Genomic DNA, 55,517 nt, shown 5'->3' on the forward strand with positions numbered 1-55,517 from the left:
CACGACGTCCGGCGTCGCGTCCGGCCCGTAGTGGTTCACCCGGATCATCTCCTTGGCCAGGGCGCCGCCGCCGGCGGCCAGCGGCAGCCCCGCGTCGCTCCCCAGCGCGTGCGCCACCAGCTCGGACGCCACCGTCCCGGAGGGCGCCCGCAGGGTGGTGGCCACCGGCGCCGCGTCCTTCGCCTCGTACACATACGGCTCCAGACCGCCGCCGAGCGCCGCGGCCCCCGCCCGGGTGGCCCGCGCGGCCGCGGCGTGCCGCGCCATCACCGCGTCCAGGCCTGCCGACTCGATCCGCTCCAGGCACGCCTCCAGCGCCAGCATCTCCAGCTGCGCGGGAGCGTGCGGCAGCGCCTTGCGGCCGTCGTCGATCCAGCGGTCCTTCCAGTCCAGCAGGGAGAGGTACGAGCGGCGCGGGGCGTCCGGATTGGCCGCCATGCGCGCCCACGCCCGCTCGCTCACCGAGATCGCCGACACCCCCGCCGGTCCGCCCATCGCCTTCTGGGCCCCGATCACACACAGGTCCACACCCCACGCGTCCGGCAGCACCGGCTCCGCGCCGACCGAGGCGACCGCGTCCAGATAGAACAGCGCGCCGTGCTCCCGAACCACCTCGCCGATCTCCGCGACCGGGTTGGTGTTGCCCGTCGCCGCCTCCGCGTGGACCAGCGACACGAAGTCGATCTCCGGATGCCGGGCGAACGCCTCCCGGATCCGCTCGGCCGTCACCGCCGTGTGGAAGGGAACCTCGACGTCGTGCACCGTGGCCCCGCAGTCCCGCAGCCAGTTCCCGAAGGTCTGCCCGTAGGGGCCCGTGATCACGTTCAGCGCCGTCGTGCCGGGTCCGGCCGCCGCGCGGATCGCGCCCTCCAGCGGCAGCAGTGCCTCGCCCTGGGTGATCAGCACGTCCTGCCGGGTGTCCAGCAGCCGGGCCACCCGGTCCTCGATGGCGGCGAACCGTTCGGCGCTCAGCGGGGGCAGATCGAGGAGGGGGTGGGTCACGGCGCTGCTCTCTTCGCTCACAAGGGTCCAGAAGGCCGGCCGGAGGCCGACGGGAACGAGGGTAACGCCCGCCCTCCACCGCCCCGGCGACCGGCGAGTTCTCAGGCTGGACAGCTCCTCGGCCATCGGTTTGATTTGAGAGACCCAAACATCTTCTTATAATCGGAACCCACGATTCCCCCCACTGGAGATCCCCCATGAATACGCTCCTCCGGCGCCGGACCCGCCTTCTGGCCGCCACCACCGCCACGGCCGGGCTCGTGCTCGTGGCCGGCTGCTCCTCGGGCGACGGGGGGAACGGCGCCACGGTCAAGGGGGTCCACCTCGTCAAGGCGGGGCAGCTCACCACCTGCACCCACCTGCCGTACCCGCCGTTCCAGTCGGAGGTGAACGGCGAGGTGCAGGGCTTCGACGTCTCCCTCGTCGACCTCGTCGCCAAGAACCTCGGCGTCAAGCAGCAGATCCTGGACACGCCGTTCGAGAACTTCAAGACCGGTGCGTTCCTCAACTCCGGTCAGTGCGACCTGGCCGCGGCCGGCATGACCATCACCGCCGAGCGCAAGAAGAACGTCGACTTCTCCGACCCGTACTTCGAGGCCACCCAGGCGGTCCTCGTCGACAAGAACAGCGGGATCAACTCCCTCGAGGACGTCAAGGCCAAGGGCAAGAAGCTCGGCGCCCAGGCGCAGACGACCGGCGAGGACTACGTCAAGGGCAAGGGCTACGACCCGATCTCCTTCGAGTCCTCCGACGCGGTCCTCAACGGCCTGCGCACCGGCCAGGTCCAGGCCGTCGTCATCGACTACCCGGTCGTCCAGGGCTGGCTGAAGGACAAGGCCAACGCCGACAGGTTCAAGGTCGTGGGCAACCTCAAGACCGGTGAGCAGTACGGCTTCACGGTCAAGAAGGGCAACACCAAGCTGCGCGAGGCCCTCAACAAGGCGATCGCCGACGCGAAGGCCGACGGCACGTACAAGAAGCTGTACGAGAAGTGGATCGGCCCGTACGACGAGTCCGCCGCCTCCCCCTCGGCCTCATGACCGACACCGGCACAGCACTCCAGCCGAAGAAGAAGGGCCTGACCCGGCGGCAGCGCCGCAGCCTGTCCCGGGCCGTGCAGTACGTTGTGTTCGCCGCCGCCGTGATCGCGTTCGCGGTCGCGGCGGACTGGGGCCGGCTGAAGAACCAGTTCGCCCAGGGCAGCATCGCCAAGCAGATGTTCCCCGAGGTCATCACGCTGGCGCTGAAGAACACCGTGCTCTACACGCTGTCCGGCTTCGTCGTCGGACTCGTCCTCGGCATGGTCATCGCGTTGATGCGGCTGTCCTCGGTCGGCCCGTACCGCTGGGTGGCCGGCGTCTACATCGAGATCTTCCGCGGCCTGCCGGCCCTGCTGATCTTCATCTTCGTGGGCGTGGCCGTGCCGCTGGCCTTCCCGGGCACGGAGATCCCGGGCGGCACCTACGGCAAGGTCGCCATCGCGCTCGGCCTGGTCTCGGCCGCGTACATGGCGGAGACGATCCGGGCCGGCATCCAGGCCGTGCCCAAGGGGCAGATGGAGGCGGCCCGTTCGCTCGGCTTCTCGCCCACCCGGGCCATGGTCTCGATCATCGTCCCGCAGGCATTCAGGATCATCCTGCCGCCGCTGACCAACGAACTCGTCCTGCTCTTCAAGGACTCCTCGCTGGTGCTGTTCCTCGGCGTCACCCTGGAGGAGCGCGAACTGTCCAAGTACGGCCGCGATCTGGCCAGTACCACCGCCAACTCCACGCCGATCCTGGTCGCGGGCCTGTGCTACCTGCTGGTGACCATCCCGCTCGGCTACGTCGTCCGCCGCATGGAGTCCAGGTCCCAGGAGGCGATCCGATGAGCGACGCGGAGATCAAGGTCCAGGACCTGCACAAGTCCTTCGGCGACAACCACGTGCTGCGCGGCATCGACCTGGAGATCGGCCAGGGCGAGGTCGTCTGCGTCATCGGCCCCTCCGGTTCCGGCAAGTCCACGCTGCTGCGCTGCGTGAACCTGCTCGAGGAGCCCACCAAGGGCCAGGTCCTCGTCGGCGGCACCGAGCTGACCGACCCCGACGTCGACATCGACGCCGTCCGCCGCCGCATCGGCATGGTCTTCCAGCAGTTCAACCTCTTCCCGCACCTGGACGTCACCGAGAACCTCACGCTGCCGCAGCGCCGGGTCCTCGGCCGGGACAAGGCGACGGCCGCGCGGATCGCCGCCGAGAACCTGGACCGCGTCGGCCTGGCCGAGAAGGCGCGGGCCTACCCGTCCTCCCTCTCCGGCGGCCAGCAGCAGCGAGTGGCCATCGCCCGCGCGCTCGCCATGGGCCCCGAGGTGATGCTCTTCGACGAGCCGACCTCCGCGCTCGACCCCGAGCTGGTCGGGGACGTCCTCGCGGTGATGCGCCGGCTCGCCGAGGAGGGCATGACCATGATGGTCGTCACCCACGAGATGACCTTCGCGCGCGAGGTCGCCGACCGGGTCGTCTTCATGGACGGCGGCGTGATCGTCGAGGAGGGCAGCCCCGGCCAGGTGATCGGCGCCCCGCGGCACGAGCGCACCCGCCACTTCCTCTCCCGCCTCCTGGACCCGGCGATGGCCGAGGTCGAGGAGGAGAGCTCGGACCAGGTGGGCAAGCCCCAGAGGTAGCTGACTAGGGTGCCGGGTATGAGCGATGACGCGGTGCTGCATGTGAGGGGGCGGGTCCTGGCCGGGCCCGAGGACGTCCGCGACGAGCTGTGGGTGGTCGGGGGCCGCGTCTCCTACGACCGCCCCGCCGGGGCGCGCGACATCACCACCGTCGAGGGCTGGGCGCTGCCCGGCCTCGTCGACGCGCACTGCCACGTCGGCCTCGGCGCCGACGGCCCGGTGGACGCGGACACCGCCGAGAAGCAGGCGCTGACCGACCGGGAGCGGGGCACCCTGCTCATCCGGGACGCCGGCTCGCCCTCCGACACCCGCTGGATCGACGACCGCGAGGACCTGCCGAAGATCATCCGGGCGGGCCGGCACATCGCCCGCACCCGCCGCTACATCCGCAACTACGCGTGGGAGGTCGAGCCGGAGGACCTGGTCGCCCACGTCGCGCGGGAGGCGGAGCGCGGGGACGGCTGGGTGAAGCTGGTCGGCGACTGGATCGACCGCGATCTCGGCGACCTGTCCGCCTGCTGGCCGCGGGAGGCGGCCGAGGCCGCCATCGCCGAGGCCCACCGGCTGGGCGCCCGCGTCACCGCGCACTGCTTCGCCGAGAGCTCGCTGCGCGACCTGGTCGAGGCCGGCATCGACTGCGTCGAGCACGCCACGGGCCTGACGGACGACCTGATCCCCCTCTTCGCCGAGCGGGGCGTGGCGATCGTCCCGACCCTCGTCAACATCGCCACCTTCCCGCGGCTCGCGGCGGGCGGCGAACGCAGGTATCCGCGCTGGTCGGCCCATATGCGCCGGCTCCACGAGCGCCGCTACGACACCGTGCGCGGCGCCTACGACGCCGGCATTCCGGTCTACGTCGGCACGGACGCCGGCGGCTCACTGGCCCACGGCCTGGTCGCGGCCGAGGTCGCGGAGCTGGTCACCGCGGGCATCCCGCCCGTCCGGGCGGTGGCGGCGGCGAGCTGGAGCGCCCGTGCCTGGCTGGGCCGCCCCGGCCTGGAGGAGGGCGCGCCGGCCGACCTCGTGGTGTACGAGTCCGACCCGCGGGCGGACGTCCGGGTACTGGCGGCCCCGCGCCGGGTGGTGCTGAACGGGCGCGTCGTGGAGTAGGCGCAGCAGGGGGGCAGGGCCGGCGAGCGGGCGGTGGGGCTCGAGCGGGGCAGGGGAACGCGCGTGCCTGGTGATTCGAAGAGGTGTGCTGAAACTCCACGAAGGAGTGAAGTAACGCAGGATCGCTGACCGTTCACCCACAGTGCGTACAAGGTTGACGGGTCCCAAGCAAGTTTCCTCTGGGGGTCCCACGCCTTGAACAGCAACAACTTCCGCATGCCCGCACGCAGGCTCGCCACGGTCGCGACGGTCACCGCGCTCGCCGCGGCCCCCGCGCTGCTGGGCGCGAACGCCGCGCACGCCACCACCGGCCACGGTCGCGCCTCCGCCGTCGTGCTCCGCACCGGGCTAGACGTGTCCCTGCTCAACAAGACCGTGAACGTCCCGCTCGCGGTCAGCCTCAACGAGGTCCAGGCGCCGCGCAGCGCGGACAGGACGACGCTGACGGCTCGGCTCGACGGCGTGAACGGCGGCCGGCCGTTCACGGTCCTCGGCGCGGAGGCCGCCTCGGCCAGGGCCACGGCGAACGGCCGGCTCGCCGAGGGGTCGGTCCGCCTCGCCCACGCCAGGCTGCACGTGCCGGGCCTGCCGCTGCTCTCCGTGGTGGAGGTCGGCACGGTCACCGCCAAGGCGACCTGCGCCGCCGGGAAGGCACCGGTCGCCTCCGCGAACGTCCTCGGCGCCGTCACGGTCCTCGGCAAGCGGGTCACGCTGACCGCCGGCGGCCCGGCCGAGGTGAAGGTGCCCGGCGTCGGCGAGGTCCGTCTCGACCTCTCCCAGCGCCGCACCACGTCCCGTACAGCGGCCGCCACGGCACTCGAACTCAAGGTCTCCGTCAACCCGCTGAAGCTGAACGTGGCCGAGGTGAACGGCACGGTCACCCTCGCCAAGGCCACCTGCGAGACCCCGGTACCCGCCCGCCACACGCCCCCGAGCCACACCGGCACCGCCCCCGAGGTCAAGCCCCAGGGCGCCCCGGGTGCACAGGCCGACCTCGCGGAGACGGGCGGCAGCTCCTCGACCCCGTACATCGCGGGCGGCGCCCTGGCACTGCTGCTGGTCGGCGGAGGCGCGGTGACAGTGGCCCGCCGCCGCAGGAGCTGACGACGGCGGGGGGTGGGTACGGCGCCCTCTCGGCCCACCGAGTCGGCCGGACGGGTGGGGAACGGGGTCCGGGGCCGGCGCCCCCGGCAGGGTCCGGGGCGGCGCCCCGGCTACGGCAGCGCGTCCGACAGCGCGGCCAGGAACCCGCTCACCGTCCCCCGGTCCCGCACCGCCACCCGCACCCACGCGTCCCCGTCCAGCCCGGGAAACGTGTCCCCGCGCCGCACCGCGTACCCCAGCTCACGCAACCGCCCCCGCACGGAACCCGCGCCCGGCACACGCACCAGGACGAACGGCCCCTCCGCGGGCGACACCACCCGCACTCCGCGGGACGCGAACGCGGCGAGCCCCGACGTCAGATGGCCGCGGTCCGCCGCGATCCGGTGCGCCGCGTGCGCCGCCTCCGCCAGCGCCCGGGGCGCCACACACGCCTCGGCCGCGGCGAGCGCCGGCGTCGACACCGGCCACAGCGGCTGAGCCCGCTCCAGCTCGGCGATCGTCTCCGGCGCGGCCAGCACGTACCCGATGCGCAGCCCGGCCAGCCCCCAGGTCTTGGTCAGGCTGCGCAGTACGACGAGACCGGGCACGTCCGTCCGCCCGGCCAGCGCCTCCCGCTCACCCGGCACCGCGTCCATGAAAGCCTCGTCCACCACCAGCACCCGGCCGGGCCGGGCGAGGCCGGCGACCGAGTCGGCCGGATGCAGGACCGACGTCGGATTCGTCGGGTTCCCGATCACCACCAGGTCCGCGTCCTCGGGCACCGCCGCCGGATCCAGCCGGAACCCGTCCGCCTCCCGCAGCAGCACCCGGTCCACGGTGTGCCCCGCGTCCCGCAGCGCCGCCTCCGGCTCGGTGAACTGCGGATGCACCACGACCGGCCGGCGCACCTTCAGCGCCCGCGCCAGCAGCACGAACGCCTCCGCGGCTCCCGCCGTCAGCAGCACCCGCTCCACCGGCAGCCCGTGCCGTGCCGCGACCGCCGCCCGCGCGGCCCGCCCGTCCGGGTAGGCCGCGAGGGACGGCAGCGAGGCGGCGATCTCCTCCCGCAGCCACGGCGGCGGCGTGTCCGCACGGACGTTGACGGCGAGATCGACCAGCCCGGCGCCGTCGTCCCGCGTCTCCGCGTCGCCGTGATGGCGCAGATCGTGCCTGGCGTCCGGGACGCCTCCGGTCTCCTCAGTGCGCATGGCTGTGCGAGTGCCCCCCGTGATGGTGGTGCCCGTGCCCGTGGTGATGACCGTCGTCGTCCGGGTGGAAGTGAGGCTGCTGCGGCAGCCCCACCTTGTCCTCGAAGCCCGGCAGCGCGATCCGGTACACACAGGAGTCGCAGTTCATCCGCAGATCGCCCTTGACGGCCTCCGCGTACCGCTCCATCACCAGGTCCAGCAGCTCCGGCTCCGGCCCGATGACGTCCGCGGAGCGCACCTCCAGCTCCGGACGGCCGGCCGCCCACTCCTCGGTCTGCCGGCGCACCCGGTCCGGCAGGATGCCGGTGAACAGGAAGTAGGGCAGCACGACGATGCGCCGCGCCCCCAGCTTCGCGCACCGGTCGAGCCCGCTCGGCACGTCCGGCGCCGCCAGCGACACGAACGCCGTCTCGACGCCCGCGTAGCCGCGTCCCTCCCACAGCAGCCGGGCCGCCTTGTGCACCTCGGCGTTGGCGTCCGGGTCGGTCGAGCCGCGCCCCACCAGCAGCACGGTCACGTCGGACCGCTCGGCGGACGTACCGGCCAGCGCCTCGTCCAGCCGCCGCTCCAGCACGTTCAGCAGCGCCGGGTGCGGGCCGAGCGGACGCCCGTAGGTGTACGAGATGCCCGGGTGCCGTTCCTTCTCCCGGGACAGCGCCGCCGGGATGTCGCCCTTGGCGTGCCCGGCGGACACCAGCATCAGCGGTACCGCCGCGAACCGGCGTGCGCCCCGCTCCACCAGCTCGGCGACCGCCTCGCCCAGCGGCGGCGGGGACAGCTCGATGAAGCCGCCGGCGACGGGCAGTTCGGGGTGGCGGCGGCCCAGCTCCCGTACGAAGTCGCGGAACGCCTCGGCTCCGGCCTCGTCCCGGGTGCCGTGGCCGGCGATGAGCAGGGCGGGCGGCGGGGTGGTCACGGGGTCTCCTTCGGGGAAATCGGTTGGTACAGCAGGGCGTTGAGCGCGGCGGCGGCGACCGCCGACCCGCCCTTCTCGGACACGTTGCTCACGGCGGGCAGGCCGCTTTCACGCAACGCCTCCTTGGACTCGGTCGCGCCGACGAAGCCGACGGGCAGGCCGATGACGAGCGCCGGGGAGGCGTCCAGGGTCAGCAGCTCCTCCAGGGCCGTCGGCGCGTTGCCGATCACCCAGAGGGCGCCGGGCCCGACCTGTTCGTAGGCGAGCCGGATCCCGTGCGCCGAACGGGTCAGTCCGGGGCCGGCCGAGGCGTCCTTCAGCCGGCAGACGGTCTCCCGGCGCGTGATGCCGGCCCCGACCATCTCGACGTCCACGACGACCGGCGCCCCGGCGTGCAGCGCGGCGTGCGCCGTCACCAGGTCGCCCTCGTCCATGACGAGATCGCTCGCGTACTCCAGGTCGGCGGCGGAGTGGATGACCCGCTCCACCACCGCCCTGGTCAGCGGCGGGAAGTGCGAGGTGTCCAGGCGGGCGCGCAGCCGCCGGTAGGACTCCTCCTCGATGGGGTGGACGACACGGTTCACCGGGCGCCCTCCCGCGTGCCGTCCTGCCAGCGGTAGCCGCGCGGGGTCACCATACGGCCGGCGATGTTCCGGGTCGCGGTGTTGCCCACGGTGACGACCGTCATCATGTCGACCGTCGCCGGGTCCAGTTCGCCGAGGGCGGTCAGCCGGCTCGACTCGTCCGGCCGGGAGGCGTTGCGCACCACACCGACCGGAGTCGCCGGATCCCGGTGCCCGGCGAGGATGGCGAGCGCCTTCGGCAACTGCCAGTCGCGGCCCCGGGACCTCGGGTTGTAGAAGGTGACCACGATGTCCGCCTCGGCCGCCGCCCGCACCCGCCGCTCGATGACCTCCCACGGCGTGTGCAGGTCGGACAGGCTGATCGAGACGTGGTCGTGGCCCAGCGGCGCGCCCAGGATCGCCCCCGCGGCCAGCGCGGCCGTCACACCCGGCACGCCGACCACGTCGATGTCGTCGGACGCCTCGGCGAGCGCGGGGGAGGCCATGGCGTACACGCCCGCGTCCCCGCTGCCGATCAGCGCCACCGCGTGCCCGCGCCGGGCCTCCGCCACGGCCGTACGGGCCCGTTCCTCCTCCGCGCCGAGCCCCGACTCCAGCACCCGGGTGCCGGGCCGCAGCAGATCGCGGATCTGGTCGACGTACTGGTCGAGGCCGACCAGCACCGAGGCCCGCCGCAGCTCGGCCGTCGCGCGCGGGGTGAGCAGGTCCCGGGCGCCCGGCCCGAGCCCGACCACGGCGAGCCTCCCGCGTCCCGGACGCCGTACGACGGCACAGGTCGCCATCGCCGGCCGGCCGTCGGCACGCGCCGACTTCCGCTTGGGCACGAGGAGTTCACCGCCGCGCGCCAGCGCCGCCGCCTCCGCGACCGACGGTGTGCCGACGGCCGCCAGCGGCGCGCCGGACGGATTGGGCACCGCCACGTCCGCCAGTTCCTGCGCCGGGTACGTCACCAGGGGCACCCCCAGCGCCGCGGCGGCGGCCACGATGCCCGACTCCTCCGACTTGGCGTCCACGGTGGCGAGTTCGGCGACCGACCGCGGCGAGAGGCCCGCCTCCCGCAGCGCCTCCTCGACCAGCCCGAGCACCTCGTCCGCCGGCGCGCCCCGGGAGGCGCCCACGCCGACCACCAGGGACGGCGGCCTGAGCAGCACCTCCCGCTCGCCGGGCGCGACGGCCCGGTCGGTGAGCCGGACGGTGTACGCGCCCCGAGGCGAGGTGGGCAGCGCGGGCAGCGGCCACGGCACCTCGGCCTCCAGGGCGACCGGTTCGCCGTCCAGCAGCGCCCGCGACACCGCGGCCACCGCCCCCTCGAACGGGAACCCGAGGGTGTCCAGCCCCGGCAGCCCCACCGCGTCCGTCGCGGTCGTCACCACCGGCTCGGCGCCCAGCAGCCCGCCGACCTCGCGGGCGAGTTCGTTGGCGCCGCCGCCGTGCCCGCCGAGCAGCGACACCGCGAACCGGCCGCCCTCGTCCACGCACACCACGCCCGGGTCGGTCGCCTTGCCGCCGAGCAGCGGCGCGAGCAGCCGTACCACCGCGCCCGTCGCCAGGAAGCAGACCAGCTGCTCGCACTCGGCGAACGCGGCCCGTACGGCCTCCCCGGCGCCCCCGTCGTACACCCGCGTACGGTCCGGCCAGGCCGCGGCCAGCAGGTCCCGCGCCGCCGTGCCCGCCGCGGTGGCGGAAATGAGGCCGATCACTTCGCTTCTCCTTCACTGGATGCCGGGGGGCGGACGCCCCACAGCAGGAAAACGGGATTGGCCGCCGCCAGCCGGGTCACGTCCCCGGGCAGCGGCGCCAGCCGGGACGACTGCAACAGCACGCCGTCGCAGCGGAGCCCCGCGCCCGTCAGCGCGGCGCGCGCGGCCGGCACCCGGTCCAGGGCGGCCATGGCGACGACGACGGTCCGCCGGGCCCGCCGCGCGCACGCGCCGACGATGGCCGGCAGCTCGCGCCCCCCGCCGCCGACGAACACGGCGTCGGGGTCGTCCAGTCCGTCCAGCGCGTCCGGCGCGGCACCGTGCACCACGTCCACGTCGACTCCGTGGGCGACGGCGTTGGCCCGGATCCGCTCGACCCCGTCCGCGGTCCGCTCCACGGCGACGGCGGCCGCGCCGAGCCGCGCGCACTCCACGGCCACCGAACCCGAGCCGGCCCCGACGTCCCACACCAGGTCGCCCAGGCGCGGCCCCAGCCGGGCGAGTGCCAGCGCCCGCACCTCGAACTTGGTGATCATCGAGTCACGGTGCGCGAACTCACCCTCGTCCAGGGCCCATCCGGCGGCCCGCGCCCCCGCCCCGGCGACCGTCCGCACGGCGCCCAGCGTCCGCGCCTCGTCCAGGCACAGCACCACGCTCACCGCCGTGCCCCAGTCCCGGGCGGCGGCCTCGGCGGGCGTCACCCGCTCCACGCGCTCGTGCTCCGGATCGCCCAGCGCGCTCGCCACGACCAGCAGCCGGCCGCCGCCGAGCGCGGCTCCCAGCTCGGCCGGCCCGGCCCCGGGCCCGGTCAGCACGGCCACCTTCGGATGCGCCCTGCACGCGTTGACGGCCGTCCGCAGATCACGCCCGTGCGCGCTGACCACGACCGCGTCGTCCCACGGCAGCCCCAGCCGTGCGAACGCGGTGGCCACCGAGGACACCCCCGGCCGCACGTCCAGCCGCCCCGCCCCGAACCGCTCGGCCAGCGCCCGCACGATCCCGAAGAACCCCGGGTCCCCGGAGGCCAGTACGACCACCGGCAGCCCCAGGTCCGCGTACTCCCCGATCGCGTCCAGGGCGGGCGCCAGCGGCCCGAGCACGATCCGCCCGGCCCCCTCGGGCAGATGCACGGCGTCCAGGTGCCGCCGCCCGCCCACGACGAGGGCGGCACCGGCGAGCACCTCGCCCGCGACCGGCGCCCCCGTCCCCGTACCGACGACCGTGATCAACTCTTCGCCCTCTGCTCGCGCAGCGCCCGCCGCGCCTCCGGGTCGGCCTTGCGGTACCCGTGGAAGTGGCCGGGGTGGTACAGGTGCGAGCGGGTCCCGTGGGCGTCCAGGGCAGCACCGACCAGGAAGAGGGTGTGCTTCCAGAGCCTGTGCTCCTTGACCGTCTCCTCCAGCGTGCCGATCGTGCACCGGACGATCAGTTCCTCCGGCCAGGTCGCCTGGTACGCGACGACCACGGGGGTGTCCGTGGGGTAGCCACCCTCCAGCAGCTCCCGCACGAGCTGGCCGCTGCGCGCCGCCGACAGGAACACCGCCATCGTGGTGCCGTGCCGGGCGAACTCGCGCACCTCCTCACCGGGCGGCATCGGCGTCTTGCCGCCGCCGAGCCGGGTCAGCACGACCGACTGGGCCACCTCGGGGATGGTCAGCTCCCGCTGGGCGAGGGCGGCCACGGCGGAGAACGAGGACACCCCCGGCACGACCTCCGTCGCGATGCCGATCTCCGCGCACCGGTCGAGCTGCTCCTGGGTGCCGCCCCACAGCGCCGGGTCGCCGGAGTGGACCCGGGCGACCTTCAGCCCTTCGGCGTGCGCCCGCCGGTAGACGCCGACCACGTCCTCCAGGGACATGGCCGCCGAGTCCAGGATCTCCGCGTCGCCCCGGGCGTGCTCGAGGACCTCGGCCTGCACCAGGCTCGCCGCCCAGATCACCACGTCGGCCGCCGCGATCGCGCGCGCGGCCCGGAACGTCAGCAGATCGGCGGCGCCGGGGCCGGCACCGACGAACGTCACCTTGCCGGTGGGGGCATCGGCCATGGCCATGGGAAGGGGTCCTCTCGTAGGAAAGACGCAGGTCTGTTCTGGGATGAAACGTCAGGGTCTGGGGGTGTGCGGAAGGCACCGGATGTGCGCGAAGGCACCTTCATCGGATAGCAAGGGCCCATGGCGGTCTTCGTCGCGCTCGGCGCGTTCCTGATGACGCTGGCCGGCGGCTGGACGGCACAGCGTGTGACCGACCGTCGCCATCTCGTCCTGGGTCTGGCCGGCGGCCTGATGCTGGGCGTGGTCGGCCTCGACCTGCTGCCGGAGGCACTGCACGCGGCGGACCGCGAGATCTTCGGCGTACCCGCTGCCCTGCTGCTGTTCGTGGCCGGCTTCCTGCTGGCCCATCTGGTGGAGCGCACCCTGGCCGCGCGCCAGGCGGCGCACGGGGGTGCCGAGCACCAGCACCGCGCCCCCGAGGTGGGCCTGACGGCGGCGGCCGCGATGGTCGGTCACAGCGCCATGGACGGCGTGGCTATCGGCGCGGCGTTCCAGGTGGGCGGCGGTATGGGCACGTCCGTCGCGCTCGCCGTGATCGCGCACGACTTCGCCGACGGCTTCAACACCTTCACCATCACGAGCCTGTACGGCAACGCCCGCCGCCGGGCGGTGGGGATGCTGGTGGCCGACGCCTGCGCCCCCCTGGTGGGCGCGCTGTCGACGGTCTTCTTCCACATCCCCGAGCCGGTGCTCGGCGGCTATCTCGGCCTCTTCGGCGGCGTACTGCTCTATCTCGCCGCTGCCGAGATCCTCCCCGAGGCCCATCACGAGCACCCCGCCCGCTCCACCCTGCTGTGCACGGTCGCGGGCGCGGCGTTCATCTGGCTGGTGGTCGGCGTCTCCGGCGGCTGACCGCACGGGCCGCGTCACAGCTTCCCGCCCCGGCCTCCGTCGCGCCGCGGCGGGGCGATCAGCGTGGAGAGGTACGGCAGCGGCGCCCCGTCCAGCTCGGCGGCCGGCCGCACCGACTCCTCCGGCAGCCCGAGCGCCGAACCCCACACCGCGTCCCCGATCCGCCCGGTCTCCCGCAGCGCCGCGGCGACCTCGGTGGCCTGCCGCCCGAACTTGTACGCCACCACGGTGCCCGGCCCCGCCAGCGCCTCCTTGAGCGCCGCCGAACCCGCCGTCACCGGCACCAGCGTCAACGGCTCGGTCCCCTCCGTCAGCACCGCGCCCGACCGCGCCGCCAGATCCTGCATGGCGGTGATCCCGGGCACGGTCTCCACCACGACACCCGGCACCAGTTCGGCGATCGTCTGCGCGAGATACGTGAACGTCGAGTACACGTTCGGATCGCCGATGGTGGCGAAGGCGACCGACCCGTGCCGCTCCAGCAGCCCGGCGACCCGCTCGCCCGCCGCGTCCCAGGCGGCCTCCCGGCGCGCCCGGTCGGTCCGCTCGTTCAGCGCGAACACCACCCGGACGATCTTCTCCGCGGGCACGTAGTGCAACACGGTCGCCTCGGCCCGGCCCTGCTCACCCGTGTCCATCACGGGGACGACGACGACCTCGGCGGCGCGCAGCGCGTTGACCCCCTTGACGGTCACCAGCTCCGGGTCCCCGGGACCGACCCCGACTCCGACCAGCCTGCTGCTCATGACGTCCGGCACCTCTCCACGAACCGACGGGCCGCGCCGGGCCCGGCGGCCCAGTGCGTGTGCAGATAACTCGCGTGCACGCCCTGCTGTACGAAACCCTCGACCCGCCGGACCGGGGTGGCCAGACCCCAGGCGGGAGCGGCACCGGCGCCGGGCTCGACGACCGTGCGGTGGAACTCGTGCCCGCGCGCCCGCGTCCCCGCGGCGGCCAGCACACTGTCGCCGACGGCCACCGCGTCCCGGTAGCCGAGAGTGAGCCGTTCGCCCATGCGGGCGCCGGCGTCCAGCACCCCGCACATGGGCCGCCCGTCCAGCTCCCGGCACAGATAGAGCAGCCCGGCACACTCCGCGGCCACGGGAGCGCCGCTCAGCGCGAGTTCGGCGACCGCCTCGCGCAGCGGCTCGTTGGCGGACAGCTCGGCCGCGTACACCTCGGGAAACCCGCCGCCGATGACCAACCCGGCGGTGCCGTCCGGCAGTTCCTCGTCCCGGAGCGGATCGAACGTGACGACCTCGGCACCGGCGGCGGCGAGCAGCTCGGCATGCTCCGCATAGGAGAACGTGAACGCCTGACCGCCGGCGACGGCCACCACCGGCCCCCGCGTCCCGGCCGGCCGGGTCGGAGAGGCCAGGACCTCGTCCGGATCCCAGGCCGCACCCGGGACCGCACCCGCACTCCGCGCGAGCGCCTCCAGCGCCTCGAGGTCACACCCCTCAGCCACCTGCGCCGCCATGGCCGCCACCGCGTCGACCGCGGCGGAGCGCCGCTCGGCGACCGGCACCAGCCCCAGATGCCGCGACGGCGTGTCCACCTGCGGCACCCGCCGCAGCACCCCCAGCACCGGAACCCCGGAGGCGTCCAGCGCCTCCCGCAGCAGCGCCTCGTGCCGGTCGGACCCCACCTTGTTCAGGATCACGCCCCCGACCCGCACCTCCGGATCCCAGGACGCGAAGCCGTGCACCAGGGCAGCCACCGACCGCGACTGCGACGACGCGTCCACGACCAGCACCACCGGCGCCCCCAGCAGCTTGGCGACATGGGCGGTGGACGCCAGCTCGCCCTGGCCCGCGGCCCCGTCGTACAGCCCCATCACGCCCTCGACCACGGCGAGATCGCACCCCCGCGCCCCGTGCAGGAACAGCGGAGCGACCAGCTCCGGCCCGCACAGGTACGCGTCCAGGTTGCGCCCCACCCGCCCGGTGGCGAGCGCGTGGTACCCGGGGTCGATGTAGTCCGGTCCGACCTTGTGCGGGGACACGGCGAGCCCCCGCGCGGCGAACGCGGCCATCAGCCCCGTGGCGACGGTGGTCTTCCCGCTGCCCGAGGAGGGCGCGGCGATGACCAGCCGGGGCACCGGCGTCATCACCACTCGATGCCCTTCTGGCCCTTCTGCCCCACGTCCATGGGGTGCTTGACCTTGGACATGTCGGTGACCAGATCGGCGAGGTCCACCAGCTTCTCCGGCGCGTTCCGTCCCGTGATCACCACGTGCTGGGTGCCGGGCCGGCCGCGCAGCACGTCCACGACCTCGTCCGTGTCCACCCAGCCCCAGTGCATCGGGTAGGCGAACTCGTCCAGCACGTACAGGCGGTACGTCTCGGCCGCCAGGTCCCGCTTGACCTGCTCCCAGCCCTCGCGGGCCTTCTCCTCGTTGTCCATCTGCGCGTCCCGCTGCACCCAGGACCAGCCCTCGCCCATCTTGTGCCAGTCGACGCTCCCGCCCTCGCCGGAGGCGCCGAGCACGCGCAGCGCGTTCTCCTCGCCGACCTTCCACTTGGCGGACTTGACGAACTGGAACACCCCGATCGGCCAGCCCTGGTTCCAGGCCCGCAGCGCCAGTCCGAACGCGGCGGTGGACTTGCCCTTGCCGACGCCCGTGTGCACGACGACCAGCGGACGGTTCCGGCGCTGACGGGTCGTCAGTCCGTCGTCCGGTACGACACTCGGCTGCCCCTGCGGCATTACGCGGCCCTCCTCGAAGTCCCCTGCACGTCCCTGACCAGCCCGGCGATCGAGTCGGACCGCAATTCGTCCAGCGTCACCGCCGTACCGCCCAGCTCTCCCGCGAGCCGCCCGGCGAGCCCGAGCCGCACCGGCCCCGACTCGCAGTCCACGACCACCGAGGCGACGCCGTCGGCCGCGAACAGCCGCGCCGCCCGCCCCGCCAGCGCCACCGGCTCCGTCCCACCCGTCGCCCGACCATCACCCCGGCCGGAGGCGCTGCGCGCCGCCCCTCCATCCGTCGCCCGCCCGTCGGTGACCACCACGACCAGCGCCCGCCGGGCCGGGTCTCGCAGCCGCTCCACCCGCAGCACCTCGTGCGCCCTCAGCAGCCCTGCCGCGAGCGGCGTACGGCCGCCGGTCGGCAGCGCCTCCAGCCGGACCGCCGCCGCGTCCACCGACGAGGTCGGCGGCAGCGCCACGTCCGCGGCGGACCCCCGGAAGGTCACCAGACCCACCTTGTCCCGCCGCTGATAGGCGTCGAGGAGCAGCGACAGCACCGCGCCCTTCACTGCGCTCATCCGCTGCCGCGCCGCCATCGACCCGGAGGCGTCGACCACGAACAGCACGAGGTTGCCCTCACGCCCCTCCCGGGTCGCCTGCCGCAGATCGTCCCGGCGCACCACAAGACCCGGCCCGGACCGCCCCCGCGCCCGCTGGTGCGGGGCGGCGGCCCGCACGGTGGCCGCCAGATGCAGCTTGGTCAGCGCGCCCCGGGGCCGCCGGGCCCCGGTGGTCCGCCCGTGCTCGGTACGTGCCCGCGAACGCCGGCCCGCGGCGCCCTCACCGATGCCGGGCACGCTCAGCACCTTCGTACGGAACGGCTCGGCGGCCCGCACCGCCGACTGCTCCCGCCCCCCTGAGGGCTGCGGCTGCCCGCCCTCGCCGGCCTCGGGCCGCGCGGCCGCGCCGCCGTCGTCCTGCGGACCGCTGTCGGGCGCCGGCTGCCCGCCACCGTCTCCGGGCCCGTCGGGGCCGGGGTCGGGGTCGTCGTCCCCCCCGCCCTCACCGGAGAACTGCTCCATCGTCTCGTCCAGCTTGTCCTCGTCCAGCCCCGGCGCGTCGAACGGGTTGCGCCGCCGCCGGTGCGGCAGCGCGAGCAGCGCGGCCTGCCGGACGTCCTCGGCGAGCACATCGGTCCGCCCCGCCCACGCGGCCAGCGCGGTCGCCGTACGCGCCATCACGATGTCGGCGCGCATCCCGTCCACCTCGAAGGCCGCGCAGGTCGCCGCGATCTGGCGCAGCGCGCCGTCACCGAGACGCACCTGCGGCAGCAACTCCCGGGCCGCGACGATCCGCTGCCGGACGGCGGCCTCCTCCCCGGCCCAGCGGGCGGCGAAGGCGCCGGGATCGTCGTCGTACGCCAGCCGGCGCCGCACGACCTCCACCCGCTCGTCCGGCTCCCGCGAGGCCGCGACCTCCACGGTCAGCCCGAACCGGTCGAGCAACTGCGGACGCAGCTCGCCCTCTTCGGGGTTCATGGTGCCGACGAGCAGGAACCGGGCGGCGTGCCGCACCGAGACCCCCTCGCGCTCGACGTAGGAGGCGCCCATCGCGGCGGCGTCCAGCAGCAGGTCGACGAGATGGTCGTGCAGGAGGTTGACCTCGTCCACGTACAGGATCCCGCGGTGGGCGTCGGCCAGCAGGCCCGGCTCGAACGCCTTCACGCCCTCGGCGAGCGCCCGCTCGATGTCGAGCGCGCCGACCAGCCGGTCCTCGGAGGCGCCGACGGGCAGCTCGACCATCCGCGCCGGCCGCCCGTCCCCGGCGCCCGCCTCGTGCGGTCCGTCAGGGCAGGACGGGTCCGGTGCCGCCGGATCGCAGGAGAACCGGCATCCGGGGACGACGGCCACCTCCGGCAGCAGCGCGGAGAGGGCACGTACGGCCGTGCTCTTGGCGGTGCCCTTCTCGCCGCGCACCAGCACACCGCCGACCGCCGGCGACACGGCGTTCAGTAGCAGCGCGAGCCGCAGATCGTCCTGACCGACAACGGCCGTGAACGGGAACGGGGTGGTCACTGGTCGCCCTCCAAGTCGCCTTCCAGCTCCAGATAGGTGGCGCGCAGCCGCTCCAGAGTGTCCGCGTCCGGCTCCGCCCACAGCCCGCGGTCCGCCGCCTCCAGCAGCCGCTCGGTGATGCCGCGCAGCGCCCACGGGTTGGACTTCCGCATGAAGTCCTGGTTCTCCGGGTCGAAGACGTACTCCGCGCTGAGCTTCTCGTACATCCAGTCGTCGACCACGCCCGCCGTGGCGTCGTAGCCGAACAGGTAGTCCACGGTCGCCGCCATCTCGAAGGCGCCCTTGTAGCCGTGCCGGCGCATCGCCGCCATCCAGCGCGGGTTGACCACCCGCGCCCGGAAGACGCGGTGCGTCTCCTCGCCGAGCGTGCGCGTCCGCACCTGGTCCGGCACGGCCGAGTCGCCCACGTAGGCCTCGGGGCTGGCGCCGGTCAGGTGCCGCACCATGGCGACCATGCCACCGTGGTACTGGAAGTAGTCGTCGGCGTCGACCAGGTCGTGCTCACGGGTGTCGACGTTCTTCGCCGCCACCGCGATCCGCCGGAACGCGGTCTCCATGTCCCCGCGCGCCGCCCGCCCGTCGAGACCGCGCCCGTACGCGTAACCGCCCCACACCGCGTACACCTCGGCGAGGTCGGCGTCGGAGCGCCAGTTCCGGGCGTCGATCAGCGGCAGCAGACCGGCGCCGTACGCGCCCGGCTTCGAGCCGAAGATGCGGGCCGTCGCCCGCCGGCGGTCGCCGTGCTCCGCCGTGTCCTCCTCCACGTGCGCCCGCACGTAGTTGACCTCGGCCGGCTCGTCCAGCTCGGCCACCGCCCGGACCGCGTCGTCGATCAGCCCGACCACGTGCGGGAACGCGTCCCGGAAGAAGCCCGAGATACGGACCGTGACGTCGACGCGCGGCCGGCCCAGCTCCTGCGGGCCGATCACCTCGAAGCCCGTCACCCGGCGCGAGGCGTCGTCCCAGACCGGACGGCAGCCGAGCAGCGCCAGGATCTCGGCGATGTCGTCGCCCTGGGTGCGCATCGCGGAGGTGCCCCACACCGTGAGGCCCACCGACCTCGGATACTCCCCGGTGTCCTCGAGATACCGCTGGACCAGCGAGTCCGCGAGCGACTGGCCGACCTCCCAGCTCAGCCTGGACGGGATGGCCTTCGGGTCGACCGAGTAGAAGTTCCGGCCGGTCGGCAGCACGTTGACCAGACCACGGGTCGGCGAACCCGACGGTCCGGCCGGTACGTAACCGCCGTCCAGCGCCCGCAGGATGTGCCCGATCTCGTCGGTGGTCCGGGCCAGCCGCGGTACGACCTCGTCGCAGGCGAACTCCAGCACCGCCACGGCGTCCGGGAGTCCGGTGCCGAGTACGCAGCCCAGTACGGCGGGCACGGCCGACCGGTCCCAGGCCCGCGACTCCATGCCCTCCGCGATCCGCCGGCAGAGTTGCTCCAGCAGGTCGATCGCGTCGGCCGCCGTGCGCGACGGACCCTGGACCCGGTCCGTCAGCTCCACCGGCACCTTCACCGGCGCGCCCGGCTCGGCCAGCAGCTCCTTCTCCACCAGGCCGTAGTGCCGGGCCAGCGCCGCCCGCAGCCCCGGCAGCGCGTTCGCCTGCCCGCCCCACACCTGGGAGGCGCGCAGCACGGCGAGGACCAGGTTCACCCGCGGCTCGGCCTCCGGACCGCCGCCGAGGATGTGCAGTCCGTCGCGGATCTGCACGTCCTTGATCTCGCACAGGTAGCCGTCGATGTGCATGACGAACTCGTCGAACTCGTCGTCGTCCGGCTGCTCGTCCACATGCAGGTCGTGGTGGAGCTCGGCGGTCTTGACCAGCGTCCAGATCTGGGCGCGCACCGCCGGTGCCTTCGCCGGGTCCAGGTCGGAGACGAGCGCGTACTCGTCCAGAAGCTGCTCCAGCTTGGCCAGGTCGCCGTAGGTGTCCGCGCGCGCCATCGGCGGCACCAGGTGGTCGACCACGGTGGCGTGCCCGCGGCGCTTGGCCTGGGTGCCCTCGCCGGGGTCGTTGACGATGAACGGGTAGATCAGCGGGAGGTCGCCGAGCACGGCGTCCGGAGCGCATCCGCCGCTCAGGCCCAGGCCCTTGCCCGGCAGCCACTCCATCGTGCCGTGCTTGCCCATGTGCACGATCGCGTCGGCGCCGAAGCTGTTGTCCAGCCAGCGGTAGGCCGCCATGTAGTGGTGGGAGGGCGGCATGTCGGGGTCGTGGTAGATCGCGATCGGGTTCTCGCCGAACCCGCGCGGCGGCTGGATCATCACGACGACGTTCCCGAACCGCAGGGAGGCGAGCACGATGTCGTCGCCGTCCACGTACAGACCGCCCGGCGGTTCGCCCCACGCCTGCAGCATCGCGTCCCGCAGCTCGGGGTCGAGCCCGTCGAACCACTCCCGGTAGTCGGCGAGCGGCACCCGGGCGGGCGCGGCGGCCAGCTGCTCCTCCGTCAGCCATTCGACGTCGTGGCCGCCTGCCGCGATCAGCCGGTGGATCAGCTCGTCGCCGTTGTCCGGGTACCCGTCGGCCACGTACCCGGCGTCCCGCAGCGCGTCCAGCACCCGTACCGCCGAGGCGGGCGTGTCCAGGCCGACCGCGTTGCCGACCCGGGAGTGCTTGGTCGGGTAGGCGGTGAAGACCAGCGCGATCCGCTTGTCCGCGTTCGGCTTGTACCCGAGCTCGGCGTGGCGTACGGCGATCCCGGCGACCCGCGCGGCCCGCTCGGGGTCGGCGACGTACACCGGGACCTCGTCCGGACCCTGCTCCTTGAACGAGAACGGCACGGTGACGAGCCGTCCGTCGAACTCCGGGATGGCCACCTGCATCGCCGCGTCCATGGGGGAGAGGGCGGCGTCCGACTCCGCCCAGGCGGCCCGCGAGGAGGTGAGGCAGAGCCCCTGCAGCACGGGCACGTTCAGATCGGCGAGGGCCCCGATGTCCCAGGACTCCTCGTCGCCACCGGCGGACGCCTGCGAGGCGTGCGTACCGCCGGCCGCCAGCACGGTGGCGACCAGGGCGTCGGCCCGGCCCAGCAGCTCGTACAGCCCGGCGTCCGCGCCGCGCAGCGAACCGCAGTACACCGGAAGGGCGTTGGCGCCCCGCGCCTCGATCGCCTCGCACAGCGTGTCCACGAAGGCGGTGTTGCCGCTCAGTTCGTGCGCCCGGTAGAACAGCACGCCCACCGTCGGGCGGCCCTCCCTGACCTCGTACGAGCCGTGGACGCCGAACTCCGGCATCTTCCGCGGCTCCTCGAAGCCCTCGCCGGTGAGCAGCACCGTGTCGGAGAGGAACCGGGCCAGTTCGGTCAGGTTGTCCGGGCCGCCCTCGACGAGGTACTTCAGCGCCTCCGCCACCACGCCCGCCGGTACGGACGACTCGGCCATCAGCTCGGCGTCCGGCACGCTCTCGCCGCCCAGCAGCACGGTCGGGACGCCGGACGCCTTCAGCGCGGCCAGTCCGTCCTCCCAGGCCCGCTTGCCGCCGAGCAACCGCACGACCGCGAGGTCCGCGCCCTCGACCAGACCCGGCAGTTCCCCGGCCACGTCCACCCGGGTCGGATTGCCGATCCGGTACCCGGCGCCGGAGGCCCGGGCCGCCAGCAGATCGGTGTCGGCGGTCGACAACAACAACACTGTGCTCATGCGGGCGCTCCCGGTGGAATGAAAGGCAGTCCTTGCGGCGCGCCCGACTCGATGAGCCGTCGGAGCGCGTCCGTGTCCGCGTGCTGTTCGATCAGATCGCCGAGCCGGTCGAGCTGCTCCTCGCGCAGCGCGGCGAACGAGGTGCCGGGGGCCGGTACGAAGCGGCGTCCCGCGGCGGCCGCCACCTCCCGCAGGAAGGCCCGCCGGAAGCCGTCCGACTCCAGCGAGCCGTGCCAGTGCGTGCCCCACACGGAACCCACCCTGCAACCGTCCAGGAAAGGTTCCCCGCCGGCGACTTCGGCGACCCCGTGATGGATCTCGTAACCCTCGACCCGCTCGCCGAGGGCCCGGCCGGACGGCCGGGTGAGGGTCTTCTCCCGGGCGAACCGCACCCGCACGGGCAGCAGGCCGAGTCCGCTGACGGCGCCGGCGCGCGACTCGACCTCGTCCTCGATGTGCTCACCCAGGATCTGGAAGCCGCCGCAGATCCCGAGCACCGGACGGCCCTCGGCGGCCCGTCGTGCGAGCGCGTCCGCGAGCCCGCGCTCGCGCAGCCACCGAAGCGCCCGCACGGTCCCGCGGGTGCCCGGGATCACCACCAGGTCCGCGTCCGCCAGTTCCTCCGGGCGGTCCACGAACCGCACCACGACGCCCGGTTCGGCGGCCAGCGCGTCCACGTCGGTGAAGTTGGACATCAGCGGGATCGCGCACACGGCGACCCGCAGCACGTCCTCCCCGACCGGGGGAGCCACCGTGGACTCCCGCACGGTGCCGCGCAGCGACACCCGCAGTCCGTCCTCCTCGTCGATGCCGAGCCCGTGCCGGAACGGCAGCACGCCGTACGTCCGCCGCCCGGTGAGGTTCCGGAGCATGCCGAGGCCGGGCTCCAGCAGGGAGACGTCCCCCCGGAACTTGTTCACCATGAACCCGGCGACCAGTTCCTGGTCCTCGGGCGACAGCAGGGCGAGGGTGCCGAAGAAGGAGGCGAAGACGCCGCCGCGGTCGATGTCGCCCACCACGAGCACGGGCAGCCGCGCGCCCCGCGCGATCCCCATGTTGACGATGTCCGTGCGCCGCAGATTGATCTCCGCGGGCGAACCGGCCCCCTCACAGATCACCGCGTCATACGTGCCCCGCAACTCGGCCAGGCAGTCCAGCACCGTGCCCAGCAGCCGCTGTTGGCGCCCGCCGTGGTAGCCGCGCGCGCTCATCTCGCCCACCGGCTTGCCCAGCAGCACCACCTGGCTGCTCTGTTCACCGCCCGGCTTGAGCAGCACGGGGTTCATCAGCGCGGTCGGCTCCACCCGGCAGGCCTGCGCCTGCATCGCCTGTGCCCGCCCGATCTCGGCACCCTCGCGCGTCACGAAGGAGTTGAGGGACATGTTCTGCGCCTTGAACGGCGCGACCTTCACGCCCTGGCGCACCAGCCAGCGGCAGATCCCGGCCGTCACGACGCTCTTGCCGGCGTCGGAGGTGGTGCCGGCGACGAGGAGACCACCGTTCACTTGCCACGTCCCTTCACGAGGAGGCGCGCACCGGCGGTGACACCGAGCGCGAGCAGGCCGACGCGGCGGGAGAGCCGTACGGCCCGGTCGATGTCGGTGACCCGGACGGCCCGCCCGGCGCCGCCGCCCAGTACGGGCCGGTGTTCCACCCGCCCGGCGTAGGAGAGCGTCCCGCCGAGCCGCACCCCGAGGGCGCCCGCGAACGACGCCTCGACGGGCCCGGCGTTGGGGCTCGGGTGCTTGGCCGCGTCCGCCCGCCAGACCCGCACGGCACCCCGCGGGTCGGGTCCGGCCAGCGCGGCGAGCACGGCGGTCAGCCGGGCCCCCGGCCACCCGGCGAGGTCGTCGAGCCGGGCCGAGGCCCAGCCGTACCGGCGCAGGCGCGGCGACTTGTGACCGACCATCGCGTCCAGGGTGTTGACGGCCCGGAACCCGAGCAGCCCCGGCACCCCGCCCACGGCACCCCACACCAGCGCGCCCACGACGGCGTCGGAGGTGTTCTCGGCTACGGACTCGACCACGGCCCGGGCGATCCCGTCGGCGTCCAGCGCCTGCGGGTCCCGGCCGCACAGATGGGGCAGCCGCGCGCGGGCCGCCGTCACGTCACCGGCCTCCAGGGCGCGCCCGATCGCCCGGGCCTCGCGGGCCAGCGAGGTGCCACCGACGACGGCCCAGGTGGCCGCGCCGGTCAGCGCGGCGGTGGCGACGGGGGAGCGGCGCACGGCCCGTTGGGCGACGAGCCCGGTGGCCACGGCGCCGCCGGCGCAGACGGCGGTGTGCAGCGCGCCCCAGCCTCGGTGGTCGTGCCACAGCACGCGTTCCACGGCAGCGGCCGCCCGCCCGAACGCGGCGACCGGATGCCCGCGGCGCGGATCGCCGAGGAGCAGGTCACCGAGAAGGCCGGCGGCGGCGCCGTACGCGTAAGCGCGATCGGCACCCATCGGCTCAGCCGACCGTGGGCGCGGAAGCGGAACTCTCGCGACAGGCCCTGGTACTGGTCCTCGTTCTGCGGCCGAGCATGGCGATATGTGTCCTCACTCAGGGTGTCCACGCCCTGGTTCGACGAAGCCGGCGGTGAGAGTTCCTGGCTCCCGGGGATCACTCCCCGGTGACAGTGGCGGGACCGCGCCGGATTCGCACCGGCTTCCTCTCCTGCCGCCGTACATGGCCCGGGCAGTCCACCACGCGCCCGGAAGGGCCGTCAACTTGCCTTTGACCTGCGGGGGGAGAGTGTGCTGAGCCCCACACCGGCGAGATCCGGACATGAAAAAGGCTCCCTGCCGGAACACACCGGCGGGGAGCCTCTTCGGAGGTGGCTCGGCTCAGGGCTTGGCCACGATCAGATAGATGCCGTAGGCCACGGCCGCCGCGCACGCCGCGAAGCACACGTACGCGCCGGTCACGGCGAGCGTCGCGGACCCGCCCTGCGCCGCCGCCCTCTCCCGCCGGGACAGGCCGTTGACGCCGAGGGTGAACAGGGCCACCAGGCCCAGCGCGAAGGCGAGGCTGACGCCGAAGACGGAGCCGAGGGCCGCCCAGTCGATCTTCATGTTGCTTTCCTCCGGTAACCGGGTCAGACGGTGGCGGCCGGCGGGACGGCCGGAGCGACCGGTGCCGTGACTTCGGCGACGGCCGGGGCCGGGCCGCTGGACTGCGCCGGGAAGCTGATGGACGGCCCCTCGGTGAGGGTGATGGTGCCGGTCGGCGGCGGGGTCACCGCGGCGATCGCGGTGGTCACCACACCGGCGGGCTCAACGGCCTCGTCGGTGCCGTTGACGTTGGTGTGGTCGACGACCTCGCGGCGGGAGAGCTTCCAGATGGCGGCGCTGGAGCCGACCAGGAAGACCGCGACGGCGGCGGTGCCCCAGTCGCCCAGGTCCGTGACGGACTCGGCGAGCGCGCCGACCAGGGCGGCCGCGGGCAGGGTGAGGACCCAGGCGACGGCCATGCGGGTCGCGGTGGACCAGCGGACCACGCCGCCCTTGCGGCCGAGACCCGCGCCCATCACCGAACCGGAGACGACGTGCGTGGTGGACAGCGAGAAGCCGAGGTGCGAGGAGGCCAGGATGGCGGTGGCGGCGCTGGTCTGGGCGGCGAAGCCCTGACGGGGCTCCAGCTCGGTCAGGCCCTTGCCCATGGTGCGGATGATGCGCCAGCCGCCGATGTAGGTGCCGAGCGCGATCGCCATGCCCGCGGAGAGGATCACCCAGGTGGGAGGGTTGGAGCCCGGGGCGATGGCACCGCCCGCGATCAGCGCCAGGGTGATGATGCCCATCGTCTTCTGGGCGTCGTTGGTGCCGTGGGCGAGGGAGACCAGTCCGGCGGAGGCGATCTGGCCGGCGCGGTAGCCCTTGCGGTTGGCCTCGCCCTCGGCGTTGCCGCCGATCCCGTAGGAGAAGCGGGTGGCGAGCATGGCGGCCAGGCCGGCCACGAGCGGGGCGGCGACCGCCGGCAGCAGCACCTTGGTGACCAGGACGTCGCCGTGGACGGCGCCGAGGCCCGCCGAGGCGACGGTGGCGCCGATCAGGCCGCCCATCAGGGCGTGGGAGGAGCTGGAGGGAAGTCCCACCAGCCAGGTCAGCAGGTTCCAGAGGATCGCGCCGACCAGGGCGGCGAAGATGACCTCGGGACGGATGCCGTTCTCATCGACGAGACCCTTGGAGATCGTGTTGGCGACCTCCACGGAGAGGAAAGCGCCCACAAGGTTGAGCGCGGCGGACATGGCCACCGCGACCTTGGGCTTCAGCGCGCCGGTCGAGATGGTGGTGGCCATCGCGTTGGCGGTGTCGTGGAAACCGTTCGTGAAATCGAACGCGAGTGCGGTTACCACCACAATCGCGAGGATCAGCGAGAAGCTTTCCATTTACCCAGGCAATCGTTCGAGCGTCATTGGCGGGTCGAACGTAGGCAACCTGGGTGAACGGAAGGTGAACTGGGTCGGGCGTGGGGGTGTCGGTAACGGGGTTCCGCGATTCCGCTCCGGGCGGGCGCCCGGGCGCCCCTTGGCTATCGGCCGCGCGCGAAGGCCCGCAGCCGGTCCGGCGGCCCGTGAAAGAGATTCTGGTCACCCGGCAGACCGCCCTCGGTGCCGTACTGCCAGAAGGTCCAGGACGACCAGCCGCCGGGCAGCGATCCGGGCTCTGACGTGCCGTGACGGGCGATCCACAGCGGGTGTTCGGAGGCGAAGGCGCGGGTGCCGCCGGTGCAGGAGTCCCACCACTGGGCGGTCGTGTAGATCACCGGGCGGCGGCCGGTGAGCCGGTCCAGTTCGTCGCTGAAGGAGCGGATCCAGTCGACCATCCGCCGGTGGCCGAGCCCGTAGCAGATGTGCCTGCCGTCGTACGGGTCGTACTCGATGTCGAGGGCCGGCGGCAGGGTCCAGCCGTCCGCCCGCCAGGTGCCGCCGTGCCGTACGAAATAGGCGGCCTGCGCGGCACCGGGGGACTGGTCCGGCCGGGCGAAGTGGTAGGCGCCGCGGATCAGGTGCGCCCGGCGCGCGCCGGCGTACTGCCGGGCGAAGTAGGGGTTGCGGTAGGTCGTGGACTCGGTCGCCTTGATGTAGGTGAACCGCGCGCCGTCCGACCGGGCGGCCGGCCAGTCGACGTGGCTCTGGTGCGAGGACACGTCGTGCCCCCGGGGCAGACCGGCCGACACCGCCGCCGACGGCCCGGCGGCGGAGGCGCACTGGGTGCCCGCCAGGGCGAGCGCCGCCGCCGCGGCCGCGACGGCGGCCGCGCGACGGCGGAGGCGGGAGGGTGAGCGGTCACGGGCCATGCGTCCCCCTGGTGCGACGGTGGGGCGTCGTGCGGCTGCCGGCATTGGTGATCATTAGACGTCTGGCCGTCACCCGATTAAGTGCGTTTATGGGTGTTTCACACCGGTGTCCACTCGTCCGGCGGCACGGGTCCCGGCCCGAAGTCCGCCGGCGGGCCGCCCCGCGCCGGGCGGGCTGGCAGGATCGCGGCATGGCTGAGCAGCGGCGGAACGCGGAAGAGCAGCAGGAGCGGATATGGGCGGAGCTGGTCGCGACGGCCCGCCGGACCGTGGCCGACGGGCTGGTCGCCGGCACCTCCGGCAACGTCTCCGCCCGCGTCGGGGACCTCGTGCTGGTCACCCCGTCCGGCGTGCCCTACGACCGGCTCGCCCCCGCCGACATCACCGGCGTCGACCTCGACGGCCGGCAGGTGCTCGGCACCCTCGTGCCGACGAGCGAGCTGCCCATGCACCTCGCCGTCTACCGCACCACCGACGCCCGCGCCGTCGTCCACACCCACGCCGTGCACGCCACGGCCGTCTCCACCCTCGTCACCGAGCTGCCCCCGATCCACTACATGACCGCCTCCCTGGGCGGCTCCGTGCGGGTCGCCCCCTACGCGGCCTACGGCACCGACGAACTGGCCGGGAACATGCTCGCGGCGCTGGGCGGCCGCTCCGGCTGCCTGCTGCGCAACCACGGCACGATCACCCACGGCGCCACCCTCGACCAGGCCTACGACCGCACCGCCCAGCTCGAATGGATGTGCCGGCTGTGGCTGACGGCGTCCTCCGTGCCAGGCCTCACGCCCGCTCTGCTGACGGAGGCACACATCGCCGAGGCCGGGGCACGCTTGAAGGGATACGGCCAACGGAGGTGACCCCTTGTCGTCGCACAGCCACCCGCTCCGTCCGCCCGCCGCCCGGCTGCCCTTCGGCCGCCGCCCCGGGCCGTCCGGCCCGCTCCTCCGGCTGGCCGGTTCCGGCGCCCCCCACGACACTGGAGCCGTGCGCACCGTCATAGCGACCGCCGCCACCCTCGGGGCCGTCCTGGCCGCCGGCGCGGCGTCCGTCGCCGCCGGCCGGCTGGCCAGCGACGCCGCGCTGAAGGCGCCCCCGGGCAGGCCGCTGCCCACCGAACCCCGGCTTACCGTGCACGGCACCGCGCCCGGCCGGATCGCCCTCACCCGGGACCTGGCCTCACTGCGCCCCGGCACCTACGGCCTGGCCGGCGACGGCTCCCACGCGGTCGTCGGGCCCGTGCTGGACTCGGCCGAGCACTCCGCCGACGCCGTCGTCCGGCGTCTGGAACGCGTCACCCACGGCACCTTCGCCCCCGGCGACGCCGTGTGGCTCACCCCGAACGCGTACGTCGGCAACCCGAGCGCCGCCCTCGGCCTCGACCACGCCGACATCGACATCCCCGGGGAACTCGGCGCGCTGCCCGCCTGGTTCGTGCCCGGCCACCGGGACACCTGGGTGATCGCGGTGCACGGCCTCGGCACCACCCGCGAGCACGCCCTGAACGTCATGGCGTACCTGCACCGCCGCCACGTCCCCGTCCTCGCGCTCGCCTACCGCGGCGACCTGGGCGCCCCGCGCTCCCCGGACGGCCTGAACCACCTCGGCGAGACGGAGTGGCGGGACGTGGACGCCGCGATCCGCTACGCCGTCCGCTACGGCGCCCGGCGGGTCGTGCTCCTGGGCTGGTCCACCGGCGCCACCATGGCCCTGCGCGCCGCCGAGCACTCCGCCGTGCGCGAGCGCGTCGCCGGGCTGGTCCTCGACTCCCCGGTGCTGAGCTGGCAGGCCACCCTGCGCGCCCTCGCCCGGGCCCGCCACACCCCCGACGCCCTGCTGCCGCTGGCGGTACGGGCCGCGCAGGGCCGGGCCCGACTGCACGCCGACCGCGGCGCCGAGACCGCCGACCCGGACCGGCTCGCCGTGCCCACGCTGATCATCCACGGCCCCGACGACGTGGTGGCCCCCTGGGAGTACTCCCGCCGCCTCGCCGCCCGCCGCCCCGACCTCGTCGCCCTGCACACCGTGCCGCGGGCCCCGCACGCGGCCATGTGGAACGCCGGCCCGGAGGAGTACGAGGAGCGGCTGCGGCGGTTCCTGACCCCGCTGATGTGACCGGCCCCCGGCACCCTCCGGTACGCACCGGAGCACTCTCGGCCGCCGTTCCGTCAACGGCCGTACCACTGGCCTGATCCAGCCTCCCGGCCCGCCCCAGGACCGGGTGCCTTGGCCAGCCCCGTAGCCGCCCGTGACATTCCGTTTGGGTTTTCGGACCGTCAACCGGAAGACTGCACCCGTGACGTCCCGTATCCCGCGCGACTCCAGGCTTCGACTCGTCCGACCGCGACCCCTGGCCGCCGCCCCCAGAGCTGTGAACCAGCGGCGCCCGCGCCGCCCCGCACCCCGGCCGCCGGAGGGCACCCCCGCCCAGGCCGAACTGGCCAGAATGGCGCGCACCGGCCTGGCCGGCGCGGTCCGGGTGGCCCGCTGGGCCGACTCCGCCCTCGGCCCCGGCAGCGAGGCCGCCACCGCGGACGGCAAGGCCACCCTCTCCGACGCGACCGCCGAGCGCGCCGCGGCCGGCCTCGGCCTGGACACCGACCGGATCCGCGCCGACTGGGACACCGCCCGGCTCGCCGGACTCATCGAGGTGCACGGGGACAACGCGCGCCCCGGCTGGCGCCTGCGCGCCTGGGACCGTGACGACAGCGCCGTGCTGCGCGGCTGGGTCGCCCTGTTCGACGCCTGGTCGCTCGCCGGCCCGGAGCCCGCGGAGGCCGAGCCGGCCGTCGTCGCCGAGGTCGTCTCCGCCATGCCCCAGGTGCTCTCCTTCCTCCAGCTCTCCGCCGGCCCCGTGCCCGTCGAGCAGCTCCTGGACCTGCTCCAGCAGCGGGTCACCGAGCTGCGCACCGAGCGCTGCGAGATCTCCTACGAGCCCGGCGCCGCCGGCTCCCCGGCGGGGACCGCCGCCCCCGCGGAACCCGCGTCCGCCGGGGACACCCCGCTCGCCCCGCTCCTGGAGTGGGCCCTCACGGCCCTCGCCGCCGTGGGCGCCCTGACCTACGGCGACGGCCAGGCCACGCTCACCCCGCTGGGAAGCTGGGCGGTCTGGGTCAAGCTGGAGCAGATCTGCGTGGCCGCGCAGAGCCCCGCAGGCAACATCGAGCAGTCCGCCGAGGACATGCTCCGCGGCTGCGCCCAGCTCCGCCCCAACGCCGCCCGCGCCGAGTACCGAGCCTGGCTCGCCGCCCGCCCCGTCGGCAGCGCCGTCACCGAGCTGCTCGCGGCCGCCCGGGGCGACGACGCCCTGCTGCGCGGCCTCGCCTTCGAGGCACTGCGCGTCGTCGGCGCCCCCGCCGAACCCGAGGTGCACGCGGTGCTGGACGACCCCGCCCTGCGGCCCTACGCGCTGCTGTGGCTGGCCGAGCACGACGGCGTCGACCCGGAGGACGCCCACGAGGTCCTCACCCGCGAGGAGGCCACCTGGCTGTGGGTCGACACCGCCGCCGCCGTCGCCGACCACGGCGAGACGTCGATGCTGGTCCGGCACCTGGAGGCGGCGGTGCAGCCGACCGTCCCCACGCTGCTGGACGAGGTCCGCGCCGTCGGCCACCCGCGCACCGTCCAGGTGCTGGTGGCCCTCGCCGCCGCCCACCCCGACCCGGCCCTCGCCAAGGCCGTGCGCCGGGCCGCCTTCCAGGTGCACACCGGCGGCTGATCCGGGGCGCCGGGGGGCCGGCAGGGGAGCGCCCGGCGCCGCCCCGGGCCGGTCAGCCGCCGATCTCGGGCGCGTAGGTGCCGAAGCTCCAGACGTTGCCCTCCACGTCCCGGGCCATGTAGTCCCGCGAGCCGTAGTCCTGGTCCGTCGGGGGCATCAAAATGTCCGCGCCGTGCGCCACGGCCCGCTGGTGGTGGGCGTCGACGTCGTCCACGACGACGTACACCCCGGCGGGCCCCGCGCCCCGCATGGCCGTGTCGAAGAGGCCGCCGCGGCCCTTGGAGCCGAGCATCACCGCGCCCTCGCCCTGGACCAGCTCGGCGTGCATCACCGTGCCGTCCTCCGTCTCGTACACCGACAGCGTGGTGAAGCCGAAGGCCTCGGTGAGCTGCCTGATCGCCGCTTGCGCGTCCGTGTACAGCAGCGTCGGAAAGACGCTCGGCCGTCCGCCCGTGCCCGCCATGCCGATCACTCCCTCGTGCGCCGGTCACCGCCCCGTCCCTCCGAGTCTCGCAGCCGCCGCCGGCGCACACCGGCAGGCTCGGACGCACGGAGGCAGAAAAACCGCTTGCACGGTCCCGTTAGACTTGGCCCATGGCCATTCTCCTCGCGCATTAGACGGCGGGAACGTCCTCAGCCGCCCACCGCCAACCCTCAGTACGCCCTGGAGTCTGTCCGTGATCTCCGCTTCCGGTATCGAGCTGCGCGCCGGTGCGCGCGTCCTCATCGAGAACGCCACCTTCCGTATCGCCAAGGGCGACCGCATCGGCCTCGTCGGCCGTAACGGCGCGGGGAAGACCACCCTCACCAAGTGCCTGGCCGGCGAGGGCATCCCGGCCGGCGGCCAGATCGCCCGCTCCGGCGAGGTCGGCTACCTGCCCCAGGACCCCCGCACCGGCGACCTCGACGTCCTCGCCCGCGACCGGGTCCTCTCCGCGCGCGGCCTCGACGTGCTGCTGCGCAAGATGCGCGAGAACGAGCAGCGCATCGCCAACGGGCAGGGCGCCACCCGTGAGAAGGCACTCAAGCAGTACGAGCGCCAGGAGACCGAGTTCCTCACCAAGGGCGGCTACGCGGCCGAGGCCGAGGCCGCCACCATCGCCGCGGCGCTCAACCTGCCCGACCGGGTCCTCGGCCAGCCGCTCCACACGCTCTCCGGCGGTCAGCGCCGGCGCATCGAGCTGGCCCGCATCCTGTTCTCCGACGCGGACACCCTGCTGCTGGACGAGCCGACCAACCACCTCGACGCCGACTCGATCGTCTGGCTGCGCGACTACCTGAAGACCTACCGCGGCGGCTTCATCGTGATCTCCCACGACGTCGACCTGGTCGAGACGGTCGTCAACAAGGTGTTCTACCTGGACGCCAACCGTGCCCAGATCGACGTCTACAACATGGGCTGGAAGCTCTACCAGCAGCAGCGCGAGGCCGACGAGAAGCGCCGCAAGCGCGAGCGTGCCAACGCCGAGAAGAAGGCCGCCGCCCTGCACTCGCAGGCCGACAAGATGCGCGCCAAGGCCACCAAGACGGTCGCCGCGCAGAACATGGCCCGGCGCGCCGACAAGCTGCTCTCCGGCCTGGAGGCGGTCCGCCAGTCCGACAAGGTCGCCAAGCTCCGCTTCCCCGAGCCCGCGCCCTGCGGCAAGACCCCGCTGATGGCCGAGGGCCTGTCCAAGTCGTACGGCTCCCTGGAGATCTTCACCGACGTCGACCTGGCCATCGACAAGGGCTCCCGGGTCGTCATCCTCGGCCTCAACGGCGCCGGCAAGACCACGCTGCTGCGCCTCCTCGGCGGCGTCGAGCAGCCCGACACCGGCGAGGTCGTCCCCGGCCACGGCCTCAAGCTCGGCTACTACGCCCAGGAGCACGAGACCCTGGACCCCGACCGCACGGTCCTGGAGAACATGCGCTCGGCCGCGCCCGACATGGACCTGGTCGAGGTCCGCAAGGTGCTCGGCTCGTTCCTGTTCTCCGGCGACGACGTCGACAAGCCCGCCGGGGTGCTCTCCGGCGGCGAGAAGACCCGGCTGGCCCTCGCCACGCTGGTCGTCTCCTCCGCCAACGTCCTGCTGCTGGACGAGCCGACCAACAACCTGGACCCCGCCAGCCGCGAGGAGATCCTCGGCGCCCTGCGCACCTACAAGGGCGCGGTCGTCCTGGTCACCCACGACGAGGGCGCGGTCGAGGCCCTGCAGCCGGAGCGCATCATCCTGCTGCCGGACGGCGTCGAGGACCTGTGGGGCTCCGACTACGCGGATCTCGTCGCCCTGGCTTGATCGAAAGCCTGATCCACGGCGTATGGATCATTCGGCCGAGCCGTGATCCATCATCTGTGTGAGATCTCCTCGTACCGACGTGTGTCGTACACCGATTTCGCGGCCGATCCCTTCAGCACCAAGGGGTCGGCCGCCTCGCGTCTCTGACCTGGCACTTCACGGAACCACCCGTTCGGCCGTGTGTCCGCGACGCCGTGGAATCACTGATTCCGCATGTGGGGACGCGCTCCTGTCGTCACGTCGATGTCTCACGGACCTTGCCGAATGGGTGGCCATCACGCCCTGGAGGGGTGATCATGAGGAGACCAGAGCGCACTTCCCATGAGGAGGCACGGGTGGCCGAGACTCTGAAGAAGGGCAGCCGGGTGACCGGCGCCGCGCGCGACAAGCTCGCGGCAGACCTGAAGAAGAAGTACGACTCCGGTGCGAGCATCCGGGCGCTGGCCGAGGAGACCGGCCGCTCGTATGGCTTCGTGCACCGGATGCTCAGCGAGTCGGGCGTCACGCTCCGTGGGCGTGGCGGAGCGACCCGGGGCAAGAAGGCCGCTTCGTCCTGACTCCGGGCGGCCCATCGGCTTCGATGGTGGCCACCCGGTCGGCGGTCTGAGCGGCCGGGTGGTTACTGTGCAGTCACTTAGCATGCCGTACGGCAATGTGTGATGACCGCACTCATCGGAGGCGCCCCATGGCTTCGCCCGACCAGGACCTCGCTCCTGTACTCGACAAGGACGGCGTACGGCTCACCGTCGACGACGCGCTCGCCACGGTGACGCTGGCCAACCCGGCCAAGCGCAACGCGCAGAGCCCCGCCATGTGGCGGACGCTCACCGAGGCCGGCCGGCTGCTGCCGGGCTCCGTCCGGGTCGTGGTGCTGCGTGGTGAGGGCCAGTCCTTCTCCGCCGGGCTGGACCGCCGGATGTTCACGCCGGAGGGAATCCCGGGCGAGCCGAACTTCGTCGAACTCGCGCGCCGTGACGACGCCGGGCTCGACGCGACCATCGCCGAATACCAGGAGGCGTTCACCTGGTGGCGGCGCAACGACATCGTGTCCATCGCCGCTGTCCAGGGCCATGCCATCGGTGCCGGGTTCCAGCTCGCGCTCGCCTGCGACCTGCGGGTCGTGGCGGACGACGTGCAGTTCGCCATGCGCGAGACCTCGCTCGGCCTCGTTCCCGACCTGACCGGCACGCATCCGCTCGTCGGTCTTGTCGGGTACGCCCGCGCGCTGGAGATCTGCGCGACGGGCCGGTTCGTCGGGGCCGGTGAGGCGGTGGCCTCCGGGCTGGCCAACCTCGCGGTGCCCGCGGGCGAACTCGACGGCGCGGCACGGGACCTGGCCGCGGCGATGCTGGCCGCCCCGCGCGACGCGGTGGTGGAGACCAAGGCACTGCTGCGGGGTGCGCCGGAACGGGACTACGACTCCCAGCGCGCCGCGGAGCGGGCCGCCCAGGCGCGGCGGCTTCGGGATCTGGCCGGCGTGGGCGAATGAGCCCGCGGGGCGCCGCGCCCTCCGGCCGGACGGTCAGGTCACGCTCGTGACCAGCACCGCCACCGTCGGATGATCGTCCAGCGCGTCCCGCACCGCCTCGCGCACTCGCAGGGCCACCTCCACGGCCCGGTGGCCCGCGCCCGTCGCCAGCTCCACCCGGACGTGCCGGTGCGGCAGCGCGGTGCCCCCGGCACGCTCCTCGATGTGCACGGCCCGGCCGAGACCTCCGAGTGAGCCGGTCAGCCGCGCGACCCCGGGGACGGACAGCGCGGCCGCCGCCGCGCGCGACTCCTCGGGGTCCGTGGCGTCCCGGGCGGCCGGCGGCCGCGGCGCCTCCACCGGCGCGACCGGCCCGGCCGCCGCGTCCAGCAGCTCCGTCACCCGCAGGTCCACCTCCGTGACCGCGAGGCCCAGGACGTCCGTCGCGGCCGCCAGCAGGGCGAGCCGCAGCCGGGACGCCGTCGCCGGCAGCGGCTCCGCGGCCGGGGCCCCGAAGTCCGCCGCCACCCGCAGGGCACCCGGGGGCAGTGCGCCCGGCGGCCGCGGTACGACGGGTTCGGGGACGTCGTCCGGATCGGCGAGCGTGATCCGCGGCGCACCGAGGCGCACGCCCGGCACCTCGTTCGCCGCGCGTTCCAGTACCGCCCGGGCCGCGCCCTCGGCGATCCACGCGCCGTCGCGCGGCCCGCCGAGCGGCAGCAGTCTGCCCAGGGCCGGCCCGTGCTGTCCTGACACCTGATTCCACCGATTCGCCGTCATTCCTCCAGCCTGCCGTATCCCCGGCGCGCAACCGCGCAACCCCGCTTACGGTGGTCGAAGAAGGACGACCGAAAGGGACGTACGGCGATGACCGACATGACGACGACCCAAGACGGTGACAACGAACCACAGCTGTCGGGCCGCGGGGCCACCAGAGGCGGTGGGGGAGACCCGGCGACCCGGGGGCGGACGACCATCGCCGACGGTGTCGTGGAGAAGATCGCCGGGCTGGCCGCCCGCGACGTGGTCGGCGTGAACGCCCTGGGCAGTGGTCTCGCCCGGACCTTCGGCGCGGTGCGCGACCGGGTGCCGGGCGGCTCGAAGTCCGTGACCCGGGGGGTGAAGGCCGAGGTCGGCGAGGTGCAGACCGCGATCGACCTGGAGATCGTCGTGGACTACGGCGTGTCCATCGCCGAGGTCGCCCGCTCGGTGCGGGAGAACGTGGTCGCCGCCGTGGAGCGGATGGCCGGACTCGAGGTCGTCGAGGTCAACATCGCCGTGAGCGACGTCAAGCTGCCCGACGAGGAGGAGGAACCCGAACCGCCCCGGATCCAGTGACGCCCCGCCCGCCCGGGGTCACGCGCCCGGGACCGCACCGCCGACGCACTGAAGGAGCGCTGCATGAGCATGGCCATGGTCGGCATGATCGCCGGGATGGTGCTGGGGTTCGCCGGGTACTTCGGCGGCTTCGGGGCCTTCCTGCTGGTGGCGGCGCTGGGCGCCGTCGGGTTCGTCGCCGGCCGGTACCTGGAGGGCGACCTGCAACCCGGTGACCTCTTCCGGAGCCGCGGCGACCGGCGCGACCGGCGGGGATGACCGCCGTGAGCGCGGAGACCGGCACGGCGCGCCCGCAGGCCCCGGTGCCGCCCGTTGAGCGCGGCGCCCTCAGGGTCGCGGACCGGGTCGTGGCGAAGATCGCGTCGCGGGCCGCACGCGAGGCGCTCGGCCCGCTGCCCGCGGACGCCGCCGCCCCGCACGCCGTGGCCGCCGTCCACCCCCACCCGCGGGCCGGCTCGGGGCGGGGGAGCCTCGTGGGAACCGCCCGGGTACGCGTCCAGGTCGAACTCGCCCACCCCGTCGACATCGGCGCCCGCTGCGCCGCGGTGCGTCGGCAAGTGAGCGAGCGGGTGAGCGAGTTGGTGAGCATGGAGGTGCTGGAGGTCGCCGTCCGGGTCGAGCGGCTGCACCTGGCACCGCTACCCGGCGCACACAGCGGGAGGACGCGATGAGCGAACCCCGGCCGTCCGAGGACACCCGGCGACCGCCCGTCGTCGACCTCGGCAAGACCCCCGGTGCCCCGCAGCCCCTGCTCGACCGGGGCAGCGGCCGCTTCTGGTCACCGCGCCGGGTCCCCGCCGGCGTCGTCGCCCTGCTCCTGCTGGCCGGTGCGGGCGTCCTGCTGTACGACGTCGTCGCCGTACGCGCTCACCGTCCCGCGATGCACTGGCGCCGCGCGCTGGCCCGGCAGCTCGCCGAGCGCCCCCTGGACGACGTCTGGGTGCTGGCCGGCGCCGGTGTGGCCGCCGCGCTCGGTCTGTGGCTGATCGTGCTCGCCGTGACGCCCGGTCTGCGCGCCCTGCTGCCCATGCTGCGCCCGCACCCCGACGTCCGCGCCGGACTGCGCCGCGAGGCGGCCGCCCTGGTGCTGCGCGACCGGGCCCTGGAGGTCTCGGGCGTACGGGAGGCACGGGTGCGGATGCGCCGCCGCCGGGCCCGCGTCCGGGCGCTCGCGCACTTCCGCGACCTGGACGAGGTCCGGGCCGACCTGGACGACGTGCTCACCGACGCGGTGCGGGGGCTCGGGCTGAGCCGGCCGCCCGCCCTGTCGGTGGACGTCCGGCGGCCCGGACGGAAGGGGTGAGGACGGTGCGCACCGGTCGCGTGAACCGCGTACTGCTCTGTCTCGTGGGTCTCCTGCTGCTCGCGGTGGGCGGCTCGGTGCTGGCCGTGGGCCTGGGCGCCCCGGCGCCGCGCCGCTGGCCGCACTTCGGCCCGCACGACGTCCTGCTCAGCACCGCCGAGCGCACCCGGTGGCGGGACGCGGGCTGGTGGTGGCCGGCGGTCATCGCGGGCCTGGCCGTTCTCGTCCTGCTCGCCCTGTGGTGGCTCGCCGCGGTCCTGCGCCGGCGCCGCCCGGCCGAGATCGTGGTCGACACCGGGGACGGTGAGGGCGCCCTGCTGCGCGGACCGGCGCTGGAGTCCGCGCTCACCGAGGACGCGGCCCGGCAGCCGGGCGTGGCCGACGCCGAGGCCCTGCTGACCGGCCGCCGTACCAGGCCCGCGGTGCGGGCCGGGCTCCGGCTGGAGCCGGCCGTGGACCCCGCAGCCGCCCTGAGCGAGTTCACCGCCCGGCCCCTGACTCGCGCGCGCGAGTCGGCGGGCCTGGCGTCGCTCCCGGCGGAGGTGCGGCTGCGGGCGGTCAGGCACCGCGCGGAACGGGTCTCCTGAGCGCGGGCGGTCGCGGCGGACCTCAGAATCCGTGCCGCATCCCGCCGTCCACCGGAACCATGATCCCGGTCAGGTAGGAGGCAGCGGGGGACAGCAGGAACGCCGCGACTCTGCCGAACTCCTCCGGCGCCCCGTACCGGCGCAGCGGGATCCGGGACTCGCTCGCCGCCCGGGTCGCCTCGGGATCGGCGGACAGCGCGTCCAGCTCGCGCACCCGGTCGGTGTCGATACGGCCCGGCAGCAGACCCACGACACGGATCCCGCGCGGCCCCAGCTCGTCGGAGACGGACTTCGCGAACCCGGCGAGCCCCGGCCGCAGCCCGTTGGAGATGGTCAGCCCCGCGATGGGCTCGTACACCGACCCGGACAGCACCAGCCCGATGACACCGCCCGGCTCCAGTTCGGCCGCCGCCGTGCGGGCGAACCGGACCGCGCCGAGGAACACCGACTCGAACGCGTCCCGCCACTGCTCGTCCGTGTTGTCGGAGACGAACCCCGGTGCCGGGCCGCCGACGCTGACCAGAACACCGTGGAAGCCGCCGAAGTGCTCCCGGGCGGCCGTGATCAGCCGCTCGGCGGCCCCCGGGTCGGCGTTGTCGACGGCCACGCCCACCGCGTTCGGGCCCAGTTCGGCCGCCGCGGCGGCGACCCGCTCCTCGTCACGGCCGGTGACGACCACCTTCGCCCCGTCGGCGACCAGCTCCCGCGCGGCGGCGTTGCCCAGCCCCCGCGTCGCGCCGGTGACGACGTACACCCGGTCCTTCAGTCCAAGATCCATGGCACCTATCCTGCCTCCTCGCCGCCGAACAGGGCGAGGGCGGTGTTCACCAGCGCGATGTGGCTGAACGCCTGCGGGAAGTTGCCGAGCTGGCGGCCCAGTTCCCGGTCGTACTCCTCCGCGAGCAGCCCTACGTCGTTGGCGAGGCCCACCAGCCTCTCGAACACCTCCCGCGCCTCCTCCTTGCGGCCCGTCATGTGCAGCGCCTGCGCGAGCCAGAACGAGCAGGCCAGGAAGGCTCCCTCGCCGCCCGGCATGCCGTCCACGCCGACCGCGTCGGTGTCGTAGCGGCGGACCAGCCCGCCGTGTTCCAGGTCGTCACGGATCGCGTCCACCGTGCCGATCACCCGCGGGTCGTCGGGCGGCAGGAAGCCGCAGTGGGGGATCAGCAGCAGGGCGGCGTCCAGTTCGCGCGAGCCGTAGTACTGGGTGAAGGTGTTGCGCTCCGGGTCGAACCCCCGCTCGCACACCTCCCGGTGCACCTCGTCGCGCATCGCCCGCCAGCCGTCGAGGTCACCGGGCAGCTCCGGGTACCGCTCCAGGGTCCGCACGGCGCGGTCGGCGGCCACCCACACCATCACCTTCGAGTGCACGAAGTGGCGCCGGCCGCCGCGCACCTCCCACAGGCCCTCGTCGGGCTGCCGCCAGGCCGACTTCAGGAATGTCATCAGCGCGCACTGCAGCGACCACATGTGCGGCTTGGTGGACAGGCCGGAGGCGCGGGCCAGGAAGAGCGAGTCCATGACCTCGCCGTACACGTCGAGCTGGAGCTGGTCGACGGCGCCGTTGCCGACCCGCACCGGCGCGGAGTCGGCGAAGCCGGGCAGCCAGGGCAGCTCCCACTCCGGCAGCCGCCGCTCGCCCGCCACGCCGTACATGATCTGCAGGTCGGCCGGATCGCCCGCGACCGCCCGCAGCAGCCAGTCGCGCCAGGCCTCGGCCTCGCCGTGGTAGCCGGCGGCCAGCAGGGCGCCCAGGGTGAGGGTGGAGTCGCGCAGCCAGCAGTACCGGTAGTCCCAGTTGCGCACCCCGCCCGGTTCCTCGGGCAGGGAGGTGGTGGCCGCGGCGACGATCCCGCCCGTCGGGGCGTAGGTGAGCGCCTTGAGGGTGATCAGGGACCGCACGACGGCGTCCCGGTGCGGCCCGTCGTAGCGGCAGTGGGCCGTCCAGCGCCGCCAGTCCCGCACGCTGGTGCTGAGCGCCGTGTAGGGGTCGACGAGCGCGGGACGCGGTTCGTGCGAGGGGTGCCAGGTCAGCACGAACGCGACCCGCTCGCCCTCGGCGAGGGTGAACTCCGCGTGGGTGCAGAAGTCCTCGCCCCACATGCGTACGGGGGGCTCGGCGCGCAGCCACACCGAGTCCGGTCCGGCGACGGCCACCCGGTGGCCGTCGGAGCGGCGCATCCACGGAATGATCGAGCCGTAGTCGAAGCGCAGCCGCAGCATGCTGTGAACGGTGACTCTCCCGCTGACGCCCTCCACGATCCGTACGACGTCGGGGGCGCGGTCGCGCTGCGGCATCAGGTCGGTCACCCGCACGGTGCCCTCGGCGGTGTCCCACTCGGTGTCGAGGACCAGGGTGTCGGGCCGGTAGGCGCGGCGCGTGCAGGTGCCCGCGCCCTTCGGCGCGATCCGCCAGTGGCCGTTCTCCTCGTCGCCCAGGAGCCTGGCGAAGCAGGCGCCGGAGTCGAAGCGGGGCAGACACAGCCAGTCGATCGAGCCGTCCCGGCCGACCAGGGCCGCGGTCTGCTCGTCCCCGATGACGGCGTAGTCCTCGATGCGCTCGTTCACAGCATGCGGCTTCCCGGGGGCTCGCGCGGCCAACCAGGTGGTGCGCCGGGGGAGTGACGGCGTTCCCGGAGGGCCGCTGCCGTCACACGGCGGCCGGCTCGCTCTCCTCCGGCGCCGGCTCGGCGGCCGCCTCGTCTCGGTCCCGGATCTCGCGCCGGACCAGGAACCACCAGCCCACCGGGACGGCCGCGGCGAACAGCCACCACTGGAGCATGTACGCGTAGTTCAGCGGGGCGTCCTCGCTGCCCGGGTCGGAGATCTGCTCGGGGGTGCCGTTTCTGGCGGCGGGCGCCGTCTGCTCGACATAGCCGCCGAGCACCTTCGCGCCGAGCCGCCGCGCCTCCTCGGCGCTGTTGATCAGCATGATCTGCCGGTCCGGCAGACCCTTGACGTTCTTGATGCCGCTCGCCGAGGTCGTCTCGTCGGCCTCCAGCCGCCCGGTGAGGGTGAGCCGGCCAGCGGGCGGCGCGGGGACCTCGGGGAACTCGGTCTGCACGCCGTTCGCCGGGATCCAGCCCCGGTTGACCAGCAGCACCCGGCCGTCGGTCAGGACGAACGGGGTCAGGACGTGGAAGCCGACCTCGCCGTCGGAGTTCGTCCGGCGCCGGACCACCACCTCCCGGGAGGCGTCGAAGGTGCCGGACGCGGTGACCGTGCGGTACTTCTCGGCGCGGGTCACGGAGTGACCGGGGGAGGTGAGACGTTCCACGGGGACGGGTTCGGCGTGCAGCGCCCGGGAGACGAGGTCGTTGCGGGCGGTGCGCTCCTGGTACCGGTGCTGCTGCCAGAAGCCCAGCTCGATCATCGTCGGGATCAGCGCGATCGCGATGATGGTGAGGATCACCCACTGGCGGGTCAGCAGGAAGCGGTAGCGGTGCACCCCACGACGGTACATCCGGGCCGTGGGGTGCATCCGGGCGGGTACCGGGTCACACCCGGTCCACCACCCCCGTCTTCCCCTCCGCCCGGGCGCAGTGCGCGCCGCAGAACCAGTGGCCCTCGACCTCCACGCCCTGCCCGATGATCTGCACCCGGCAGTGCTCGCAGATCGGGGCCATGCGGTGGATCGCACAGGAGAAGCAGTCGAACACGTGCACGGCTCCCTGCGCGTGCACCTCGAAGGTCATTCCGTAGTTGTTGCCGCATACTTCACATGTCGCCATGGGGCACAGCGTGAGCCGTGGCCGGCCCCCGGGCGAGCGGGCGCGGGGCGAGTCGCGCGCCAATCACCCGTCCGTACGGTCACCCGTCTGCGGGCTCGACGTCCCGCAGCAGCTGTCCGAAAGCGGCCTCGTCGACCACCGGCGTCCCGAACTGCCGCGCCTTGACCACCTTCGAGGTGCCCGAGCCGGGGTCGTTGGTGACCAGCAGGCTGGTCAGGCGGGACAGGCTCGTCGCCACGTGCAGCCCGGCCTCGGTCGCCCGGTCCTCCAGCAGCTCCCGCTCGGTGGAGGTGTCCCCGGAGAACGCCACCCGCATGCCCTGTTTGAGGCGTTTGCCCGCTTCGTAGCGGCCGGGGTTGGGGTAGGGGCAGGCGGGCCTCTTCCGGGACGGGCGCCAACCGCCGTAGCTCTGGCCGCCGTAACCGCCGCTCGCCTGCCGGCCGATCCGGGGGGTGTCCGACCACTCCGTCAGCGGCCGGCACTCCAGCAGCGGAAGCCGTACGTCACCCGCCGCCGCGGCCCGCAGGCTGGGCCGGAACGCCTCGGCGAGCACCCGCGCGTCGTCCAGCGCGTGGTGCGCCCGCTGCTGGACCACCCCGAAGTGCGCGGCCAGCGACTCCAGCTTGAAGTTGGGCAGCGGCAGCCCCAGCTCCTTCGACAGGGCGATGGTGCACAGCCGTTGCCGCACCGGGGCCTCGCGTCGCGCGCGCGCGTACTCGCGCGCGATCATCTGCCAGTCGAAGACCGCGTTGTGCGCGACGAGCACCCGGCCGTCGAGACGGGCCGCGAACTCCTCCGCCACCTCCCCGAACAGCGGCGCCCCTTCGAGCACCTCGCTCGTCAGGCCGTGTATCCACACCGGGCCCGGATCGCGCTCCGGGTTGACCAGCGTGTACCAGTGGTCCTCGACCTCGCCGCGCGCGTCCAGCCGGTACACGGCCGCGGAGATGATCCGGTCGTCCCGGGCCAGGCCGGTGGTCTCCACGTCAACGACCGCGTATCCCTTCGGATACGCGGCCGGCCACTGCGTGGCGGAGGACACTGCGGTCGCACGGTCTTCGAGCATGGTCACTGAGGATACGGGCCACGACCGACAGCGCCGTGCCCCAGGTCCGGCGGTGGCGCCCCGGGCCCGTCCTCCTGCTCGGCGGCCGCACACGCGTGCGTGCCGAGAACCCGCGCCGGACGCACGGCAGTTCCCGCGGCCGTGCCCGAACTCGGCGCGCCGGTGGCCGAGTACGCCGGTGTGCGGCGGCAGGAGTCCCGGCGGGACGCCCGAGCGGCCGCGGCCGTGCGATTCTCGCTGCTGTGACGGAACCAACGCATGACGAGGCGCACGGCGGTGCGCTGGGCTCCCGCCTGAACTGGCTGCGGGCGGCCGTCCTCGGCGCGAACGACGGCATCGTGTCCACCGCGGGCCTCGTCGTCGGCGTGGCCGGCGCGACCGACTCCCGGGCCGCCCTGCTCACCGCGGGCCTGGCCGGCCTGCTCGCCGGGTCGATGTCGATGGCGGCCGGGGAGTACGTGTCGGTGTCCACCCAGCGGGACTCGGAGAAGGCCGCGCTGGCCCAGGAGCGGCGGGAACTGCGCGAGCAGCCGGCCGCGGAACTGGAGGAGCTGACCGGGATGCTGGAGGAGCGCGGGCTGTCCCACGAGGTCGCCCGGGAGGCCGCCGGGCAGCTGACCGAGCGGGACGCGCTGAGGGCACACGCGCGCGTGGAACTGGGCATCGACCCGGACCAGCTCACCAACCCCTGGCACGCGGCCTGGGCGAGCTTCCTGGCCTTCACCGTGGGCGCCCTGCTGCCGCTGCTGGCGATCGTCCTGCCGCCGGCCGGCCTGCGGCTCCCGGTCACCGTGCTCTCCGTGCTGGCCGCGCTCGTGCTCACCGGCTGGAGCAGCGCCCGGCTGGGCGCCGCCGCGCCCGGTCGCGCGGTACTGCGGAACGCGGCGGGCGGCGCCCTCGCCATGGGGGTGACGTACCTGGCCGGGACGCTGCTGGGCGCGGTGGGGGCGTAGCCGGCCGGGGAGCGGACCCGGGCCCCGCCCGCGCGGCCCGCCGCCACCAGGACGTACCGTGAGGTGCGCTCGACCACCCCCCGGGCGCACCGCACGACACCTCGCACGAGAAGGACCCTCGCCATGCGCGCCACCACCATCCACGCCCCGTACGACATGCGTGTGGAGGACGTTCCCGAACCCGTGGTGCAGCTGCCCACCGACGCCGTGGTGCGGGTGCTGCGCGCCTGTATCTGCGGCAGCGACCTGTGGGCCTACCGCGGCGAGGCGGCCCGGCAGCCGGGGCAGCGCATCGGCCACGAGTTCCTCGGCATCGTCGAGGAGGCCGGCTCCGAGGTGTCCACCGTCCGGCGCGGCGACCTGGTGGTCGCCCCCTTCATGTGGTCCGACGGCGTCTGCGACTACTGCCGCGAGGGCCTGACGACCTCCTGCGAGCACGGCGGCTTCTGGGGCTCCGTCGGTTACGACGGCGGCCAGGGCGAGGCCGTGCGCGTGCCGTTCGCCGACGGCACCCTCGTCCAGCTGCCCAAGGACGCCGCCTCCGACGACCATCTGCTGTCCGCCCTGCTGACCCTCTCCGACGTGCTCGGCACCGGCCACCACGCGGCCCTCGGCGCGGGCGCCCGCCCGGGCGCCACGGTCGCCGTGGTCGGCGACGGCGCCGTCGGCCTGTGCGCCGTGCTGGCCGCCAAGCGGCTCGGCGCCGAGCGGATCATCGCGCTCGGCCGGCACGAGGTCCGCACCGACATCGCGCGCCGCTTCGGCGCCACCGACGTCGTCGCCGAGCGCGGGGACGCGGCCGTGGAAGCCGTGCGCGAGCTGACCCGGGGTCAGGGCGCGCACGCCGTGGTCGAGGCGGTCGGCACCGAGCAGTCCATGCGGACGGCCGTGAACATCACCCGCGACGGCGGTGCCATCGGCTTCGTCGGCGTGCCCCACGGCAGCGGCACCGGACTGGACCTCGGCGTCATGTTCGACCGGAACATCGCCCTGCGCGGCGGTGTCGCGCCGGTCCGCGCCTACATCCCCGACCTGCTGCCCGACGTCCTCGACGGCACCATCGACCCGTCCCCGGTCTTCGACCTGACCGTCGGCATCGAGGGCGTCCCGGACGGCTACAAGGCGATGGACGAGCGCACCGCCCTCAAGGTGCTCGTCACCAACGGTTAGGACCCGGCGGCAAGCCGGTCAGGAGCGGGCCGTGAAACCGGCTAGGACCAGCGGATCGGCAACGGCAGAGCCGTGAGCAGACCCGAGACCACGACCACCGCGCCCAGGGCGATCACCTCGGCCCGCGCCGGTGCGTACGCGGTCAGCGGGTCGGCGACCAGGATCACCTTGGCCGGCAGGGGGCGTGCGTTCCGGCCGCCCGCGGGCTCATTCCCAGCGCGCGGGGTCCGACCCCCAGGGCGCCGGGGGCCGCGCCCAGCCGGCCGGGCCGCCCGTGAAGGACACCGGTGGCAGGGCGTGCCGCAGCCGCCCGAGGCGGCTGCCGGTCTCCGCGAGCCAGGCGTCCGGGCCCTCGTACCCGGCACCGCCGTCACCGGCACGGCCGGGTGGCATCCCGTCCGTCAGCCAGTGCGCGGTACGGGCGAGCGCCAGCCGGACCAGCCGGCCGCCCCCGTCGTACGACTGCTCGGTCAGCGCCCGCAGCACGGCCGCCGCCAGCAGGAACCCGGTGCCGTGGTCCAGGGCCTGCGCGGGCAGCGCGCCGGGCCGCTCGGCCGAGCCCTCGGTGACCGCGATGCCGGTCGCGGCCTGCACCAGGCTGTCGAAGCCGCGCCGCCCGCCCCAGGGCCCGTACGCGCCCCAGGCCGACACCTGTGCCACCACCAGCCCGGGGTGCCGCTCCGCCAGCGCCTCGGGGGAGAGCCCGAACCGGTCCAGGGCGCCGGGTCGGTAGCCGGTCACGACGACGTCCGCCGCGGCCAGCAGCTCCTCGAGGGTGTCCCGGCCGGTGGTGAGGTCGAGGGTGGCGGAGCGCTTGCCGAAGCCCGTGTCGGCGTGCTGGTCGGGGAGTTCGGGCGAGCGCGGGGGATCGAGGCGCAGCACGTCCGCGCCGAGCAGCGCGAGGGTGCGGGTGGCGACCGGGCCGGCCAGCACTCGGGTCAGATCCAGGACGCGCAGCCCGGCGGCGGGCAGCAGCCGGGCCGCGGCCGGGTCGAGCGGGGGCCGCACGCGCGCGGGGGACGTGTCCAGCCGCTCGCGTTCGACCAGCGGCCGGGCGGCCACCTCGGCGGCCTGTCCGTGTGCCGCCCACTCCCGCGGGGTGCGCAGGGCCACGGCGAGACCGCCTGCGCGGTGGAGCGTGTCCTCCACCTCCAGGGCGGACCGTTCGGCGATCCGCGCGCCCGCCTCCGCCACCGGGACGTCCTCGGGCAGGTCCAGCGCGCGCAGCAACCGGGCGCGGTGGTGCGGGTAGTTGGCGTGGGTGCGCACCCAGCCGTCGGCGGTACGCCAGAACCGGGACAGCGGCGCGATGGCGACCGGGGCCCGGCCGTCCACCCGCAGCAGCCGCTCGCTGTGGAACGCGGCGGCGACCGCGCCGTCGTCCACCTCGGCCCCCGGCACCCGGCCGAGTCCGGCCCGTCGCGCCCCCAGTTCGGCGGCGGCCAGCGCGCACGCGCCGACGCACGCGCGCGCCAGCCGGCTCACCGGCAGCCGTGCCGGCAGCGCGCCCGCGCGCTCGACGACCGACACACGCGACACCAGGGCGGGGTCACCGCCCAGAGCGGTCCAGGCGAAGTTGATTTCCGTCATGACTGCACTATGCAGTATTGATTCAATCAACCTTGAGGTCGGATCACGGCCGGAGCGGGTGCCGCCGGAGACCCTCCGGCGGCACCCGGGCGCGGGGAGGGGGTCAGCGCACCGCGCGCAGCGCGTTGACGATCCCGGACCCGTAGAAGCCGTTGACGCGCTTGCCGCCGACGCAGGTCGCGTCCACGACCCCGTCGCCGTCCCCGTCGTACGGGCCGGCCGGGCAGCCCGGGTTGTCGGCCTGCGCCTTGAGCAGCGCCTGGAGCTGGGCCGGGGTGGCGTGCCGGTGCGCCGACTTCAGCAGCGCGGCCACGGCGGCCACGTGCGGGGACGCCATCGAGGTGCCCTGGAGGAAGCCGTACTGGTTGTTCGGCAGCGTGGACAGGATGCGGCCGTTCTTCGACGGCGTGTCCGGGATCTGGTACTTGTCCCCGCCCGGCCCCGCCACGTCGACCACGCCTCGGCCGTAGCTGGAGTAGTACGACTTGGCCCCCTTGACGCCCACCGCGCTCACGGTGACCACGCCGGGCAGCTGGGTCGGGATGTCGAAGCACTTGTGCGGGTCGACCGTCCGGGTGCCGGCGGTCGAGTCGTCCGGGCTGGAGTCGTCCACGATCGCGTCGGAGTCGAGGTCGTCGTTGGAGTTGCCCGCCGAGGCCACGTTGAGCGTGCCCCTGCGCTGTGCGTACGACTGCGCCCGGTTGACCGCGTCGACGATGGCGCGCTGGTCGGGGTCGTCCATGCAGTTGTACAGCCACGGGTCGACGTAGTAGCTGTTGTTGGTGACCTCGATGCCGTGGTCCGCCGCGAACACGAAGGCGCAGACCACGCTCTCCGGGTAGAACAGTTGGGTCGAGTCGGGCTGGGCCACCGTGATGCTCGCGACCTTCACCCCGGGTGCCACGCCCGCCACGCCTATGCCGTTGCGGGCCGCGGCTATCTCGCCCGCGACATGCGTGCCGTGGTAGTGGTCGGCGTCCGCCGGCCGCCAGGCGCCGTACGTCGTGTCCGCCTTGCCGCTCACACAGTTCGCCGACTGCGACGCGGAGAAGTTCGGGGCGATGTCCGGGTGGGTGTCGTCGACGCCGGTGTCGATCACGCCGACGGTCACGCTCCGGCTGCCCGGGTCGATCGTGGCGGCCTTGTCGGCGCCGATCGACCGCAGGTCCCACTGGTCGGCCTCGAGGGGCTCCTCGCCGGCCGCCGCGCCCCGGGCGACCTTCGCGGCCTCCGCCTTCGACAGGACCTGGACCGCGCCCTCGTCCGTCGTCCCCGCCGCGCTCAGCGGGGCGGTACGGGTGGCGCCCGCGGACTGCACGCCGCGCACCGCGCGCATCCGCTCGCCGAAGTCCGCCTGTGCGGAGTGCGCGACGATCACCCCGATCCGGGCGTAACTCGCCACGATGGTGCCGCCGTTGCGCGAGATCGCCCGCTCCACCGACTCGATCGTGCGGTGGTCCGTCCTGGTGTTGACCACGTAAGCCAGGGCCGGGCCGTCCGCCGCCCGTGCCGTGGTGGCCGCCTCGGTCGCCGCCGAGGCCGCCGTCGGCAGGAAACCGAGCGAGGCGGTCAGTGAGAGCACGACCGGCACGGCGAGCGCCAGTCGGCGTCTGGAGCGCAGATGAACCATGGGATCTCCACATCATCCGGATACGGAACCGCCCGAGACACAGGTGGTGCTCGGGCGCGTACATGACGGGTGGTGCAGGCCGAAGCTATCTCCCCGATCTGATCTCCGAAAGAGGCAGGCCGACTTGAACCGGTCCGCGCGCGGCGCCGTGACCGTGGACGGAGGGCCCGGCACGCTCGTGGGCCCCCAACGGAATCACGCACCGGAGTCGGTCGACGACTGCGGGTAACGTGATCCCTTGTCCGTGTGAGGTCGACGCAGCGCATGTCCGACGCGAGGAGAGCCCGTGGCCACCGAGACACCGCCACCCGCGAAACCGCAAGCCCACCTTCCCTCCACCGAGGAGTTCGCCGAGGTCCAGCAGAGCGCGGAGTTCGCTGAGTTGCGCCGCGCCAACCGCTCCTTCGCGTTCCCCCTGACCATCGCCTTCACCACCTGGTACCTGCTGTACGTCCTGCTCTCCTGCTACGCGGGCGGGTTCATGGGCACCAAGGTGGCCGGCAACATCAACGTGGCCCTCGTCCTGGGCATCGCGCAGTTCCTCACCACGTTCCTCATCGCCTGGTGGTACGCGCGGCACGCCGCCGCCAAGCTCGACCCGCGGGCCGAGGCCATCAAGTCCCGGATGGAGGGCGGAGCATGAGCCCCGCACAGCACACCCTGCTCGCCGCCGGCGAGGCCAGTGAGCACCGGACGCTGATCATCACCCTGTTCGCGGTGTTCGTCGCCGTGACGCTCGTGATCACCGTCTGGGCCGGCCGGCAGACCAGGGACGCCGCCGACTTCTACGCCGGCGGACGGCAGTTCACCGGCTTCCAGAACGGCCTGGCCGTCTCCGGCGACTACATGTCAGCCGCGTCCTTCCTCGGCATCGCCGGCGCCATCGCCCTCTTCGGCTACGACGGCTTCCTGTACTCCATCGGCTTCCTGGTGGCCTGGCTGGTCGCCCTCCTCCTGGTGGCCGAGCCGCTGCGCAACTCCGGCCGCTACACGATGGGCGACGTCCTGGCCTACCGGATGCGCCAGCGGCCCGTGCGCACCGCGGCCGGCGTCTCCACCATCGTCGTGTCGATCTTCTACCTGCTCGCCCAGATGGCCGGCGCCGGCGTGCTCGTCTCGCTGCTGCTCGGCATCACCAGCGACGGCGGCAAGATCGGCATCGTCGCCCTGGTCGGCGTCCTGATGATCGTGTACGTCACCATCGGCGGCATGAAGGGCACCACCTGGGTCCAGATGGTCAAGGCGGTGCTGCTGATCCTGGGCGCCCTGCTGCTGACCTTCCTGGTCCTGCTGAAGTTCCACTTCAACATCTCGGACCTGCTCGGCACGGCCGCCGACAACAGCGCCAAGGGCTCGGCCTTCCTGGAGCCCGGCCTGAAGTACGGCGCCACCGGAACCACCAAGCTGGACTTCATCTCCCTCGGCATCGCCCTGGTCCTCGGCACCGCGGGCCTGCCGCACATCCTGATCCGTTTCTACACGGTGCCGACCGCCAAGGCCGCCCGTAAGTCCGTCATCTGGGCGATCGGCCTGATCGGCGCCTTCTACCTGATGACCCTCGCCCTCGGCTTCGGCGCCGCCGCGCTGATCAAACCGGACGAGATCATCGCCTCCAACAAGGCGGGCAACACCGCCGCCCCGCTCCTCGCCCTGCACCTGGGCGGAGTGGACTCCAGCTGGGGCGCGATCCTGCTCGCCACCATCTCGGCCGTCGCCTTCGCCACCATCCTCGCGGTGGTCGCCGGCCTCACCCTGGCCTCGTCGTCCTCCTTCGCCCACGACATCTACGCCAACGTCATCAAGAAGGGACAGGCCACCGAGAAACAGGAGCTGGGCGCGGCCCGCTGGGCCACCGTCGGCATCGGTGCCGTCTCCATCCTGCTCGGCGCCATGGCCCGCGACCTGAACGTGGCCGGACTGGTCGCCCTCGCCTTCGCGGTCGCCGCCTCGGCCAACCTGCCGACCATCCTCTACAGCCTGTTCTGGAAGCGGTTCACCACCTCGGGCGCCCTGTGGTCGATCTACGGCGGCCTGGTCACCGCGGTCGGCCTCGTGCTGTTCTCCCCGGTGGTGTCCGGCAAGCCGACCTCGATGTTCCCGGACCTCGACTTCCACTGGTTCCCGCTGGAGAACCCGGGCATCATCTCGATCCCGGTCGGCTTCCTGCTGGGCGCCGTGGGCACCCTGCTCTCCAAGGAGGTCCCGGACGCCGGGAAGTACGCGGAGCTGGAGGTGCGGTCCCTGACCGGCACGGGAGCGCACTGACCTTCGTCGCGACGGCCGCGTCGTACGGGATCGTACGGTCCTACGACGCGGCCTCGCCGTGCCTCGTGGGATCGGGCCACCACCGTTGTCGGTGCTCTCGCGTAGGCTCGCAGGTGACGGAGAACAAAGATGATGCGGTACCGAGGGAGGGGGCCCACGTGCTCATCGACACCTACGGCCGAGTCGCCACCGACCTTCGGGTCTCACTGACCGACCGGTGCAATCTGCGCTGCACCTACTGCATGCCCGAGGAGGGCCTGCAGTGGCTGGCCAAGCCGGACCTGCTCACGGACGACGAGATCGTCCGCCTCATCGACATCGCGGTCCGCCTGCTCGGCATCGAGGAGGTCCGCTTCACCGGCGGCGAGCCCCTGCTGCGCCCGGGCCTGACCGGGATCGTCGAGCGCGTCGCGGCCCTGGAGCCCCGGCCGCAGATGTCCCTCACCACCAACGGCATCGGGCTCAGGCGCACCGCGTCCGCCCTGAAGGCGGCGGGCATGGACCGGGTCAACGTCTCCCTGGACACCCTCCGCCCGGACGTCTTCAAGACCCTCACCCGCCGCGACCGCCACCGGGACGTCCTGGAGGGTCTCCAGGCCGCCCGCGAGGCGGGCCTCGACCCGGTCAAGGTCAACTCGGTCCTGATGCCGGGGCTGAACGCCGACGAGGCCCCGGACCTGCTGGCCTGGGCGGTGGAGCACGACTACGAGCTGCGCTTCATCGAGCAGATGCCGCTCGACGCCCAGCACGGCTGGAAGCGCGAGGGCATGGTCACCGCCGGGGACATCCTCGCCTCCCTGCGCACCCGCTTCGACCTCACCCCCGAGGGCGCCGACGAGCGCGGCTCGGCACCGGCGGAGCGCTGGCTGGTCGACGGCGGCCCGCACCGGGTGGGTGTGATCGCCTCGGTCACCCGGCCGTTCTGCGCGGCCTGCGACCGCACCCGCCTCACGGCCGACGGCCAGATACGGACCTGCCTGTTCGCCACGGAGGAGACCGACCTGCGAGCCGCCCTGCGCTCCGGCGCCCCCGACGAGGAGATCGCCCGCGTCTGGCGCCTGGCCATGTGGGGCAAGAAGGCCGGAGCGGGCCTCGACGACCCCTCGTTCGTGCAGCCGGACCGGCCGATGTCGGCGATCGGCGGCTAGAAGCCCTCGGATGCCTTCCAGTCCTCGAACTTCACCACGTCCTTGAGGAAGCCGCGGACCCCGAGGAACTGCGAAAGGTGCTCGCGGTGCTCCTCGCAGGCGAGCCACGTCTTGCGCCGCTCCGGCGTGTGGATCTTCGGGTTGTTCCAGGCCAGCACCCACTGGGCAGTGGTACGGCAGCCCTTGGCGGAGCAGATGGGGGTCTCGTCACTCACAGGTTGGTCACTGTTTCCGTCTCACAGAGCCCCCGTAAACAAGGCGACGCCGAGCAGCCACGGGGGGAGCTGCCCGGCGTCGGTCCGTCGCTCCGACGGGGGATGCGGAGCGCGTACGCAGTATGTCATGGGTCACCCTGCGTCCGGCACTGAACCGCACGATTGAATTGAGCTTTTCTTGAGCTTGGCCGCGAGCCCGTTCCACCGCCCCGTATCCGCCGTGGTCAGGCCCGTTCCGGCCGCTCACCTGGCCCCCGTGCCCCCGGCTCGGCCGACAGGTCCTCCGGTACGGATTCCGCCTGCGCGCCCTCGCCCTCCGCGCGCGGCGGCGTGATCATCGGCCGCGTCGGGGCCGTGACGAAGGTCGACGGAAGGGCGGGCGGCCGCTCCCGGCCGGCGTTCGCGATCACCACCGCGATGTAGGGGAGCACCGCGCCGAGCACCAGTGCCACGATGGCGACGTACCGTTCGACGTTCCACAGGGTCGCCGCGAGGATCACCGAGGCGGTCCGGATCGTCATCGAGATGACGTACCGCCGCTGCCGGCCCCGCACGTCCTCGGCCAGACCGGTCCGGGCGCCGGTGATCCGGAACACCTGGACGTTGCCGCCGTGCTGCTTCCGCATCACATTCCACCATCCGCCCGCATCGGACTCCCATGGCCCGCAACCTTCGCCCGCGCACGGGCGCGAGACCCGTGCGGAACATCTCCACGTTACGCCGCGCCCCCACCGCCCACGAGACCGGGTCGCCGCCCGCCCGCGCGGACGCCATCGGCCGGGCCACGTACGGGCGTACCCGACATGCGCCGTACGGCTTGCGCGCGGAGACTTGCCGTAGTGCTCACGCCGATCGGTACGAGGAGGCAGCCATGGGCTGGTTGTGGGCGATCATCGTCGGGTTCGTGCTGGGCCTCATCGCCAAGGCGGTCATCCCGGGCAAGCAGCACAGCCCCCTGTGGCTGACCACCATCGGCGGCATCCTGGGCGCCATCGCGGGCAACGCGATCGCCAGTGCCCTCGGCGTCGCGGAGACCAAGGGCATCGACTGGAGCCGGCACGCCTTCCAGCTCATCGCCGCGATCATCATCGTGGCCCTGATCGACGCCGCCTACATGGCGACGATCGGCAAGCGGAAACAGCAGCAGCGCGTCTGACGGCGGACACACCGAAGGGCGGCTCCCCGGCACGGGGAAGCCGCCCTTCGGCCTGTCTCACGCGGGCTTGACCTCGACGGCGGCCAGGTTCTTCTTGCCCCGGCGCAGCACCAGCCAGCGTCCGTGCAGCAGGGCCTCCCGGGCGGGAACCGCGTCCTCGGCGGTGACCTTCGCGTTGTTCACGTAGGCACCGCCCTCCTTGACCGTCCGGCGGGCGGCCGACTTGCTGGCCACCAGACCGACCTCGGCGAACAGGTCGACCACCGGGCCAAGCTCGGTGACCTGGATGTGCGGCACCTCGGACAGCGCAGCCGACAGCGTCCGGTCGTCCAGCTCCGCCAGCTCGCCCTGGCCGAAGAGGGCCTTGGACGCGGCGATCACGGCGGCCGTCTGGTCGGCGCCGTGCACCAGCGTCGTCAGCTCCTCGGCGAGCGCGCGCTGAGCGGCGCGGGCCTGCGGGCGCTCCTCGGTCTGCCGCTCCAGCTCCTCCAGCTCGTCCCGGGACCTGAAGGACAGGATCCGCATGTACCGCGAGATGTCCCGGTCGTCCACGTTCAGCCAGAACTGGTAGAACGCGTACGGCGTCGTCATCTCCGGGTCGAGCCAGACGGCGCCGCCCTCGGTCTTGCCGAACTTGGTGCCGTCCGCCTTGGTCATCAGCGGGGTGGCCAGGGCGTGCACGTCCGCGTCCGGCTCCAGCCGGTGGATCAGGTCCAGGCCGGCCGTGAGGTTGCCCCACTGGTCGCTGCCGCCCTGCTGGAGCCTGCAGCCGTAGCGCCGGTACAGCTGCAGGAAGTCCATGCCCTGCAGGATCTGGTAGCTGAACTCGGTGTAGCTGATGCCCTGGTCGGACTCCAGGCGGCGGGCCACGGAGTCCTTCGTCAGCATCTTGTTGACCCGGAAGTGCTTGCCGATGTCCCGCAGGAACTCGATCGCGGAGAGGCCCTCCGTCCAGTCGAGGTTGTTCACCATGACCGCCGCGTTCTCGCCCTCGAAGGACAGGAACGGCTCGATCTGGCCGCGCAGCCGGCCCACCCAGCCGGCCACCGTCTCCGGGTCGTTCAGCGTGCGCTCGGCGGTCGGGCGCGGATCGCCGATCAGGCCCGTGGCGCCGCCGACCAGCGCCAGGGGCCGGTGCCCGGCCTGCTGGAGCCGGCGCACGGTGAGCACCTGGACCAGATGCCCCACGTGCAGCGACGGCGCCGTCGGGTCGAAGCCGCAATAGAACGTGACGGGACCGTCCGCGAGCGCCTTGCGCAAGGCGTCCTCGTCGGTGGACAGGGCGAACAGCCCACGCCACTTCAGCTCGTCGACGATGTCCGTCACGGTTCTCGTGTCTCCTTGAAGATCTTCGGGCGGTCGGGTGACAGCCGACTACGAGGTTATACGCCCTGACTGACAGAGCTCATGTTGAAGTCGGGGATGCGCAGCGCGGGCATCGCGGCCCGGGTGAACCAGTCGCTCCACTCGCGCGGCAGCGTCTTCTCGGTGCGCCCGGCCTCCGTGGCCCTCCCCAGCAGGTCCACCGGCGACTCGTTGAACCGGAAGTTGTTCACCTGTCCGGTGACCTCGCCGTTCTCCACGAGGTAGACGCCGTCCCGGGTCAGACCGGTGAGCAGCAGCGTCGCCGGGTCCACCTCGCGGATGTACCACAGGCAGGTCAGCAGCAGCCCGCGTCCGGTGTCCGCGACCATCTCCTCCAGGGGGCGGTCCTGCCCGCCGTCGAGGATCAGGTTCCCGAGCGCCGGCGCGACCGGAAGCCCGGTCAGGCCCGCGCTGTGCCGGGTCGTGGTCAGGTTCCGCAGCACACCCTCGCCGACCCAGTCGGTGGCCCGCACGGGCAGTCCGTTGTCGAACACGGACTGGTCGCCGCCGGAGGAGTGGGCGACCACGAACGGCGCGCACTCCAGGCCCCGCTCGTTCGGGTCGCTGCGCAGCGTCAGCGGCAGCCCGCTCAGCTTCTCGCCGACCCGGGTGCCGCCGCCCGGCTTGGAGAACACCGTCCGGCCCTCCGCCGCGTCCCGGCCCGAGGCCGACCAGAGCTGGTAGATCAGCAGGTCCGCGACCGCGGTCGGCGGCAGCAGCGTCTCGTAGCGGCCCGCGGGCAGCTCCACACGACGCTCGGCCCAGCCGAGGCGTACCGCCAGCTCGGCGTCGAGCGCGCCCGGGTCGACGTCCTTGAAGTCACGCGTCGAACGGCCCGCCCACGCCGAGCGGGTACGGTCCGGCGACTTGGCGTTCATCTCCAGCGTGCCGGTGGGCTGGTCGTGCCGCAGCCGCAGCCCGGTGGAGGTGCCCACGTACGTCGACACCAGCTCGTGGTTGGCGAAGCCGTACAGCTCCCGGCCGCCGGCACGCGCGCGTGCGAAGGACTCGCCGAGTGCCGGGGCGAAGTCCGCGAACACCGCGGAGGAGGTCTCGGCGGGCGCGTCGGTGAAGTCGGGGGACGCGGGTACGTCGCCGACCAGCGGCTGCGCGTCCTCGGCGGGCCCGGCTCCGCGCGCGGCGGCCTCGGCGGCCCGCACCAGCGGCTCCAGCTCCGCGGCCGTGACCGCCGACCGGGACACGACGCCGGACGCGGTGCCCTCCTTGCCGTCCACGGTCGCGATCACGGTGAGCGTACGGCCCCGCGTCACACCGTTCGTGGTGAGCGCGTTCCCCGCCCAGCGCAGGTTCGCGGTCGACTGCTCGTCGGCGATGACGACGCAGCCGTCGGTCCGGGACAGCGCGAGCGCCTGCTCGACGACCTCGTGCGGCTTGTTGGTACGGGCGCTCATCGACCGGCCTCCTGGGTGGTGTTCAGAATGTTGACGCCCCGGAACAGGGCGGAGGGGCACCCGTGGGACACGGCGGCCACCTGGCCCGGCTGGGCCTTGCCGCAGTTGAAGGCGCCGCCCAGGACATAGGTCTGCGGGCCGCCGACGGCGGCCATCGACCCCCAGAAGTCGGTGGTCGTCGCCTGGTAGGCGACGTCCTTCAGCTGCCCGGTGATCCGGCCGTTCTCGATCCGGAAGAAGCGCTGCCCGGTGAACTGGAAGTTGTAGC

General features: G+C 73.7%; 56 protein-coding genes and 1 riboswitch (2 of these 57 cut by a window edge). Of the genes, 24 read left to right on the forward strand and 32 right to left on the reverse strand.

The annotated features are described in order from the left end of the window. Positions 1-1,002, reverse strand: the 5' portion of a protein-coding gene (locus tag ACZ6B1_RS23870; RefSeq protein ID WP_468781423.1) for a pyridoxal-phosphate-dependent aminotransferase family protein. It extends 99 nt beyond the left edge of the window; the window shows 1,002 of its 1,101 coding nt (coding positions 1-1,002); the start codon lies at positions 1,000-1,002; its stop codon lies beyond the left edge, outside the window. A 197-nt stretch (positions 1,003-1,199) separates the two neighbouring features. Here ACZ6B1_RS23870 and ACZ6B1_RS23875 point away from each other — a divergent pair, with 197 nt between their 5' ends. The 5 genes from ACZ6B1_RS23875 (at position 1,200) to ACZ6B1_RS23895 (ending at position 5,877) form a co-directional block, all read left to right on the forward strand. Then, entirely contained in the window at positions 1,200-2,042 is an 843-nt protein-coding gene (locus ACZ6B1_RS23875) for a transporter substrate-binding domain-containing protein (protein ID WP_468781425.1), read from the forward strand. After that, the gene (locus ACZ6B1_RS23880; protein ID WP_468781427.1) at positions 2,039-2,872 is read left to right on the forward strand and encodes an amino acid ABC transporter permease; all 834 of its coding nucleotides are present in this window, start codon (positions 2,039-2,041) and stop codon (positions 2,870-2,872) included. The genes ACZ6B1_RS23875 and ACZ6B1_RS23880 overlap by 4 nt, the downstream gene beginning before the upstream one ends. Further along, positions 2,869-3,663, forward strand: a complete 795-nt coding sequence (locus tag ACZ6B1_RS23885) for an amino acid ABC transporter ATP-binding protein (RefSeq protein ID WP_468781429.1) — start codon at positions 2,869-2,871, stop codon at positions 3,661-3,663. The genes ACZ6B1_RS23880 and ACZ6B1_RS23885 overlap by 4 nt, the downstream gene beginning before the upstream one ends. Before the next feature lie 18 nt (positions 3,664-3,681). Next, positions 3,682-4,773, forward strand: coding sequence for an amidohydrolase family protein (locus tag ACZ6B1_RS23890; protein WP_468781431.1), 1,092 nt, complete (start codon positions 3,682-3,684; stop codon positions 4,771-4,773). A 195-nt stretch (positions 4,774-4,968) separates the two neighbouring features. Beyond that, a complete protein-coding gene (locus tag ACZ6B1_RS23895; RefSeq protein WP_468781432.1) occupies positions 4,969-5,877 on the forward strand; it encodes an SCO1860 family LAETG-anchored protein in 909 nt (302 codons plus the stop codon). Positions 5,878-5,987: 110 nt separating this feature from the next. Here the strand turns inward: ACZ6B1_RS23895 and cobC are convergent, their stop codons facing one another. The 6 genes from cobC to cobM are packed head-to-tail and all read right to left on the reverse strand — an operon-like array spanning position 5,988 to position 12,308. Further along, positions 5,988-7,064 carry an Rv2231c family pyridoxal phosphate-dependent protein CobC gene (gene cobC / locus ACZ6B1_RS23900; RefSeq protein WP_468781434.1) on the reverse strand — a complete coding sequence of 359 codons (1,077 nt, stop codon included), beginning with the start codon at positions 7,062-7,064 and terminating at the stop codon, positions 5,988-5,990. Beyond that, positions 7,054-7,980: a sirohydrochlorin chelatase gene (locus ACZ6B1_RS23905; RefSeq protein ID WP_468781436.1), complete on the reverse strand. Its 927-nt coding sequence runs from the start codon at positions 7,978-7,980 to the stop codon at positions 7,054-7,056. The genes cobC and ACZ6B1_RS23905 overlap by 11 nt, the downstream gene beginning before the upstream one ends. Beyond that, positions 7,977-8,564 carry a precorrin-8X methylmutase gene (locus ACZ6B1_RS23910; RefSeq protein WP_468781438.1) on the reverse strand — a complete coding sequence of 196 codons (588 nt, stop codon included), beginning with the start codon at positions 8,562-8,564 and terminating at the stop codon, positions 7,977-7,979. The genes ACZ6B1_RS23905 and ACZ6B1_RS23910 overlap by 4 nt, the downstream gene beginning before the upstream one ends. After that, a complete protein-coding gene (gene cobJ, locus ACZ6B1_RS23915; protein WP_468781440.1) occupies positions 8,561-10,264 on the reverse strand; it encodes a precorrin-3B C(17)-methyltransferase in 1,704 nt (567 codons plus the stop codon). Before cobJ ends, ACZ6B1_RS23910 begins: the two co-directional genes overlap by 4 nt. Further along, a complete protein-coding gene (cbiE, locus tag ACZ6B1_RS23920) occupies positions 10,261-11,493 on the reverse strand; it encodes a precorrin-6y C5,15-methyltransferase (decarboxylating) subunit CbiE (protein WP_468781442.1) in 1,233 nt (410 codons plus the stop codon). Before cbiE ends, cobJ begins: the two co-directional genes overlap by 4 nt. Next, positions 11,490-12,308, reverse strand: coding sequence for a precorrin-4 C(11)-methyltransferase (gene cobM / locus ACZ6B1_RS23925; protein WP_468781569.1), 819 nt, complete (start codon positions 12,306-12,308; stop codon positions 11,490-11,492). Before cobM ends, cbiE begins: the two co-directional genes overlap by 4 nt. A gap of 126 nt (positions 12,309-12,434) precedes the next feature. Between cobM and ACZ6B1_RS23930 the strand changes: the two genes are divergently transcribed. Next, positions 12,435-13,166: a ZIP family metal transporter gene (locus ACZ6B1_RS23930; protein WP_468781444.1), complete on the forward strand. Its 732-nt coding sequence runs from the start codon at positions 12,435-12,437 to the stop codon at positions 13,164-13,166. Positions 13,167-13,180: 14 nt separating this feature from the next. Here ACZ6B1_RS23930 and cobI read toward each other — a convergent pair whose 3' ends face one another. The 10 genes from cobI to ACZ6B1_RS23980 form a co-directional block, all read right to left on the reverse strand. Then, entirely contained in the window at positions 13,181-13,912 is a 732-nt protein-coding gene (gene cobI / locus ACZ6B1_RS23935; RefSeq protein ID WP_468781446.1) for a precorrin-2 C(20)-methyltransferase, read from the reverse strand. Continuing rightward, positions 13,909-15,276, reverse strand: coding sequence for a cobyrinate a,c-diamide synthase (locus tag ACZ6B1_RS23940; RefSeq protein WP_468781570.1), 1,368 nt, complete (start codon positions 15,274-15,276; stop codon positions 13,909-13,911). Before ACZ6B1_RS23940 ends, cobI begins: the two co-directional genes overlap by 4 nt. Then, a complete protein-coding gene (gene cobO / locus ACZ6B1_RS23945; RefSeq protein ID WP_171157563.1) occupies positions 15,276-15,875 on the reverse strand; it encodes a cob(I)yrinic acid a,c-diamide adenosyltransferase in 600 nt (199 codons plus the stop codon). Before cobO ends, ACZ6B1_RS23940 begins: the two co-directional genes overlap by 1 nt. Further along, on the reverse strand, positions 15,875-17,932 hold the full coding sequence (locus ACZ6B1_RS23950) for a putative cobaltochelatase (RefSeq protein WP_468781448.1): 2,058 nt from the start codon (positions 17,930-17,932) through the stop codon (positions 15,875-15,877). The genes cobO and ACZ6B1_RS23950 overlap by 1 nt, the downstream gene beginning before the upstream one ends. Next, positions 17,929-21,579 (reverse strand): cobaltochelatase subunit CobN, encoded by a 3,651-nt coding sequence (gene cobN / locus ACZ6B1_RS23955; protein WP_468781450.1) that lies wholly within the window; start codon positions 21,577-21,579, stop codon positions 17,929-17,931. Before cobN ends, ACZ6B1_RS23950 begins: the two co-directional genes overlap by 4 nt. Next, positions 21,576-23,084: a cobyric acid synthase gene (locus ACZ6B1_RS23960; protein ID WP_468781451.1), complete on the reverse strand. Its 1,509-nt coding sequence runs from the start codon at positions 23,082-23,084 to the stop codon at positions 21,576-21,578. The genes cobN and ACZ6B1_RS23960 overlap by 4 nt, the downstream gene beginning before the upstream one ends. After that, positions 23,081-24,025 carry a cobalamin biosynthesis protein gene (locus tag ACZ6B1_RS23965; protein WP_468781453.1) on the reverse strand — a complete coding sequence of 315 codons (945 nt, stop codon included), beginning with the start codon at positions 24,023-24,025 and terminating at the stop codon, positions 23,081-23,083. The genes ACZ6B1_RS23960 and ACZ6B1_RS23965 overlap by 4 nt, the downstream gene beginning before the upstream one ends. A 117-nt stretch (positions 24,026-24,142) precedes the next feature. Continuing rightward, positions 24,143-24,283, reverse strand: a riboswitch (cobalamin riboswitch). A 123-nt stretch (positions 24,284-24,406) separates the two neighbouring features. Then, entirely contained in the window at positions 24,407-24,634 is a 228-nt protein-coding gene (locus ACZ6B1_RS23970) for a hypothetical protein (protein ID WP_468781455.1), read from the reverse strand. 23 nt (positions 24,635-24,657) lie between these two features. Continuing rightward, positions 24,658-25,947, reverse strand: coding sequence for an inorganic phosphate transporter (locus ACZ6B1_RS23975; RefSeq protein WP_468781457.1), 1,290 nt, complete (start codon positions 25,945-25,947; stop codon positions 24,658-24,660). Between the two features lie 143 nt (positions 25,948-26,090). Beyond that, on the reverse strand, positions 26,091-26,858 hold the full coding sequence (locus ACZ6B1_RS23980) for a lysozyme (RefSeq protein WP_468781459.1): 768 nt from the start codon (positions 26,856-26,858) through the stop codon (positions 26,091-26,093). A 191-nt stretch (positions 26,859-27,049) separates the two neighbouring features. Here ACZ6B1_RS23980 and ACZ6B1_RS23985 point away from each other — a divergent pair, with 191 nt between their 5' ends. From ACZ6B1_RS23985 to ACZ6B1_RS23995, 3 genes are all read left to right on the forward strand, one after another. Then, positions 27,050-27,718: a class II aldolase/adducin family protein gene (locus ACZ6B1_RS23985; protein WP_468781461.1), complete on the forward strand. Its 669-nt coding sequence runs from the start codon at positions 27,050-27,052 to the stop codon at positions 27,716-27,718. A gap of 127 nt (positions 27,719-27,845) precedes the next feature. Next, positions 27,846-28,973 carry an alpha/beta hydrolase gene (locus ACZ6B1_RS23990; protein WP_468781463.1) on the forward strand — a complete coding sequence of 376 codons (1,128 nt, stop codon included), beginning with the start codon at positions 27,846-27,848 and terminating at the stop codon, positions 28,971-28,973. Positions 28,974-29,154: 181 nt separating this feature from the next. Beyond that, entirely contained in the window at positions 29,155-30,576 is a 1,422-nt protein-coding gene (locus ACZ6B1_RS23995) for a hypothetical protein (RefSeq protein WP_468781465.1), read from the forward strand. 52 nt (positions 30,577-30,628) lie between these two features. Here the strand turns inward: ACZ6B1_RS23995 and ACZ6B1_RS24000 are convergent, their stop codons facing one another. Further along, positions 30,629-31,039 (reverse strand): VOC family protein, encoded by a 411-nt coding sequence (locus ACZ6B1_RS24000; protein WP_468781466.1) that lies wholly within the window; start codon positions 31,037-31,039, stop codon positions 30,629-30,631. Positions 31,040-31,253: 214 nt separating this feature from the next. Here ACZ6B1_RS24000 and ACZ6B1_RS24005 point away from each other — a divergent pair, with 214 nt between their 5' ends. The 3 genes from ACZ6B1_RS24005 to ACZ6B1_RS24015 all read left to right on the forward strand — a co-directional run bounded on the left by ACZ6B1_RS24005 (position 31,254) and on the right by ACZ6B1_RS24015 (position 34,341). Then, a complete protein-coding gene (locus ACZ6B1_RS24005; protein ID WP_468781468.1) occupies positions 31,254-32,852 on the forward strand; it encodes an ABC-F family ATP-binding cassette domain-containing protein in 1,599 nt (532 codons plus the stop codon). Between the two features lie 335 nt (positions 32,853-33,187). After that, positions 33,188-33,409: a helix-turn-helix domain-containing protein gene (locus ACZ6B1_RS24010; RefSeq protein WP_004002281.1), complete on the forward strand. Its 222-nt coding sequence runs from the start codon at positions 33,188-33,190 to the stop codon at positions 33,407-33,409. 128 nt (positions 33,410-33,537) lie between these two features. Next, a complete protein-coding gene (locus ACZ6B1_RS24015; RefSeq protein WP_468781470.1) occupies positions 33,538-34,341 on the forward strand; it encodes an enoyl-CoA hydratase/isomerase family protein in 804 nt (267 codons plus the stop codon). Positions 34,342-34,374: 33 nt separating this feature from the next. Here the strand turns inward: ACZ6B1_RS24015 and ACZ6B1_RS24020 are convergent, their stop codons facing one another. Next, on the reverse strand, positions 34,375-35,100 hold the full coding sequence (locus tag ACZ6B1_RS24020) for an Asp23/Gls24 family envelope stress response protein (protein WP_468781472.1): 726 nt from the start codon (positions 35,098-35,100) through the stop codon (positions 34,375-34,377). 87 nt (positions 35,101-35,187) lie between these two features. Here ACZ6B1_RS24020 and ACZ6B1_RS24025 point away from each other — a divergent pair, with 87 nt between their 5' ends. The 5 genes from ACZ6B1_RS24025 (at position 35,188) to amaP (ending at position 37,548) form a co-directional block, all read left to right on the forward strand. After that, complete coding sequence (locus tag ACZ6B1_RS24025; protein ID WP_468781474.1) at positions 35,188-35,658, forward strand: Asp23/Gls24 family envelope stress response protein; 471 nt, start codon at positions 35,188-35,190, stop codon at positions 35,656-35,658. A 63-nt stretch (positions 35,659-35,721) separates the two neighbouring features. Next, entirely contained in the window at positions 35,722-35,916 is a 195-nt protein-coding gene (locus tag ACZ6B1_RS24030; protein WP_468781475.1) for a hypothetical protein, read from the forward strand. Beyond that, a complete protein-coding gene (locus ACZ6B1_RS24035; protein ID WP_468781477.1) occupies positions 35,913-36,329 on the forward strand; it encodes an Asp23/Gls24 family envelope stress response protein in 417 nt (138 codons plus the stop codon). Before ACZ6B1_RS24030 ends, ACZ6B1_RS24035 begins: the two co-directional genes overlap by 4 nt. Then, positions 36,326-36,961, forward strand: coding sequence for a DUF6286 domain-containing protein (locus tag ACZ6B1_RS24040; protein ID WP_468781479.1), 636 nt, complete (start codon positions 36,326-36,328; stop codon positions 36,959-36,961). The genes ACZ6B1_RS24035 and ACZ6B1_RS24040 overlap by 4 nt, the downstream gene beginning before the upstream one ends. Beyond that, on the forward strand, positions 36,958-37,548 hold the full coding sequence (gene amaP, locus ACZ6B1_RS24045; RefSeq protein ID WP_468781481.1) for an alkaline shock response membrane anchor protein AmaP: 591 nt from the start codon (positions 36,958-36,960) through the stop codon (positions 37,546-37,548). The genes ACZ6B1_RS24040 and amaP overlap by 4 nt, the downstream gene beginning before the upstream one ends. 22 nt (positions 37,549-37,570) lie before the next feature. On the opposite strand, the gene ACZ6B1_RS24050 is transcribed toward amaP, so the two are convergent. The 5 genes from ACZ6B1_RS24050 to ACZ6B1_RS24070 all read right to left on the reverse strand — a co-directional run bounded on the left by ACZ6B1_RS24050 (position 37,571) and on the right by ACZ6B1_RS24070 (position 42,345). After that, positions 37,571-38,326 carry an SDR family oxidoreductase gene (locus tag ACZ6B1_RS24050; protein ID WP_468781483.1) on the reverse strand — a complete coding sequence of 252 codons (756 nt, stop codon included), beginning with the start codon at positions 38,324-38,326 and terminating at the stop codon, positions 37,571-37,573. Positions 38,327-38,331: 5 nt separating this feature from the next. Continuing rightward, complete coding sequence (locus ACZ6B1_RS24055) at positions 38,332-40,116, reverse strand: glycoside hydrolase family 15 protein (RefSeq protein ID WP_468781485.1); 1,785 nt, start codon at positions 40,114-40,116, stop codon at positions 38,332-38,334. A gap of 82 nt (positions 40,117-40,198) precedes the next feature. Then, positions 40,199-40,996, reverse strand: a complete 798-nt coding sequence (locus ACZ6B1_RS24060) for an SURF1 family cytochrome oxidase biogenesis protein (RefSeq protein ID WP_468781487.1) — start codon at positions 40,994-40,996, stop codon at positions 40,199-40,201. 49 nt (positions 40,997-41,045) lie between these two features. Further along, complete coding sequence (locus ACZ6B1_RS24065) at positions 41,046-41,279, reverse strand: hypothetical protein (RefSeq protein ID WP_143637825.1); 234 nt, start codon at positions 41,277-41,279, stop codon at positions 41,046-41,048. Between the two features lie 79 nt (positions 41,280-41,358). After that, positions 41,359-42,345 (reverse strand): DEDDh family exonuclease, encoded by a 987-nt coding sequence (locus ACZ6B1_RS24070; protein ID WP_468781489.1) that lies wholly within the window; start codon positions 42,343-42,345, stop codon positions 41,359-41,361. Between the two features lie 99 nt (positions 42,346-42,444). Here ACZ6B1_RS24070 and ACZ6B1_RS24075 point away from each other — a divergent pair, with 99 nt between their 5' ends. The 3 genes from ACZ6B1_RS24075 (at position 42,445) to ACZ6B1_RS24085 (ending at position 44,468) form a co-directional block, all read left to right on the forward strand. After that, positions 42,445-42,591, forward strand: a complete 147-nt coding sequence (locus ACZ6B1_RS24075; RefSeq protein WP_468781491.1) for a hypothetical protein — start codon at positions 42,445-42,447, stop codon at positions 42,589-42,591. Continuing rightward, entirely contained in the window at positions 42,588-43,298 is a 711-nt protein-coding gene (locus ACZ6B1_RS24080; protein ID WP_468781493.1) for a VIT1/CCC1 transporter family protein, read from the forward strand. Before ACZ6B1_RS24075 ends, ACZ6B1_RS24080 begins: the two co-directional genes overlap by 4 nt. 123 nt (positions 43,299-43,421) lie before the next feature. Further along, the gene (locus tag ACZ6B1_RS24085; RefSeq protein WP_468781496.1) at positions 43,422-44,468 is read left to right on the forward strand and encodes a zinc-dependent alcohol dehydrogenase family protein; all 1,047 of its coding nucleotides are present in this window, start codon (positions 43,422-43,424) and stop codon (positions 44,466-44,468) included. Between the two features lie 41 nt (positions 44,469-44,509). Here ACZ6B1_RS24085 and ACZ6B1_RS24090 read toward each other — a convergent pair whose 3' ends face one another. The 3 genes from ACZ6B1_RS24090 to ACZ6B1_RS24100 all read right to left on the reverse strand — a co-directional run bounded on the left by ACZ6B1_RS24090 (position 44,510) and on the right by ACZ6B1_RS24100 (position 47,688). Beyond that, positions 44,510-44,635: a hypothetical protein gene (locus ACZ6B1_RS24090; RefSeq protein ID WP_468781572.1), complete on the reverse strand. Its 126-nt coding sequence runs from the start codon at positions 44,633-44,635 to the stop codon at positions 44,510-44,512. 40 nt (positions 44,636-44,675) lie between these two features. Beyond that, complete coding sequence (locus ACZ6B1_RS24095) at positions 44,676-46,058, reverse strand: CoA transferase (RefSeq protein ID WP_468781500.1); 1,383 nt, start codon at positions 46,056-46,058, stop codon at positions 44,676-44,678. Between the two features lie 103 nt (positions 46,059-46,161). Beyond that, positions 46,162-47,688, reverse strand: a complete 1,527-nt coding sequence (locus tag ACZ6B1_RS24100) for a S8 family peptidase (RefSeq protein WP_468781502.1) — start codon at positions 47,686-47,688, stop codon at positions 46,162-46,164. A gap of 286 nt (positions 47,689-47,974) precedes the next feature. Here ACZ6B1_RS24100 and ACZ6B1_RS24105 point away from each other — a divergent pair, with 286 nt between their 5' ends. The 3 genes from ACZ6B1_RS24105 to moaA all read left to right on the forward strand — a co-directional run bounded on the left by ACZ6B1_RS24105 (position 47,975) and on the right by moaA (position 51,101). Continuing rightward, positions 47,975-48,331 (forward strand): DUF485 domain-containing protein, encoded by a 357-nt coding sequence (locus tag ACZ6B1_RS24105; protein ID WP_351669101.1) that lies wholly within the window; start codon positions 47,975-47,977, stop codon positions 48,329-48,331. Further along, positions 48,328-49,953: a solute symporter family protein gene (locus ACZ6B1_RS24110; protein WP_468781504.1), complete on the forward strand. Its 1,626-nt coding sequence runs from the start codon at positions 48,328-48,330 to the stop codon at positions 49,951-49,953. Before ACZ6B1_RS24105 ends, ACZ6B1_RS24110 begins: the two co-directional genes overlap by 4 nt. Before the next feature lie 158 nt (positions 49,954-50,111). After that, on the forward strand, positions 50,112-51,101 hold the full coding sequence (gene moaA, locus ACZ6B1_RS24115; RefSeq protein WP_468781506.1) for a GTP 3',8-cyclase MoaA: 990 nt from the start codon (positions 50,112-50,114) through the stop codon (positions 51,099-51,101). Here the strand turns inward: moaA and ACZ6B1_RS24120 are convergent. Together ACZ6B1_RS24120 and ACZ6B1_RS24125 are read right to left on the reverse strand one after the other, a co-directional pair. Beyond that, a complete protein-coding gene (locus tag ACZ6B1_RS24120) occupies positions 51,098-51,316 on the reverse strand; it encodes a hypothetical protein (protein ID WP_468781507.1) in 219 nt (72 codons plus the stop codon). The genes moaA and ACZ6B1_RS24120 overlap by 4 nt on opposite strands. A gap of 224 nt (positions 51,317-51,540) precedes the next feature. Then, a complete protein-coding gene (locus ACZ6B1_RS24125) occupies positions 51,541-51,942 on the reverse strand; it encodes a DUF3099 domain-containing protein (protein WP_468781509.1) in 402 nt (133 codons plus the stop codon). A gap of 245 nt (positions 51,943-52,187) precedes the next feature. Here ACZ6B1_RS24125 and ACZ6B1_RS24130 point away from each other — a divergent pair, with 245 nt between their 5' ends. After that, on the forward strand, positions 52,188-52,472 hold the full coding sequence (locus ACZ6B1_RS24130; RefSeq protein ID WP_199210032.1) for a GlsB/YeaQ/YmgE family stress response membrane protein: 285 nt from the start codon (positions 52,188-52,190) through the stop codon (positions 52,470-52,472). A gap of 57 nt (positions 52,473-52,529) precedes the next feature. On the opposite strand, the gene tyrS is transcribed toward ACZ6B1_RS24130, so the two are convergent. The 3 genes in view from tyrS to ACZ6B1_RS24145 are tightly spaced (at most 56 nt apart) and all read right to left on the reverse strand, a layout consistent with a single transcriptional unit that may run on beyond the window. Then, positions 52,530-53,798, reverse strand: a complete 1,269-nt coding sequence (gene tyrS / locus ACZ6B1_RS24135) for a tyrosine--tRNA ligase (protein WP_468781511.1) — start codon at positions 53,796-53,798, stop codon at positions 52,530-52,532. Between the two features lie 56 nt (positions 53,799-53,854). Next, positions 53,855-55,249, reverse strand: coding sequence for a metallopeptidase TldD-related protein (locus ACZ6B1_RS24140; protein WP_468781513.1), 1,395 nt, complete (start codon positions 55,247-55,249; stop codon positions 53,855-53,857). Next, a protein-coding gene (locus tag ACZ6B1_RS24145) for a TldD/PmbA family protein (RefSeq protein WP_468781515.1) crosses the window boundary here: on the reverse strand, positions 55,246-55,517 show its 3' end. The gene runs 1,252 nt beyond the window's last position; only the last 272 of its 1,524 coding nucleotides appear in the window; its start codon lies off the right edge, out of view — the gene reads right to left on this strand; the stop codon is at positions 55,246-55,248. Before ACZ6B1_RS24145 ends, ACZ6B1_RS24140 begins: the two co-directional genes overlap by 4 nt.

This window comes from Streptomyces sp. NPDC041129 (assembly GCF_055592265.1).

Bases quoted from the DNA above. Each gene is read 5' to 3' on its own strand.
- ACZ6B1_RS23875 (WP_468781425.1), top strand. From the start codon at position 1,200: ATGAATACGCTCCTCCGGCGCCGGACCCGCCTTCTGGCCGCCACCACC.
- ACZ6B1_RS23880 (WP_468781427.1), top strand. From the start codon at position 2,039: ATGACCGACACCGGCACAGCACTCCAGCCGAAGAAGAAGGGCCTGACC.
- ACZ6B1_RS23885 (WP_468781429.1), top strand. From the start codon at position 2,869: ATGAGCGACGCGGAGATCAAGGTCCAGGACCTGCACAAGTCCTTCGGC.
- ACZ6B1_RS23890 (WP_468781431.1), top strand. From the start codon at position 3,682: ATGAGCGATGACGCGGTGCTGCATGTGAGGGGGCGGGTCCTGGCCGGG.
- cobC (WP_468781434.1), bottom strand. From the start codon at position 7,064: ATGCGCACTGAGGAGACCGGAGGCGTCCCGGACGCCAGGCACGATCTG.
- cobM (WP_468781569.1), bottom strand. From the start codon at position 12,308: ATGGCCGATGCCCCCACCGGCAAGGTGACGTTCGTCGGTGCCGGCCCC.
- ACZ6B1_RS23930 (WP_468781444.1), top strand. From the start codon at position 12,435: ATGGCGGTCTTCGTCGCGCTCGGCGCGTTCCTGATGACGCTGGCCGGC.
- cobI (WP_468781446.1), bottom strand. From the start codon at position 13,912: ATGAGCAGCAGGCTGGTCGGAGTCGGGGTCGGTCCCGGGGACCCGGAG.
- ACZ6B1_RS23940 (WP_468781570.1), bottom strand. From the start codon at position 15,276: ATGACGCCGGTGCCCCGGCTGGTCATCGCCGCGCCCTCCTCGGGCAGC.
- cobO (WP_171157563.1), bottom strand. From the start codon at position 15,875: ATGCCGCAGGGGCAGCCGAGTGTCGTACCGGACGACGGACTGACGACC.
- cobN (WP_468781450.1), bottom strand. From the start codon at position 21,579: ATGAGCACAGTGTTGTTGTTGTCGACCGCCGACACCGATCTGCTGGCG.
- ACZ6B1_RS23965 (WP_468781453.1), bottom strand. From the start codon at position 24,025: ATGGGTGCCGATCGCGCTTACGCGTACGGCGCCGCCGCCGGCCTTCTC.
- ACZ6B1_RS23970 (WP_468781455.1), bottom strand. From the start codon at position 24,634: ATGAAGATCGACTGGGCGGCCCTCGGCTCCGTCTTCGGCGTCAGCCTC.
- ACZ6B1_RS23975 (WP_468781457.1), bottom strand. From the start codon at position 25,947: ATGGAAAGCTTCTCGCTGATCCTCGCGATTGTGGTGGTAACCGCACTC.
- ACZ6B1_RS23980 (WP_468781459.1), bottom strand. From the start codon at position 26,858: ATGGCCCGTGACCGCTCACCCTCCCGCCTCCGCCGTCGCGCGGCCGCC.
- ACZ6B1_RS23985 (WP_468781461.1), top strand. From the start codon at position 27,050: ATGGCTGAGCAGCGGCGGAACGCGGAAGAGCAGCAGGAGCGGATATGG.
- ACZ6B1_RS24000 (WP_468781466.1), bottom strand. From the start codon at position 31,039: ATGGCGGGCACGGGCGGACGGCCGAGCGTCTTTCCGACGCTGCTGTAC.
- ACZ6B1_RS24015 (WP_468781470.1), top strand. From the start codon at position 33,538: ATGGCTTCGCCCGACCAGGACCTCGCTCCTGTACTCGACAAGGACGGC.
- ACZ6B1_RS24020 (WP_468781472.1), bottom strand. From the start codon at position 35,100: ATGACGGCGAATCGGTGGAATCAGGTGTCAGGACAGCACGGGCCGGCC.
- ACZ6B1_RS24025 (WP_468781474.1), top strand. From the start codon at position 35,188: ATGACCGACATGACGACGACCCAAGACGGTGACAACGAACCACAGCTG.
- ACZ6B1_RS24030 (WP_468781475.1), top strand. From the start codon at position 35,722: ATGAGCATGGCCATGGTCGGCATGATCGCCGGGATGGTGCTGGGGTTC.
- ACZ6B1_RS24035 (WP_468781477.1), top strand. From the start codon at position 35,913: ATGACCGCCGTGAGCGCGGAGACCGGCACGGCGCGCCCGCAGGCCCCG.
- ACZ6B1_RS24040 (WP_468781479.1), top strand. From the start codon at position 36,326: ATGAGCGAACCCCGGCCGTCCGAGGACACCCGGCGACCGCCCGTCGTC.
- ACZ6B1_RS24050 (WP_468781483.1), bottom strand. From the start codon at position 38,326: ATGGATCTTGGACTGAAGGACCGGGTGTACGTCGTCACCGGCGCGACG.
- ACZ6B1_RS24065 (WP_143637825.1), bottom strand. From the start codon at position 41,279: ATGGCGACATGTGAAGTATGCGGCAACAACTACGGAATGACCTTCGAG.
- ACZ6B1_RS24070 (WP_468781489.1), bottom strand. From the start codon at position 42,345: ATGCTCGAAGACCGTGCGACCGCAGTGTCCTCCGCCACGCAGTGGCCG.
- ACZ6B1_RS24085 (WP_468781496.1), top strand. From the start codon at position 43,422: ATGCGCGCCACCACCATCCACGCCCCGTACGACATGCGTGTGGAGGAC.
- ACZ6B1_RS24095 (WP_468781500.1), bottom strand. From the start codon at position 46,058: ATGACGGAAATCAACTTCGCCTGGACCGCTCTGGGCGGTGACCCCGCC.
- ACZ6B1_RS24100 (WP_468781502.1), bottom strand. From the start codon at position 47,688: ATGGTTCATCTGCGCTCCAGACGCCGACTGGCGCTCGCCGTGCCGGTC.
- ACZ6B1_RS24110 (WP_468781504.1), top strand. From the start codon at position 48,328: ATGAGCCCCGCACAGCACACCCTGCTCGCCGCCGGCGAGGCCAGTGAG.
- ACZ6B1_RS24125 (WP_468781509.1), bottom strand. From the start codon at position 51,942: ATGCGGAAGCAGCACGGCGGCAACGTCCAGGTGTTCCGGATCACCGGC.
- ACZ6B1_RS24130 (WP_199210032.1), top strand. From the start codon at position 52,188: ATGGGCTGGTTGTGGGCGATCATCGTCGGGTTCGTGCTGGGCCTCATC.
- ACZ6B1_RS24140 (WP_468781513.1), bottom strand. From the start codon at position 55,249: ATGAGCGCCCGTACCAACAAGCCGCACGAGGTCGTCGAGCAGGCGCTC.